Consider the following 56,693-nt stretch of genomic DNA (forward strand, 5'->3'; position numbering starts at 1 on the left):
CTCGACAATGCAGGTGCGCTGGATGGAGAGTCACGATCCTCCGGTGTACGTGGTGGCACCGGGGCGGGTCTACCGCCGGGAGACCGCCGACGCCACCCACACCCCCGTGTTCCATCAGATAGAAGGCCTGGTCGTCGACGAGGGAATCACCTTCGCCCACCTGAAGGGAACCCTCCAGCACCTGGCCGACGAGATCTTCGGCTCCGGTCGGCGTCTGCGGTTCCTGCCCCACTTCTTCCCGTTCACCGAGCCGTCCGCCGAGCTCCATGTGTCCTGCTTCGCCTGTGACGGGTCTGGGTGTCGCATCTGCAGCGGATCGGGGTGGATAGAGCTGCTCGGTTGCGGCATGGTCGATCCGGCCGTCCTCAGCAACGTCGGGTACGACCCGGCCCTGGTCACCGGCTTCGCCTTCGGCATGGGTCTCGACCGGCTGGCGATGATGCGCTACGGAGTGCCCGAGCTGCGCCACTTCTTCACCGCCGATCGACGGGTCCTGGAGCAGTACCGATGAAGGCCTCCCTTCGCTGGCTGCGCGAGTTCGTCGATCTGCCCGAGATGGAGCCGGCCCGGCTCTCCGACGCCATCTCCTCGCTGGGTCTGGAGGTCGAGAGCGTCGAGATCCTGGAGGCGCCGTTCACGGGCGTCCTGGTAGCTCGAGTCATCGCAGTGGAGCCTCATCCGTCGGCCGATCGGATTCGACTGGCGACGATCGACGCCGGTTCGGGACCGGTGCGCGTGGTGTGCGGTGCATGGAACTTCGGTCCTGGCGATCTGGTTGCCTATGCCGCCGTGGGGTCGGTGCTCGCCGGTGGACTCCAGGTGGGGGAGAAGGAGATCCGCGGCATCTCCTCACCGGGGATGATCGCCTCCGAGTCGGAGCTCGGTCTTGGCGACCCTGCGGAAGGCATCATGCACCTCGATGCCGGCGAGCCGGGCGACGATCTGGCTGCGACGCTTCCCTTCCCCGACGTGATCTTCGACCTGGCGATCACCCCCAACCGGCCCGACGCCATGTCGATGCACGGTCTGGCACGGGATCTCGGCGCCTACTTCGATCTGCCGGTGGGCCTTCCCGACTTCTCAGTCGAGGAGTCGGGGTCGCCCACGGAGGTGACCGTGCAGATCGACGACCCGCATCGTTGCCCCCGCTTCACGGCGCGAGAGCTGCGGGGCGTGACGGTGGCACCATCGCCGCTGTGGATGCGTCTCCGGCTTCGAGCGGTGGGGTTGCGTCCCATCAACAACGTGGTCGATGTGAGCAACTACGTCATGATGGAGTTGGGCCAGCCGCTGCATGCCTTCGACCTCGATCGGATCGAGGGTGATCGTGTCGTGGTCCGCGGGGCCCTCCCTGGAGAGACCATGCGGACCCTCGACGGCGTCGATCGCTCGCTGACGACTGAGGATCTGGTGGTGGCCGATGCCGGCGGCCCGATCGGCCTGGCCGGGGTGATGGGTGGCGAGGAAACCGAAGTGTCGGAGTCGACCTCGAGGGTGCTCCTCGAGGTCGCCCACTTCGAGCCGGCGGGCGTCCTGCTGACCGGGAAGCGGCACGGGCTCCGTTCGGAGGCGGTGGCCCGGTTCGAGCGAGGGGTCGACCCCACGCTGCCGCCGATCGCCTCGGGGCGGGCCACAGAACTGCTCACTCGGCTGGCTGGTGCGAATCCTGCTCCCGCTCTCATCGACGAGAACCCGCGCCCGTGGTCGGCGCCGGTCGTGGTCCTGCCCGCGGGCGAGCCCGAGCGCCTGCTCGGCGTGCCGGTGACGCCGGAACAGAGTGCCGACTACCTGCGGCGCCTCGGATTCGGAGTCACCGGAGAGAAGGATCTCGAGGTGCAGGTGCCTGCGTTCCGTCCCGATGTCGGCCGTCCGGCCGATCTGGTCGAAGAGATCGCCCGTCTGCACGGCTTCGACAACATCCCCGCGCTGCTTCCTTTCGGCCGCGGCGGTGCGCTTCCGGCGGAGGAGCGTGCCGAACGCCTGGTGCGCCAGGTGATGGTCGGCGCCGGCTACTTCGAGGCATGGAGTTTCGACTTCATGGCGATCGAGGATCTCGATGCACTGGGGATCCCCGCCGACGACGAACGCCGGCGGGCAGTGGGGGTTCGCAACCCGCTCGCCGATGACCAGCGCCATTTGCGCACCACCCTGATTCCCGGGCTGGTTCGGGGCGTGGCGCTGAACCAGGCGAGGAGCCTCGGCGAGCCGCCCCTGTTCGAGATCGGTGCTGCCTTCCTGAAGCCGACGGGTGTCGCCGAGCTGCCGCACCAGCCACGCCGCCTCGGTTTCGTGGCAGCACCATCGGGTGGCGGCGAGGCGGCGGACGCCGTCGGCGTGGTGGCGGCACTGTTCAGGCAGATGCACCGCCGGTGGGACCTCGACCAACGCGCCGTCCCCGGCCTGCATCCGGGACGCAGCGGGAGGGTGGTCGTCGACGGCGACGAGGTCGGGATCGTCGGCGAGCTCCATCCGAGCGCTGCCGAGAGGTTCGGTGTGACGGGACGCCTTGCGGTGGGCGAGATCGACATGAGCGCTCTCACCCCCCTGACACCGACCTTCACCGCCCCGAGCTCCTTTCCGCCCGTGGTGTTCGACCTCGCCTTCGACCTCGAAGAGCGGGTCCCGGCGGGACGGCTGCTGGATGCGGTGAGAACTGCGGCCGGCCCGCTGCTGGAGGAACTGAGGGTGTTCGATGTCTTCTCCGGCTCACCGCTCGAGGCCGGAAGGCGGAGCATCGCCGTTCGACTCGTGTTTCGTCACCCGGATCGCACCCTGGTGGAGGAGGAGCTCTCCGAGGTGCGGGTGTCCATCGCCCAGCGAGTTGGATCGGATCTCGGCGGCCGACTGAGGGGGGCCTAGCGTGGATTTCCTGAAGGTCTCGGATCTCGGCCGGGATGGGCTCGCCGAGGTGATCGCCGAGGCGAGACGGCTCAAGGCGGACCCCGGTCGAGGCGCCGGGGCGCTGTCCGGGCGTCGGATCGGCCTGTTCTTCCAGAAGCCATCGATGCGTACCCGGGTCTCCTGCGAGGCGGCAGCCCTGGCGCTGGGGGCGTCACCGATCGTCCTGAAGCAGGACGAGGTCGGACTCGGCACCAGGGAGGCCGTGGCCGATGTGGCCCGTGTGCTCGACCGATACCTGGATGTGCTCGCCTTCCGGGTGTTCTCCCACTCCGACCTGGACGAGTTGGCGGCCCACTCCGAGGCTCCGATCGTCAACCTCCTCTCGGATCTGGAACATCCCTGTCAGGCGCTGGCCGACCTGCAGACGCTCGCCGAACATCGTCCGCCCCAAGGCGCGGTTGTCTCCTTCGTCGGGGACGGCAACAACGTGTGCAACTCCCTGATGGTCGCCGGCGCCATGATGGGCGCCACAGTCAGGGTGGCGACCCCCCCCGGGTTCGAGCCACCCTCCCATGTGGTCGCCGAGGCGATGTCTCTTGCGGCCCCCGGTGGAGGAGTCGAGGTGGGCAATGATCCGGAGGCGGCGGTCAGGGACGCCGATGCGGTCTACACCGACGTCTGGGCATCCATGGGACAGGAGGACGAGGCCGAGGCCCGCCGTCGAGCGTTCCGCTCGTTTCGCGTGGACGAGGCCCTGTTCGACCTTGCCGCTCCCGACGCCGTGTTCCTCCATTGCTTGCCCGCCCACCGGGGGGAAGAGGTCACCGATGGCGTGGTGGATCACGAGCGCAGCCGCGTGTTCGATCAGGCCGAGAACCGCATGCACTCCTTCAAGGCCTTGCTCCTCCACATGCGATGACCGCCCTACGGCGACTGCTGGCGGGTCCGGCCGCCGAGGTCGCACCCCTCCTCCTGGGGAGACGGCTGAGGAGCACCATCGACGGGGAGTCGGTGGTGGCGGTCGTCATCGAAACCGAGGCCTACGAGGGTGCCGACGATCCCGCCAGCCACGCGTACCGGGGTCGGACCATGCGCAATGCCACCATGTTCGGCGAGCCCGGCAGCATCTATGTCTACCGATCGTATGGGCTGCACTGGTGCATCAACCTGGTGTGCCGGGCGGTCGGTGTTCCCTCGGCGGTGTTGCTACGTGCCGGCCGAATCGTGGTGGGAGAAGACGTGGCGGCGCGCCGTCGTGGGCGTAACACCGAGTTGGCGTCGGGGCCGGGCAGGCTCGCCCAGTCGCTCGGCGTCACCGCTGCCATCGATGGGTCGTCGATCTGGTCGGGTCCTATTCGCCTGGAGGGGCCTCCATGGAGCGGCCCGGTGCTCCGCGGACCACGGGTGGGGGTCACCAGGGGGGCGGAGTTGCAGTGGCGGTTCTGGATGCCGGTCAGTCGTTCACCCAGATCGTGACCGGGCCAGCGGCGGGCGTCCCTGGAGCGGGGTCCTGGGCGGTGACCCGATAGGAGGGTTCGGCACCGTCGATCGCAGGCATGGTGACAACCTGGACCTGGAGCCCGACGGCTGCGAGGCGGGCAATGGCTTCGGCACGATGGAGGCCGACCACTGTGGGAACGGTGGTGCCCGGCTCGGGCCCGGCGACCACGATCTCCACGCTCGAACCGCGATCGAGGGTGGAACCGGGAGCGGGGAACTGCCCGATGATCGTCCCCGGCAGGTACTGGGTCTCCGCACCCCACACCAGGCGGGTCGAGTAGCCGGAGGCTTCGAGCAGAACCAGGCCGTCGAGGATCTGGAGGAACTCCACATCGGGCACGGTGCCGTCTTCCATGGTGGCGACGCCCTGGGGATTGTGGATGGGACACACCAGGGTGGGAACCTGACGCGGGTCGACCTTCACGTCGGCGGTCGTGGCTCGCGGGCACAGTGGGCCGGCGAGGAATCCGGTGGAGAGGTCGATTCGAACCGTCACCGTCTCGCCCGGGGGTAGGTCCGGGGGTGGCGTGTAGGCGGTTCCGGAGAGGGCGGCGATGGCGAACCGGGACCAGATCTGGGCCGGCCAGGTGCCACCGGTGACGGTGTACGGGGTGGCGGGAGCGACCATCGCCTGGTTGCCCTCGGGGTAGCCCACCCACACCGCTGCGGAGAGTTCGGGGGTGTATCCGATGAACCAGGCATCGTGGTAACCCTCGGTGGTTCCGCTCTTGCCGGCCACGGGGCGCCCGATGCGGGCCTGCTGTCCGGTGCCCCTGCGAACGACCTCGGTGAGCGTGGCGGTGATCTGATCGGCAACCTGCTCGCTGAAGGCGCGGGTGAGCGTCGGCACGTGTTCGTAGAGGACGTCACCGTTCGGAGCCACGACCCGGGTGACCAGCACCGGGTCGACATGGATCCCCCTATTGGCGAAGGTGCCGTAGGCGGCGGCCATCTCCAGAGGGGTCACCTCTTCGACTCCGAGAGCAAGCGCCGGGACCGGCGCCAGTTCGCTCTCGATGCCCGCCGCCCGTGCGGTGGCGACGACCCGCTCGGGCCCGATCCAGTCGATGAGGTGGGCGTAGGGGACGTTCACCGAGAACACCGTGGCCTCACGCAGGCTGAGTGCCGGGAAGAATGCCTGCTCGTGGTTGGTGACCTCCCAGGCATCGGCTCCGGAACCGATGGTGGTACTCCGTCCGCCGGGCCAGAGGGAGTCGAGGTCGACGCCTTCCTGAAGGGCGGCGGCGAGGACGAACGGCTTGAAGGACGAGCCCGGTTGCCGGAGCCCTTGGGTGGCCAGGTTGAACTGCGCCGTTGGATTCTGCGGGTCGTAGTAGTCGATGCCCCCGACCAATGAGGTGACATGCCCGGTCCGGGGGTCGACGGCGACGAGGGCCGCCTGCGGCCCGTCCTCGGTCAGGACCGACGACACGGCCGCCTCGGCGGCGATCTGTTGATCCGGTACCAGGGTCGTATGGATGGCCAGGCCACCACCCATGAGACGCTCCAGGCGTTCCTCCGGCGTCTTGCCGAGGGCGGGGTTCTCCAGGAGTGAGCGGCGGACCTCCTCGGTGAAGTGGGGGAAGCGCATCCGATCGGCGGCCCCGCGCGGGGCCAGGATCACCGGCTCTTCGGCGGCCCGGATGGCGTCGGACACGTCCACCCACCCGAGCTCGATCATGGCGTCGAGCACGATCTCCCGGCGGGCCACGGCGGCATCCAGGTCTTCGAAGGGGTTCAGGAGGGTGGGCGACGCGATCAAGCCTGCAAGCAGGGCCGACTCGCCGAGCGTGAGCTGTGACGGCGTCTTCCCGAAGTAGCGACGAGCGGCGGCACCGACGCCGTAGGCACCCTCTCCGAAGTAGACGACGTTGGCGTAGCGCTCGAAGATCTCGGTCTTGTCGAACGTCTCCTCGATGCGCAGCGCCAAGCCCGCCTCTTCGGCCTTGCGCTCGAGGGTGACTTCGTCGGAGAGCAGGACCTTCTTGACATACTGCTGGGTGATCGTGGAACCGCCCTGGATCACCTCACCGGCTTCGAGGTTCTCGGTGGCTGCCCGGACGACCGCCCGAACGTCGACACCGTTGTGGACCCAGAATCGGCGGTCCTCGATGGCGACCACCGCATCGACCAGGTGTCGCGGCAACTCGTCGTAGGTGACGAGGACGCGGTCCTGTTCGGCGTGCCATTCGGCAAGCACCGAACCGTCGGCGGCGTAAACCGTCGTGGTGAGGTCGCCCGTTCCAATCCCCGGATCCTCGATGGGCTCGACGGCACAGGCGGTGGCGATCAGCGCAATCACCACCCCCGCCGCGAGGCGAGGCTTGGGCATTTCTGCAGTGAATCGTAGGGTGGTTCGGGCCCGGGAAGGCGGATTGTCGGCTCAGCCGAATCGGGCGAGGAAGTAGCGCTTCTTGCCGACCCGCAACACCACGGTGGACCCGGCAAGCAGATCGGCCCGCCCGATCTCGGCGGCGGGATCGGGGACCGGTAGGTTGTTGACCCGCACCCCACCCTGTTCGATGAGGCGTCGTGCCTCGCCGTTGCTCTCGGCGGCCCCCACGGCGACCATGAGCTCGATCACGGAGAGTGATCGAGCGAGGCGCGAGGCCGGGACCTCCGTGGACGGCGCCTCGCCGAATGCGTCCTTCAGCGTCTCGTCGTCGAGGAGGGCGAAGGGTTCGTCACCGAACAGGATCTCGGAGGCGCGTCGGGCGCGGGTGAGGCCTTCTTCGCCATGGAGGATCCGGGTCGCCTCCTCTGCCAGGCGCCGCTGGGCGGCACGGGCCGCGGGATCACGGCCGGTCTCGGCCTCGAGTTCCTCGATCTCGTCGAGATCGAGGAATGTGTAGAGCCTCAGGAAGCGCCCGGCGTCGGCGTCGGGGACGTTGTAGAACCACTGGTAGTAGGCGTAGGGGCTGGTCTCGTCGGCGGCGAGCCACACCGCCTCGCCCGTCGACTTGGCGAACTTGCGACCATCCGATCGTTCGACGAGCGGCCACACCAAACCGAAGGCCTGCCCTCCGTAAAGCCGTCGCACGAGATCGACGCCGGCGGTTATGTTGCCCCACTGATCGGAGCCGCCTATCTGGAGTCGGCAGCCGTGAGTCCGATAGAGGTGGGCGAAGTCGTAGGCCTGGAGGAGCTGATAGGAGAACTCGGTGAAGGTGATTCCCTGCTCCCTCTCCTCGAGGCGCCTGCGCACCGACTCCCGAGCGATCATCTGGTTGACGGAGAAGTGCTTGCCCACCTCACGGAGGAAGTCGAGCAACGAGATGCGCGACAGCCAGTCGTTGTTGTCGACCACCATCCCGGTGTCGGGCGAGCTCAGGTCGACGATCCTGGAGAGCTGCTCGGCGATCCGGGCCAGGTTTCTCTGGATCTGGTCCTCGCCGAGGAGTTCCCGTTCGTCGTCCCGACCCGACGGGTCTCCGATTCGCCCGGTGCCGCCTCCGGCCACGGCGATCGGCCTGTGGCCGGCGCGTTGCAGCCACGCCATCGCCATGATCCCGATGAGGTTCCCGATGTGCAGAGAGGACGAGGTCGGATCGGCGCCGTAGTAGAAGGTGACGCCTCCGTCCCCGAGCAACGATGCCAGGCCGTCGCGGTCGGTCACGTCCTGAATGAAGCCCCGAGCGGCGAGGATGTCGAGAACGGCGGTCATGGCGGGGAGGCTAGCCCGGCGGCGCCCGGCGGCAGCGGTCGGCGGAGGGCCAGGGGGGAGGTCAAGGCGACCCTGAGAGACGCCGATGAAGACGGTGGTCGATACCCGTCTTGACGGGGAGACACCGCCTGTTAGGATCACGGTTCCGCCGAGGTGACGCGTCCTGCGCGTCCGTCGTCGGCGTCAGTATCCCGGCTCCTTGACAACTGAACAGTGTGCCAAAAGCCAGTTTTGCCTTTCGGGCAAGCCGATCTCGGCGCGTCCGGAAGGCCGTACTCGAGTGGGCACCGGAGCTTCGGCCCCGGTGCCGCATCAGTGGACGACGCTGATGCCAGAAGCGGATGGAGGGTTTGGCCAGCCATCCGCATCAACAGACTCGACACTCTGAGGATTCGAGCCCTCGGGCTCGACTCTTTCGATGGAGAGTTTGATCCTGGCTCAGGACGAACGTTGGCGGCGTGCCTAATGCATGCAAGTCGAACGAGGGACCCAGTCCGGGTAACCGGACCGGGTCACCTAGTGGCGAACGGGTGAGTAACACGTGAGGAACCTGCCCCGGAGACCGGAATAGCCCAGGGAAACTTGGATTAATGCCGGATGTCCTCGGACGGTCGCATGGCCGACCGAGGAAATGGTCCGCTGCTCCGGGATGGCCTCGCGGCCTATCAGCTTGTTGGTGAGGTAACGGCTCACCAAGGCGACGACGGGTAGCTGGTCTGAGAGGACGATCAGCCACACTGGGACTGAGACACGGCCCAGACTCCTGCGGGAGGCAGCAGCAGGGAATTTTGCACAATGGACGAAAGTCTGATGCAGCGACGCCGCGTGGGGGATGAATGCCTTCGGGTTGTAAACCCCTTTCAGGAGGGACGAAGCGAAAGTGACGGTACCTCCAGAAGAAGCCCCGGCCAACTACGTGCCAGCAGCCGCGGTAATACGTAGGGGGCGAACGTTGTCCGGATTTATTGGGCGTAAAGAGCTCGTAGGCGGCTCAACAAGTCGGTCGTGAAAGTCCGGGGCTCAACCCCGGGATGCCGGTCGAAACTGTTGTGGCTAGGGTCCGGTAGAGGAGAGTGGAATTCCCGGTGTAGCGGTGAAATGCGCAGATATCGGGAGGAACACCAGTAGCGAAGGCGGCTCTCTGGGCCGGTACCGACGCTGAGGAGCGAAAGCTAGGGGAGCGAACAGGATTAGATACCCTGGTAGTCCTAGCCGTAAACGTTGGGCACTAGGTGTGGCGGACTCATTGACGTCTGCCGTGCCGTAGCTAACGCATTAAGTGCCCCGCCTGGGGAGTACGGTCGCAAGGCTAAAACTCAAAGGAATTGACGGGAGCCCGCACAAGCGGCGGAGCATGCGGCTTAATTCGATGGTACCCGAAGAACCTTACCTGGGCTTGACATCATGGGAAAAGCCGTAGAGATACGGTGTGCGAAAGCGTCCATGACAGGTGGTGCATGGCTGTCGTCAGCTCGTGTCGTGAGATGTTGGGTTAAGTCCCGCAACGAGCGCAACCCCTGTTCCATGTTGCCAGCGGATAATGCCGGGGACTCATGGAAGACTGCCGGGGACAACTCGGAGGAAGGCGGGGTCGAAGTCAAGTCATCATGCCCCTTATGTCCAGGGCTGCACGCATGCTACAATGGCAGGTACAACGGGTCGCGATCCCGCGAGGGTGAGCAAATCCCTTAAAGCCTGTCTCAGTTCGGATTGGAGTCTGCAACTCGACTCCATGAAGTCGGAGTCGCTAGTAATCGCGAATCAGCAATGTCGCGGTGAATACGTTCTCGGGCTTTGTACACACCGCCCGTCAAATCACGAAAGTCGGCAACACCCGAAGTCAGTGGCCCAACCCGCAAGGGAGGGAGCTGCCGAAGGTGGGGTCGGCGATTGGGATTAAGTCGTAACAAGGTAGCCGTACGGGAACGTGCGGCTGGATCACCTCCTTTCTAAGGAGCGAATGAGGCCTCAGGGCCTCGACAGCACCTAGTCAATGAGCTGGCTACTCACGTCGACCGAACCACCGGGTCACCTTGGTGACGCGGCCGGCAGGGTCTTCGTGGGCACACTGTTCAGTCGTGAGGGAGCCCGGGTTCTTCCGGGTTCACTCCGCACCTTGAGAACTGCATAGCGAGCACAAACGTCTTGGTATCAATATGATTCAAGCTACTAAGGGTCTTTGGTGGATGCCTTGGCGTTGGGAGCCGATGAAGGACGTAGCAGGCTGCGATAAGCCCCGGTTAGTCGTCAAGCAGACTTTGACCCGGGGATTTCCGAATGGGGAAACCCGACTGGGGTAATGCCCAGTCACACTGGTCTGAACACATAGGGCCAGGAGAGGCAACCGGGGGAATTGAAACATCTCAGTACCCCGAGGAATAGAAAGCAACAGCGACTCCCTGAGTAGCGGCGAGCGAAACGGGATGAGCCCAAACCGACGTGGCGTGATAGGCCGGTGCCGTTGTCACGTCGGGGTAGAGGGACCCACCTGATGGATCACCGGATCCATCGAGGAGTCAGAAAATCGGGAGGCTAGCCGAACCTGCCTGGAAAGGCAGTCCGTAGAAGGTAACAGCCCTGTAGGCGAAAGCGCCCGATCTCCTGGTGGTGTTCCCAAGTAGCACGGGGCACGTGAAATCCCGTGTGAATCTGCGAGGACCACCTCGTAAGGCTAAGTACTACCCAACGACCGATAGTGAACCAGTACCGTGAGGGAAAGGTGAAAAGCACCCCGGTGAGGGGAGTGAAATAGAACCTGAAACCATGGACCTACAAGCAGTCAAAGGGTCGCGCAAGCGGCCTGATGGCCTGCCTTTTGAAGAATGAGCCGGCGAGTTAGCGATACGTGGCAAGGTTAAGGCGTGAGCCGTAGCCGCAGCGAAAGCAAGTCTGAATAGGGCGTCTAGTCGCGTGTCCTAGACCCGAAGCCGGGTGAGCTATCCATGGGCAGGGTGAATCGAGGGTAAGACCTCGTGGAGGCCCGAACCCACCAAGGTTGAAAACTTGGGGGATGACCTGTGGATAGGGGTGAAAGGCCAAACAAACCCGGCGATAGCTGGTTCTCCCCGAAATAGCTTTAGGGCTAGCGTCGTGAGTTCCACCTTGGGGGTAGAGCACTGATTGGGCTAGGGGGCCTACAAGCTTACCGAACCCAGTCAAACTCCGAATCTCAGGGTGCCACATCACGGCAGTCAGACCATGGGGGATGAGCTCCATCGGTCAAGAGGGAAACAGCCCAGATCGCCAGCTAAGGCCCCCAATTCCGGACTAAGTGGGAAACGATGTGGGATTGCACAAACAGCCAGTAGGTTGGCTTAGAAGCAGCCATCCTTCAAAGAGTGCGTAACAGCTCACTGGTCGAGTGGTCCTGCGCGGAAAATGTAACGGGGCTCAAGTCCGGAGCCGAAGCTGCGGGATTTCGTCAAGCTCGGCCCTGCCCTCGGGCAGGGTCCAGGCGGCGGAATCGGTAGGGGAGCGTTGAGCGGGCAGTGAAGCGGCGGCGTGAGCCAGCCGTGGAGGCCGTTCAAGTGAGAATGCCGGCATGAGTAGCGAGAGGGGAGTGAGAATCTCCCCCGCCGAAAGTCCAAGGGTTCCTGGGGAAGGCTCGTCCGCCCAGGGTAAGTCGGGACCTAAGGCGAGGCCGAGAGGCGTAGTCGATGGATAACCGGTTGATATTCCGGTACCACCACGTGCGCGTCCAGGCTGAACCCAGCTTGCTAAGGAAAGCCCTTCGGGGCCTACCGACCCAGCTGGTACTAGGCCAGCGATGGGATGACACGGAAGGGTAAGCAGACCCGGGCGTTGGTTGACCCGGGGTAAGCGTGTAGGGCGAGATCCAGGCAAATCCGGATCTCACGAAGCCTGAGGCGTGACGCCGACCCGCTCTTAGGGGAAGCTGCTGAACGCCCATGCCGTCGAGAAAACTCTCTAGCGAGTGCACGGGGTGCCCGTACCCCAAACCGACACAGGTGGACAGGTAGAGAATACCAAGGCGAGCGAGAGAACCGTGGTTAAGGAACTCGGCAAAATGGTCCCGTAACTTAGGGAGAAGGGACGCCCCGGTAGAGTGAGAAGACTTCGCGTCTTCGAGCTCGAGGGGGCCGCAGTGACTCGGCCCAAGCGACTGTTTACTAAAAACACAGCAGCGTGCTAAGTCGCAAGACGACGTATACGCTGTGACGCCTGCCCGGTGCTGGAAGGTCAAGAGGAGAGGTCAGCCACTTCGGTGGCGAAGCTTTGAATCCAAGCCCCAGTAAACGGCGGCGGTAACTATAACCGTCCTAAGGTAGCGAAATTCCTTGTCGGGTAAGTTCCGACCTGCACGAATGGCGCAACGATTTGGGCGCTGTCTCAACCACGGACTCGGCGAAATTGCAGTGTGAGTGAAGATGCTCACTACCTGCGACAGGACGGAAAGACCCCGGGACCTTTACTGCAGCTTGACATTGGAGTTTGGTGTGCCATGTGTAGGATAGGTGGGAGACTAGGAAGCGGAGGCGCTAGCCTTCGTGGAGTCAACGTTGAAATACCACCCTTGCCACATTGAGCTTCTAACCTCGGTCCGTTATCCGGATCAGGAACAGTGTCTGGCGGGCAGTTTCACTGGGGTGGTGGCCTCCTAAAATGTAACGGAGGCGCCCAAAGGTTCCCTCAGTCCGGTCGGCAATCGGACGGCGAGTGTAAAGGCACAAGGGAGCTTGACTGCGAGACCTACAAGTCGAGCAGGTGCGAAAGCAGGGCTTAGTGATCCCATGGTGGCATGTGGAAGCGCCATGGCTCATCGGCTAAAAGGTACCCCGGGGATAACAGGCTTATCTTGCCCAAGAGTCCATATCGACGGCAAGGCTTGGCACCTCGATGTCGGCTCGTCGCATCCTGGGGCTGGAGCAGGTCCCAAGGGTCGGGCTGTTCGCCCGTTAAAGCGGCACGCGAGCTGGGTTTAGAACGTCGTGAGACAGTTCGGTCCCTATCCGTCGCAGGCGCAGGAGGTTTGAGAGGATCTGTCCCTAGTACGAGAGGACCGGGATGGACGTACCGCTGGTGTGCCAGTTGTCCTGCCAAGGGCATGGCTGGTTGGCTACGTACGGAACGGATAAGCGCTGAAGGCATCTAAGTGCGAAGCCGACCTCGAGATGAGACCTCCCACCGCATCAAGCGGGTAAGACCCCTGAAAGAACATCAGGTTGATAGGCCGGAAGTGGAAGCGCAGTAATGCGTTGAGCTGACCGGTACTAATCGGTCGAGGGCTTGAATCGATTCCAAGATGTGCGTGCTCGCTATGGAGTGCTCGGGGTGACGAGCATTCACCGGTTTCCGGTGGTGATAGCGGCGGGGAACCACCCGTTCCCATTCCGAACACGGAAGTTAAGCCCGCCAGCGCTGATGGTACTTGGGGCGTAGGCCCCCGGGAGAGTAAGTCGCCGCCGGAGTTTTGGTGGAGAGGGCCGCTCGGATGGGCGGCCCTCTCTCGCGTAGTTACGATCTAGAGAGAACGAGAGGTTCACCATGGGGCGGGAATCAGGGCGGGATCGGCCAGGGACGCGAGGCGGGGGACCGCAGTCGAGTGGCCGGCGGGGACTTTCAGGTGGGAGGGAAGTCGGGTCGGCCAAGAGGGACCACCGATCGGGGTCCAGCGACAAGCGAACCGAAGATCCGGCACCTGTGAAGCGGCGGGCATGGGTGGCGGACGGCGACCTTCCCCGGTGGATTCAGGACGAGGTGGCTCGGGTGACCGCCAAGGCCCGGATCCCGGCGACGCTCGAGCTGCTGCAGAGCGCCGCCCGTTCGTTCGTGGCAGGCCGCTATGGCAAAGCCCTGCGCGACGCCGAGCAGGCGAAGGAGCTGTCCCCAAGGGATGCGACCGTGCGCGAGCTGCTCGGGCTGTCGGCGTATCGGTTGGGTCGTTGGGAGACGGCGCTTCGCGAACTGCGCACCTTCCGGCGGTTGGCCGGCGACACCACGCACATGCCGGTCGAGATGGACGTCCTGCGCGCCCTGGATCGGCCGGCAGCCGTCGAGGATGCCTGGGTGACGTTTCGGCGCCTCGGTGGTGACCGCTCCACAGACCTGGAGGCGCGCGTCGTCTACGGATCCTTCCTCCTGGATCGGGACGACCCTCGCAAGGCCTGGCAGGTCACCGGCCCGAAGAAGATCGGGGACGATCCCTCGGAGTCCGACCTTCGGGTCTGGTACGTCGCCAGCAGGGCGGCGGCGAGGCTCGGGGACGCCAAGACCGCCAGACGGCTGTTCGAAGCCATCCAGACGAGCGACCCGGCGTTCCCGGGCCTGGACGAACTGGAGACGGCCGTCTCAAGTGCGTGACGCCAGCCAGCGCTCGATGCCTGCTGCCTGCATCGGCCAGAACGTGTTGCGATCCAGCGTGTCGATGTCGACAGGATCGAATCCCTGTGCCCGGTAGTCGGCCAGGACCCAGGCGCGCATCGCCTCGGACAGGTCGCCGTCATCTGAGGCGGCGGCCTCGACCCAACCGACCCAGTCCCACATCCGCCGTTCGGCGGCCTCGAGAGTGTGCGCCACATCCGGGTCCGGGCCGTAGTGGGCGAAGCCGAGGAATGCAGGGCGTCTGCGGCCGATGCGTCGCAGACTGGCGGTCACCACCTCGGGATCGAAGTCCGGCGGAGGGGTCACCGGCTGCACGATGTGCCCATGCGGAAAGGAGATCCCGACTGCGTCCCCGATGAGCGCTGCTCCCGTCTCCGCCTCGAAGAACACCACGTGGTGGCGAGCGTGCCCGGGTGTGTGCATCACCTCGACATGTCTGCCGCCTCCCAGAGGGATACGATCTCCCTCGTCGAGGATCAGAAGTCGATCCTGCGGTATCGGCTCCATTGGACCCCAGAGTGTGTCCATTCCCTCCTCGCCGTAGATGCGGGTGGCCGAGTTCCACAGACGCGCCGGGGTGACCAGGTGGCGGGCTCCTTCGGAGTGGACTCCGATCTTGGCGCCGGGGAACCTCTGGGCGAGGTGACCTGCCCCTCCCGCATGATCCAGGTGGATGTGGGTGACCGCCATTACGGCTAGATCGTCGACGCCCACCGACTCGAGTGCGTCGTAGAGGTGGCCGATCGAGCGCGACGGCCCGCATTCGATGAGGACGCGGTTGGGGGTGTCGAACAGATAGCAGGCGAGGCGCTCCGCATCGTCGTGCATGAAGGCATCGATCAGGTACAGATCGTGCCCAAGAGATGTCACCGATACTTCGCTCATGACACGCGACGGTAGCGGAGCCTCTCAGCCGGTTCTCATCTCACGGTCACCCTTCCCCCATCTCGGGCGACGAGCCTTGCCGGATGCCAGATGTCCTGACGCCTGCCGGAACAGGGCTCGAACGGGTCCGCCGGAGCCTGCAGACGATGTGGAGAGGGCGACCCGAAGATCCGGCGTGGGTTCGTCCGACCCTGATCGGCCTCTTGGCCCTGACAGCACTGGCCTACACATGGTCGCTCGATTCCAGCGGATACGGAAACGAGTACTACGCCGCCGCGGCCTACAGCGGATCGCAGAGTTGGACGGCCTGGCTCTTCGGCTCGTTCGACTCCGCCTCGTTCATCTCGGTCGACAAGCCCCCGTCCTCGCTGTGGGTGACCGGCCTGTCGGTTCGCGCCTTCGGCTTGAGCTCGTGGAGCATTCTGCTCCCTCAGGCGGTCGCCGGCGTGGCCAGCGTGGGGATCGTCTACGGGACGGTTCGGCGATGGAAGGGTCCGGCGGCCGGGCTCCTGTCCGGGTTGGCCCTCGCCACCACGCCGATCGCCGTCGTGATGTTTCGCTACAACAATCCCGACGCCCTCCTCACCCTCCTGCTGGTAGCTGCCGTCGCCGTGGCCTACGGCGCAGTCGAGAAGGGCAGCGGCATTCGTCTGTCCTTGTCGGGGGTCCTGATCGGGCTGGCATTCCTCACCAAGACGACCCAGGCCCTGTTGGTGCTCCCGGCGATCGGCATCGCCTACCTGTTGTGTGCTCCGGTGTCTCTCGGCCGCCGCCTCGCCCATGGGGTGGGTGCCATGGGTGCAGCCGTTGTCTCGGCCGGATGGTGGATCCTGCTCGCCGAGACGTCTCCGGCGGCCCCCTTCTTCGGACAGACCAGGAGTGGCTCCTTCCTCGACTACATCCTTGGGCAGAACGGCTTGGACCGGATCTCCGGCGCCTCGCCTGGTCCAGGAGGCACCGACCCCTTCGGTGGCAGCGGTGGATGGGGGCGACTGTTCAACACGGAGGTCGGTGACCAGATCTCGTGGCTGATACCACTGGCCATCGCCGGGATGGTGGCCGCCGTGGTGATGGCACGGCGGGAGGACCGAAGCGGATGGATTCTCTGGAGCGGTGTGCTCATCACTCACCTCACCGTGTTCAGCCTGATGGCAGGGGTGTTCCACCCCTACTACTCGCTTTCCATGGCGCCTGCCATCGCCGCCCTCGCCGGGGCAGGGGCGGTCGACATGTGGCGGGCCAATCGCGAGGGAACCAGAGGGTGGTGGCTGTTGCCCCTCGCCGTGGCTTCCGCGGGAGCATGGGCCTGGGTTCTGCTCGATCGCGTCCCTGAGTTCATGCCCTTGTTGGGGCCTGCAGTCGGGGTGGCCGGCGCCATCGGTGCCGTGGCTCTCCTCTGGCCACGGCGTCCGTTTCCGGCACAGCCGGTTCTCGCCATCGGTGTTCTGTGTGCGATGCTGGTCGCGCCCTTGGCGTACGGCATGAGTTCCATCGGCGTCGACTTCTCCGGCGGGGATCCCACGGCGGGCCCGGCCGAGTCGGGTCAGCCGTCGCCGCTCTCGACACCCGCGGACTCTTCGCGCCCGTTGCCACCGCCTCCTGGTGACGGGGGGCGGCCCTATCCTCCGCCGAGAGATGCCGGCGAGCGCTACCCCGTGCCGTACCTGCCTCCCGGGCAGGCCGAGGATCGGCCAACCGGAGATGCGCCTGCCCGCCCTTCTGGCGGGCCTCAACGAGGCGGACGGGGAATCACCGGACCCGTTTCGGAGTCCCTGATCGAGTTCCTCGTCGAGAGCCATGAGGGTGAGACCTGGCTGGTGGCGACCCGGGGCACCCGGCCGGCGGCGACGATCATCCTCGCCACCGGTGAGCCGGTCATGGCCATGGGCGGCTTCAGCGGTGGCGATCCCACGCCGACCTCGACCGAGCTCGTCGAGTACATCACCGCGGGGCGACTCCGGTTCGTGATGGTGGGCGGTGATGATCCACTGGTGGCCGAGGTGCTCGAGAGGTGTGCCGTGGTCTCGCCGTCCGAGTACGGCGGTCAGACTGGGGTCGTCCTCTACGACTGCATCAGCCTCGAAACCGTCACCGCCACCGAATAGCCTGCTCACTCTCGGCGCGGCATCCAGAAAGGATGCCCCATGGACTTGAACCTCGTGGTGCTCGCTGGTCGCCTGGCGGCCCCACCCGAGATCCGGCAGTTCGAGAGCGGAACCCGCTTGGCGCGCTATCTGGTGACGGTTCGCACCGAGGAGCCGGTGAGGCGCGTCGATGTGGTGCCAGTCACCCTTTGGGATCCTGCCGACGAGCTGGTCGATGCCGACCCGGCCCCTGGGACACGGGTGTGGGTCGCCGGTTCAGTTCAGCGGCGGTTCTGGAGCGCAACCGAGGGACGCCGCAGCCGCCTGGAGGTCGTCGCCGATCAGGTGTGCCTGCGGGACTCCGACACCGAAGGCGAGCCGACCTGACCGGGTGATCACGGCCGGTGTGGAGTCGGCCCGAGCCGACAGGATGCGAACAGGGGGCGGGGTGGCGCTCGGTCTGACTCCACGACGGCCGGTAACCTCCGGGCCTTGCCCCGGACCGCCATCTCCGCCCCATCACTCCTCGCCGCTGAGGCGGGGGCGGCGGCGTGCATCGGAGGCGGGAACGCCGTCGATGCGGCGGTGGCGGCCACGATTGCCGGGATGATCAGTGAACCGGGGATCGTCGGTCCGGGAGCCGGATGCCTCATCACCATCTGGGAGGAAGGCTCGGAGCCGGTCGTCATCGATGGTTACGTCGCCATGCCGGGCGCCGCCAAGAGGCCGGCAGACGGTGTGTTCGGCTCGCCGGTCGATATGACCTACGGCGGCGGCATGACGACGAGGATCGGTGCCGGCTCAGTCGCCGTTCCCGGAGCCTGGGATGCTCTTGGCCAAGCGGTGACGCGGTTCGGTGCCGCCTCCTGGCGTCAGGTCATGAGCCCGGCATTTCGACTGGCTGAGAGGGGTTACCCTCTATCGGAGGCTGCTGCCCGGTATCTCGAGCACGCGTTCCTGCCCATCTTCTCGATCGATCCCGAGATGCGGGCCCTGCTCACCGACGGCGATGGTCGCCTGCTTCAAGCCGGCGAGATCGTCACGCCGGTGGGCCTCGCCGAGACACTCGAGACAATCGCCGGGGAGGGTGCTCGCACCTGGTACGAGGGAGCCATCGCCGAAAAGATCCTTGCCATCATGGACTTGCAGGACGGCTGCATCGGTGAGGCCGATCTCGTCGGCTACCGGGCCGAGTATCGAACCGCGGTCCGCGTGGAGGTGGGGGAGTGGGTGGTGGCAACCAGCCCGGCGCCATCGATCGGGGGCCCGCTCATGGCGGCCACGCTCCTCCTGCTGGATTCCGACCGCCAGGAGTCCGCCGGGCTCTACACCACGGACATCATCAATGCCCTGGCGACGGTTCAAGGGCACCGGGACATCCGGATCGACCATGCCCACGACCAGGCCGCGGTGGCGATGGAGCTGTTGCGCGAGGTCGCCATCGCTGGCCGGGCCGGTCTGGGGTCGTCTTCGACGATCCACGTCTCGGCGGCAGACGACGAAGGACGAGCATGTGCGATCACCACCTCTGCCGGGTACGGCTCCGGGGTGATGATCCCGAACACCGGCCTCGCACTCAACAACTGCCTCGGGGAGATCGACCTCTATCCCGCCGGAGTCTCCGGGTACTCGCCGGGTGATCGCCTCGGATCGAACATGGCGCCGACGGTTGCTCGACGGGGCAGCCGCACGCTGGCGTTGGGTTCTCCGGGGGCGGCCCGGATCGTCTCCAGCATGGCCCAGGTGCTGGCGAAGGTGACTCTGCGGGGCGACGACGTGGAAGCGGCAATCGAAGCGCCGCGGCTCCATGTCGAGCCTGGCCCGCAGAGACTGCTCTCGGTCGAGGAGCCACTCGAGGTGGATCCCACCGCCGGATTCGTGGTTCGTCGGTTCCCGGCACACTCGATGTACTTCGGAGCCGTTGGTGTAGCCGGTTTCGATCCGGAAGGGAACGGCCTGACCGCTCTGGCGGACCGACGCCGCAGCGGTGACGTGGCGATCGGGGAAGGATGATCGTGCCGTCTGGCTTCCTCTCGAAGGTCGAAGGCGGTGGCCGATGAGCGACTCCGCAGAGAGGGGACGCGAGCTCGAGCGCTTCCTCGAACCAGAGAGCATCTTCTGGTTGAGGGCGGCGCCTTGGCTGCTCACCGGGGTACTCGCCGTGGGCGTGGTGATCGGCCTGTTCCTGCTGCGACCCACCGGAGCCGTGCGGCCCGATCTCGCCGAGATCGGCATCAACCCGCACAGCCATGAGGCCGTGGTGCAGGCGGTGTCCGAGCACCCGTGCGACGCCAACCCGTCGCTGACCTGTGCCGATGTGGTGTTCCTGCTCACCCAGGGTCCCGATTCCGGATCCGAGTTTCCGATGACGGTGGTGGTCTCGCCCACGTCCCCGGCGTTCGCGGTGGGGGAGAGGGTCGTTCTCGAGTACCAGGAGGGCGCGTCCGAGGAGTTTCGCTACGCGTACGCCGATCGCCAGCGTCGCCCGACGCTTCTGTGGCTGGCGGCGCTCTTCGCCATCACGGTGGTGGCGCTCGGTCGCTGGCGAGGCGTGGCAGCCCTCGTCGGACTGGCTCTCTCGGTCGTGGTACTGCTGGCGTTCGTGATTCCTGCGATCCTCGACGGACGCCCCCCCGTGATGGTGGCGATGGTGGGAGCCGGGGCCATCGCCTACCTGGCCCTCTACGCAGCGCACGGCTTCTCCCGCATGACGACGGTGGCGCTGCTGGGTACCGTCGCCGCGCTCGGCCTGACCGGTCTCCTCTCCTCGGTGGCGGTGGCGGCGGCCCGCTTCAGTGGGTTGACCGCCGACGAGGCGTTCATCCTCGGGTTTGCAGGCGAGTTCGACCTCTCTGGACTCATCCTCGCCGGTGTCGTACTGGGAGCGCTGGGCGCAATCGACGACGTGACCGTCACCCAGGCGTCGACGGTGTGGGAGCTGCACGAGGTTCGCCCCGATCTGGGCCGGGCCGGGCTGTTCAGGTCAGGCCTGAAGGTGGGGCGCGATCACGTCGCCTCCACGGTCAACACCCTTCTCCTCGCTTACGCCGGGGCGGCGATGCCCCTTCTGCTCTTCTTCGTCCTCGCCGACCAGTCGGTAGGGTCGGTCCTCAACTCCGAGATGGTGGCGGTGGAAGTGGTGCGAACCCTCGTGGGCAGTATCGGCCTGGTGGCCGCGGTACCGATCACGACATGGCTGGCGGCGGTGTTCGCTTCCGAGGACTTCGCCGGAGGTCGCAGGTGACCAGGATCGAGTCGCTGGATCCCGAAGGTCACCACCGTCCGGTGCGGGGCTACTACTCGCAGACGATGCGGGTGGAGTCGGGACCGCTGGTGTTCGTGTCGGGTACGGCGCCGCTCGACGCCGGCGGGAGGCTGGTCGGCCCCGGTGATGCCTCTGTTCAGGCCCGAGCCGTGCTCGAGAACCTCCGGGTGGCCCTGCAGGCCCACGGAGCCGAACTATCGGATCTGGTCTCCCTCGATGTGTTCCTCGCCCAGGCCGCCGACTATGAGGCGGTGGGAGCGGTTCGCTCCGAGTTCTTTCCGTATGCGGGGCCCACGGGGATCCTGGTCGTGGGAGCGATGCCGCCGCTCCCCGGCGTCCTGGTGACGATGCGGGGCATCGCCGCACCGGGTTGAACTCCTGGTGGAGGGCCGCCCTCATCGGGAGGTCGAAGGTTGTGGCCGTCCCTCGATGAAGGGTCGAGACGGCGGCGACGGGCATGACCTCGGCATGCAGGATGTTGAAGGAAGGGGCGCTGGTGGCCCGACCCGAGGAGGTTCCATGAGCGAGTTCGGCGACGAAGAGGCCTGGAGGATCAGGCTGACGCCAGAGCAGTATCAGATCCTGCGCTGTTCGGCGACCGAGGCGCCGTTCACCGGCGTCTATTGGGATCATCACGAGGAGGGGCGCTATCGCTGTGCCGGTTGCGAGCAGGTGCTGTTCCTCTCCGACGACAAGTACGACAGCGGATCCGGCTGGCCCTCTTTCACTAGGCCAGTCGAAGAGAGCCGGCTCACGCTGCATCGCGATGACAGCCACGGAATGGAGCGCATCGAGGTCAGGTGCGCATCGTGCGGCGGCCACCTCGGCCATCTGTTCCCCGACGGCCCGAATCCGACCGGACAGCGCTACTGCGTCAACTCGGCGGCACTGGAGTTCGAGGGATGACCGCGACCCTGCTCGGAGACGATGGGAACCACCGCTGCCCGTGGCCGGGCTCGGACGCCCTGTACCTGCGGTATCACGACGAGGAGTGGGGGCGGCGTGTCTCCGACGACACCGGCCTGTTCGAGCGGATCGTTCTCGAAGGGTTCCAGGCCGGCCTCTCCTGGCTGACGATCCTGCGAAAGCGTGAGGCCTTCCGCTCGGCGTTCGCCGGGTTCGATCCGCGGGTGGTGGCCAGGTTCGAAGAAGAGGACACCGCCCGGCTTCTGAACGACGCCGGGATCGTCCGCAATCGGGCCAAGATCACCGCCGCCGTGGGGAACGCCCGCCGAGCCCTGGACCTGATCGAGGCGGAGGGGAGCATCGCCCGGTTCCTGGCCGTCTACGCTCCGGCGCCGGGGCCGGCGCCCAGGGATCTGTCACAGGTCCCGACTGCCTCGGCCGAATCGAAGGCGTTGAGCAGTGAGCTTCGGCGGCTTGGGTGGTCGTTCGTGGGGCCGACCACCATGTACGCCTTGATGCAGGCGGCTGGCATGGTGAACGATCACCTGGAGGGCTGCTGGGTCCGGTCGCGATGCATGAGCGATCTGCCCTGGCCCGCCTGAGTCAGTGGTCGTGACCGGCGTGCTCGTGCTCAGCGCCCTGATGCTCGGCGATCTGCCGGTGCACATCCTCCATGTCGACGGCACGCACCTGCTCGATGAGGTTCTCCAGCACGTCGCCGGGCAGGGCGCCTGCCTGGCTGTACAGGATCACATTCTCCCTGAACACCATGAGCGTGGGGATGGAGCGCACCGAGAAGGAACCGGCCAGCTCGGGCTGGGCCTCGGTGTCGACCTTGCCGAAGACGAGGTCCGGGTGCTTCTCGGCGGCGGCCTCGAAGGTCGGGGCGAAGGAGCGGCAGGGGCCGCACCACGCAGCCCAGAAGTCGACGAGGACGGTGTCGTTCTCGGCGATGGTTGCGGCGAAGTTGTCCTTGGTGAGTTCGATGGTTGGCATGCAGTCGGAAACGCGCCGATCGCCCCGGACATTCCCTAAAATCGTCACCGTGACGCAACAGGGCAGATGTGAGTGGTGTCGCCGGGGGATCGCCTACGGCGGCGGAGGGCGCCCGCGGAAGTACTGCCGGCGCAGCCACCGCCAGCGCGCCTACGAGGCGCGCCTGCTCGCGTCCCGAATGGGGCTCGCCGAAGGTCTGGCGGTGGTATCGGAGCGGGACCTGGGCCGGATCAACGATGGCATCTATGTGATCGAGTCGGCCCTGGACGACGTCGAGCGGGACCTGAGTCGGGATCCAGGCGACCTGGCGGCGGCCTTCGAGCACCTGTACGTCGCAGCCACGGGCTTGCGAGGTGCGACCCTGGAGCCCAGGGCACTGAGAGACGGCTGAAGGGTGAGATGTGGGTGTTCCCGGTCTTGCCATCCGAGCGCCCATAATCCACGTTCTGTCAAGTAACGGAGACGGTGAAGGGACGCCCACTCCTCTTTCGTCTCGGTTCTACTCCCCATCCTCGTCGAGCTGCTCGGTGGGAGCCCGGACCTCGGGCTTGGCGCCGGCAAGTGCCGCCCGGCGCACTGCATCCCTTCCGTAACGGTTTCGAACCAGGTCGACGGCTCGATCGAGCTCCCGTCGACGGAGGTGGTGCGGGCTCCCCGGGCGCACGCCCTCTGATGCCTGCGGGTCGACATCCAGGGTCAGCTGCAGGTGAGGTGTTCGGGCGAGCAGGGAGACGCTGATGCCGACCAGGGTGACGCGTCGGCCCTCGGCGCGCTCTGCGACCAGGGAGTCCGCCAGGGACGATGCGAGGGCGTAGATCGGGTCGGTCTCGGCGATGGGGGCAGGCAGTGTGGTGGCGCGCGTGACCGAGGTCATGTCGTCGAAGCGGACAGCCACCGAGACCCTGCGGCCTGCGAAACCTTTTCGTCGGAGACGCGACCCGACCCGGTCGGCGAGCGCCAGGAGTGTGTTGCGGCGCTTGTCGATGTCGGTGGCGTCGCCGGCGGACTGGGCCCCGACCGATCCGGCGGTGGCCTTGCCGTGGACGGGGCGCGGATCGCGGTTGTTGGCGAGCGCCCACAGATGTGCGCCCCAGTGCTCCCCCATCCAAGCCTCGATGGTCGGGGGAGCCAGGGCGGCCAACTCGCCGATCGTGCAGATCCCGTATCCGGCCAGCTTTCGCTGAGCGACCGGACCAACGCCCCAGATGAAGCCCACTGGGAGGGGTGCGAGAAACTCCGACTCCCCTCCTGCTGGTACGACGCAGAGGCCATCGGGCTTCGCAACTCTGCTTGCGATCTTCGCCAGGTGCTTGGTGGTGGCCACTCCGACCGATATCGGCAGGTCGACCTCGGCGCGGACGTCGTCTCGGATGCGCCCGGCGATCTCCGGACCCGACCCGAAGAGGCGGCGCGAGCCGGAGACGTCGAGGAAGGCCTCGTCGATCGAGATCTTCTCGATCCTCGGGGTGTAGCGCTCGAGGATCTCCATCACCGCCCGGCTGGCGGCGACGTAGGCGTCGAAGCGGGGCTTCACGATGATCAGCGAGGGGCATCGGAGTCGGGCCGTCGCTGCGTTCATGGGGGCATTGACCTCCATGGCGCGCGCCTGGTAGGTGGCGGCGAGTACCACTCCCCCGCCTACCGCCACCGGTCGATCCCGAAGCGACGGGTCGTCGCGCACCTCCACCGAGGCGAAGAAGGCGTCGAGGTCGGCATGCAGGATCGAAGGCCCGTCCACGAGCCAAGTCTCGTCGATGTGGGTGACACGCGCCTTCGCGACGGCTCCACGACCTCGGTGGTCGTCGATGGGCCGGGTCCGGGTGGGGGCCGATCCTCCACGGACGGGGCGAGGCGACAGGCCAGTTGGCCGACCGAAGAGGTCGCGACGAAGAGCCCGATCGACCTGGGCGTCGGGCAATGCCACACCGATCTCCCGGGAGGTGGGATGATTGGGCAGGCCTATTCGATGGAGGCGGAAGTGAAGCGTTCCATGTTCCTTCTCGGCGTGGTGATGGCCGTCCTCCTGGCTGCCTGCGGCGACGACGACGCGGCCACGACCACCACCGTCCCGGGCACGACCAGCGAGCCGCCGCCGGCGACCTCGACCACGACGCCGGAGGGCAGCACGACATCTGAGGCACCGCCGACAACCACGATCCCTCCGGCAACCACTACATCAGAACCGCCACCCACGACCACTCCCCCGCCCCTGTTCACCACCGACGGCGACTTCTTCCCCGATGTGCTTCCCGGCAGCGAGGGTCCCAACGGCTCGGGATGCATCACCGGGGAGACGATCCTGGGCGATGGCGTGTGGTTCGGCTATGTGGAGGGCATCTCCGGCGGCACGTTGACCTTCGATCTCGCCTGCTTCTTCACGGGCGCGGCCGCAGTCACCGCCGCCACCGAGGACGGCTACGAGGCGTTCGACTACTACATCCGGAACAAGAACCCGAAGACGTACTCGGTCGACCTGGCCCCGGGTGCCATGGCGTACTACGTGAACGGCTCGACGATCGAGCTGGTCGCCGTCGGCGCCGGGGCATGGCCGAACGCCGCATCCTTCCTCGCCTGCCCTGGCGAGTGGTGCAGCGTCTGGCTCTACGTCAATCAGGGGAAGGTGACCGAGCTCGTGGAGCAGTACGTTCCCTGAGCCGGTGTCGCTCAGTTCAACGACGGGTGGCGCGGGAAGAACCTGAGTACTCCCAGGTCTCCGAATCGGCGCTCCAGGACCGTTCGCCACAGGTCGCCGGGGCGCGCCGTGAACACGTCGGCAGCGGTCGCCTCCACCACGATCCAGTCCTCTCTCTCCAGCTCGTGCTCCAGCTGATGGCGTCCCCATCCCGAGTAGCCGGCGAAGATCCGGTGGGGGGAGGCCGTCACCTGCATGCCGACGAGGTCGACCAGGTGCACGCCATCGATGACGGTCCGGTCCGATTGGAGCGCCGGTCCGCGTGAGAGGGCGATCGCCACATCGGGCTCCACCGGGCCCCCGCGAAACACCACCTGTGGAGGCAGGATCGCCTCCGCCCATTCGGGGACATGGTCGATCACCGGGAGCGTCGTCGGATCGTTGAGAACCACCCCTATGGCCCCCTGGGCGTCGCGGTCTATGAGCAGGACCACCGTCGCCAGGAAGTTGGGATCACCCAGGGCGGGGGCGGCCACCAGCAGCTTCCCGGTCAGGTCGTCTGATCCCATGTGGCGACCATCTCTCGGGCCTGCCGCACCCAGGCGTCGTCGACTATTCGTCCTGGATACACCGGGAGCAGCGGGGCGATCCTGGCGATGTCGTCCTTCGTGAAGCGCGCTATCTGCTCGATCGAGGTGATGTCGTGCTCGGCCAGGATCGTTGCGATCTTCGGACCGATCCCCTTGATCCGGGTGACGTCGTCCGCCATGGCTCTGCCGCTCTCCAACCGCGACTCGAGCTCCGCCACCTGCAGGCGGAGGGCGACAACCCGCTCGCCGGCACGCGTCGTCGCCCCGGTTCCGGCGACAGCGGTCCTTCTCACCAGACGGGAATTTCGTTCCCTCTCTGCTGCAAGGAGGGCGCGGACCTGACGCAACTCGGCGCGAACCCGATCGAGCGAGGGCTCGGCGGCAACGGCGAGGAGCTGCCGCCGAGCCTGTTCCAACTCCCGACGCAGCCGGGCTGCCTCCTCGGCCTCGGCCCGGGCAGCACTCAGTTCGGCAGAGAGCTCCTCGAGGCGGGCGGCGAGTGGCGCCTTCTCGGCGTTCACCGTATCCAGTGCTTCCACGGTGGACTTCAGCTCTTGTTCCAGGTCGCTGATCCTCGCCTCGCGGACGTCCACCTCGACGTAGAGGCGCTCGAGGGCGGCGATCCGCTCGGTGAGCCGGGTCGCCTCGGCGTTGCGCACCGCAGTCAGCTGGGTGAGCCGGTCCTGGAGTTCGGTGATCTCCGCCTGGCGTACCAGCAGGATGTCAGGAGGTGGGGCCGAGTTCTCCAACTCGGCTCGAGCCGCCTCCACCCGGCGGTCCGCCTCGTCACGCACCAGACGAACCTCGCGATCCAGCCTCTCGGCCTCGGCTTGAAGCGACTCGACGAGTGCGTTGCGGGTCTCGAGGAGGTCTCGAAGACGATCGATCTCGACGGCGAGCTGCGACTCCTCGTCCCCTTCCCCTGCGTGCAGCAGCTGCTCCTCCAGCTCGATGATGCGCTGCAGGGCGGACCGATGCTCTTGCGCCGAGACCGCGTCGGAGAGGATGGCGTCGGCTCGCTTCTTGTCGGCTCGTGCTGCGGCCAGCGATTCGAGCGCCGTGGCGAGTTCGGTCTCGATCTCGGCCAAGCGGTTCTCTGCAGACTCTGCCCGGGCCTCGCGACTGCGACCGTCCTCCGCCAGAGCACGCAGCTCTGCGGTCAGCTCGTCGACTCGCTGCTCGGCCTGAGAGGCATCCTTGCTCAGGCGGGAGGACTCGAGGCCGAGGCGTTCGACCTCGGCCTGGAGGTCGAGGACTCTGCGGTTGGCCATTCGTGCCGCCCAACCGGCCTCCGCTTCGGCCAGGGTCAGGGCCTCGGCCCGGCGACCCTCGTCGAGGGCGCGCGCGGTCTCGCGCTCCAGCAGCGCCCTGGCATTGAACACCGCCGTGCGGAGCCGGATCCCGCGCCTTCGCGCCAGGAGGGCGGCCCCCGAGGCGGTGGCTATGGCGACGAGCAGCGCCAGGGCGATCGGCAGCGGGTCCATGGCCGGAGTGTACGGGGCGCGCCCAGGGTCCCGCGTCCGGGAGGAGTGCGGGCCGGGCCGAATCGATGGGAGTGGTCTCGGCCAGCCGGTGGAGGTCGTCGCCACCCGTCGCCGCTAGCCTCGCCTCGTGGTCGGCTACACCATCGAGGCACTCCCCAAGGTCGTTCTCCACGACCACCTCGACGGAGGGTTGCGTGCATCGACCGTTCTCGACCTGGCCCGCGAAGTGGGATACGAGGGTTTGCCTGCTCGCGATGCGGGATCTCTCGAGGCCTGGTTCCATCAGGCGGGTGCCGCCTCCCTCGCTCAGTACCTCGAAGCGTTCCGGCATACGTTCGGTGTGATGCAGACGCCCGAGGCAATGGCCCGGGTGGCCTATGAGGCGGTCGCAGACCTGGCGGCCGACGGTGTCGTCTACGCCGAGATGCGCTTCGCTCCCAGCCTCCACCTGAGCCGCGGAATGAGCCGGAGCGAGGCCATTGCCGGGGTACTCGAAGGCCTCACCCGGGGTGAGGCCGAGTTCGGGATGACGGCCAGGGTCATCGTCGATGCGATGCGCCAGGACACCGACTCCGAGGAGGTCGTCGCCGCGGCCCTGGGCTTCGTGGGCAGAGGTGTCGTCGGGTTCGATCTGGCCGGCCCTGAGGCGGGGTTTCCGGCGAGCGGCCATTCCTGCGCGTTGCGAGCGGCGGCCGAAGGTGGGCTTCACATCACAATTCATGCCGGCGAGGGCGCCGGAGTCGAGAGCATCGCCGACGCCCTGGCCTGCGGGGCCGAGCGTCTCGGTCACGGTGTGCGCATCGTGGAGGACCTGGACGAAGACGGGCGGCCGGGACCGGTGGCCGGTGAGGTGCTCGAGCGTCGCATCGCCCTCGAGGTGTGCCCGACCTCCAACCTCGACACCAAGATCTATGCACGCCCCAAGGACCATCCCCTTGGGAGGCTGCACCGCAGCGGCTTCGTGGTAACCATCAACACCGACAACCGCCTGATGAGCGCAACCAGTCCCTCACGAGAGCTCGCCTTCGCCGTCGAGCGTCAGGGAATGAGTCTTGGAGACCTGGAGACGATCACCATGGCAGCCATCGATGCCGCCTTCTGTGATGAAGACACGAGACAGCAGGTGAGGCTGCGGGTCGCCGACGGCTACCGGGGCGTCGAGGCGATCTGACCGTTCAGCCAATCGGCGACGGCAGCGACGGCGACCGCCCCCCCGTCCTCGTTGAACGACTCGTGCCTGAAGCCAGGGAACACGATGCGCTCGACTCCGGGCAGCGATTCCAATGGCCGGCTCACCGGCTCCGGAACGATCTGGTCCTCCGCCCCATGGAGCACCAGCGTGGAGATGTCGAGATCAGACAACCGTCGTCTCACCAGGCGCTGTGCGGCCAGGGCATGGCGTCCAAGGGCCAGCGTGGTTCGAGGGTGTACCAGGGGGTCCGCGAAGTACCTGTGGCCCACCTCGGGGTCGCGCGAGAGCATGGAGCCGTCCAGACCGTTGTCGATCGAGACACGTGGGGCGAGAACACCGAGGACGCGAGCCGCCATCCGCTTCACCGGAGAAATCCGCGCCGAGATCGCCGGAGCGCTGAGGACGAGTAGGTCGGGCCGGGTGCGATCCGACAGCACGTAGGACAGTGCGACCAGCCCTCCCATCGAGTGCCCCATGAGTACGGTGGGAACGTCGGAGCGACAACCCGACACATCTCCTTCGAGATCGTCGAGATACTGATCCCAGCGCTCGACGAACGCCCGCCGGCCGCCGGAGGCGCCAAAACCCCGAAGGTCGGTTGCCACGACCTGGTGGCCGTGAGCCGCCAGGGCCGATCCCACATGCTCGTAGCGACCGGAGTGCTCGGCGATCCCGTGGACCAGCACGATCGTCGAGCGAGCCCTCCCGTCCGGTTCCCATCGGCGTGCGGCCAGCTTGGTCCCATCGGCTGCAAGCCGGCTCATGTCGGCTCACCCGCCAGGTCATGCCACGTGAGGACGGGGCGGCGGGCGGCGGCGGCGTCGTCGAGACGAGAGACCGGTGTGAGATGGGGCGCCGCTGTCATCCGACCGGGTTCGCTGCGGGCGATCTCGGCGATCTCGTTGAAGGCGGCAGCGATGGCCTCGACCGTCTCGCGGGACTCGGTCTCGGTGGGTTCGATCATCAGTGCCTCCTCGACTATCAGTGGAAAGTACACGGTTGGAGCGTGAAAGCCCCGGTCGAGCAGTGCCTTGGCAACATCCATTGCTCGCACGCCGGTGGCCCGCTTCAGTGCCGCGGCCGAAGCGACGAACTCGTGCATGCATGGTGCGTCGTAGGGGATCTGGTAGATCGGGTCGAGCAGCCTGGCCAGGTACCGGGCGTTCAGCACCGATCGTTCGGCGACCCGACGCATCCCGGCCCCTCCCAGGGCGAGCATGTAGCACAGGGCCCTGAGGACCACCAGGAAGTTGCCGTGCTGACCATGGATGCGACCGATCGAGTCGGAGGGCATCACCCATCGAGGTCCTGAATCGCCCATCTCCGGCAACGGGCCAGGCAGGAACCGGACCAGCCGGTCCACCACCGCGACCGGCCCTGCACCCGGGCCGCCTCCTCCGTGGGGTGTGGCGAAGGTCTTGTGAAGGTTGGAGTGGACTATGTCGAAGCCCATGTCCCCGGGACGGACCACTCCGAGGATGGCGTTCAGGTTGGCGCCGTCGTAGTAGACGAGCCCATCCACCGCATGGACGATGGAGGCGATCTCGACGACGTCCTGTTCGAACAGGCCGAGTGTGTTCGGGTTGGTGAGCATGAGTCCGGCGGTGTCCTCGTCCACTGCCGATCTCAGGGCCTCGAGATCGACCATTCCTCTCGCGTCACTCGGCACCTGGCGGGCCTTGAACCCGGCGAGGGTCACCGAGGCGGGGTTGGTGCCGTGCGCGGAGTCGGGGATCAGAATCGTGCGCGGGCTGCGGCCCGTGGCGTCGTGATAGGCGCGCGTGATGAGCAGTCCGGTCAGTTCCCCGGAAGCGCCCGCAGGCGGCTGGAACGTGGCACGGGCCATCCCGGTGAGAGCACAGAGAAGCTCCTCGGCTCGCAGCAGGACTTCAAGCGCTCCGGCGGCGTGCCGGGCCGGCGTCGCCGGATGCAGATCACGGAACCCGGGATGCTCCGCCGCCCAGTCGCACACCTTCGGGTTGTACTTCATGGTGCACGAGCCGAGCGGATAGGCACCGAGGTCGACGGCGAAGTTGCGATGTGCCAGGCGGGAGAAGTGCGCGACCAGGTCCCTCTCGGCCAGCTCCGGCAGGGCAGGCGGGGTCGAGGCCAATTCCGGGAGTTCGGGCATCTCGTCGACGTCGAGGTCGGGTAGCGACCAGGCGCGGCGCCCCGGAGCCGAGAGCTCGCCGAGATGGGGCTCCGCTCCCCCACCCATCAGCGGCAGCGATGTGGCACGGCCTCCTGGTTCAGGCATCGGCCAGGACCTCCTCCAACGCCTGGGCGTATCCATCCAACTGTTCTCGCGTCCGCTTCTCGGTGACGGCGACCAGCAGGCCGCCGGGGAACTCCGGAAGGTCGCCACCGATCGGGATTCCGGCGAGGAACCCGCGCTCCGCCATCCGGTCGATGACGACCTCGGGATCCGCAGGAAGCAGGATCGGGAACTCTCGAGCGAAGCGGGAGCCGACCCCGAGGCGAACACCGGGGATGGCCGAGAGTCGATGTGCGAGGTGGTGGGCCCGGGCCACGCTCTGCCTCCCGACCGATGCCAGGCCCTCGGGGCCGAGCCAGGCGAGATGGACGGCGGCGGCGATGGCGATGAGCGTCTGGTTGGTGCAGATGTTCGAGGAGGCCTTCTCCCGGCGAATGTCCTGCTCCCGGGTGCGCAGGGTCAGGGTGTAGCCAGTCCGGCCCGACGAGTCGATGGTCCTGCCCACCAGGCGGCCCGGAACACGGCGCATCAGGGGTCGCGAAGCGGCGAATAGGCCGAGTGCCGGCCCGCCGAAGGAGAGGGGGCTTCCCAGTGGCTGGCCTTCGCCGACGGCGAGGTCGCAGCCGGCGTCTCCGGGCCGGCGCAGCACACCGAGCAACATCGGGTCCACCTCGGCCACCGCCAGGGCACCGGCAAGGTGTGCCGTCTGCACCGCCGCCGAGTAGTCCTCGATCACGCCGAGGTGATTGGGCTGTGAGAACAGCACGGCCGCCGGGGGTGGCCCGGTGCCGGCTTCCCACACCGTGCGTCCATCGAGGAGAGGGAGCTCGTGCAGTTCGAAGTCACGAACCCGAGCGAAGGTGGCGATCACCTGCCGGGTTCGGGGGTGCACGCCTCGGGACACCCACACCGACTCCCGACCGGTCTCGGCCAGGGCCAGGTTGACCGCCTCCAGCCCGGCGGTTGCGCCGTCGTAGAGGGATGCGTTGGCGACGGGCAGTCCCGTGATTGTGGATATCAGCGACTGGTACTCCCACAGTGCCTGGAGCACGCCTTGTGCCGCCTCCGACTGATACGGCGTGTACGAGGTGACGAACTCGGGCCGTGAGCTCAGGGCGCGGACCACGGGTGGCAGGTGGTGGTCGTAGAACCCGCCGCCGGCGAAACAGATCAGTCGTGAGGAGTTTCGAGCGGCCAGGGTGTCGACGTGCGCCATGAGCTCGGGCTCCGACATGGGCGGGGGCAGGCCGGGGTCTGGCGCCGCCAAGGCCACTCCGTCGGGTAGATGAGCAAAGAGCTCGGACTCGGAGGCGAGGCCGAGCACCGAGAGCATTCGCGCCAGGTCGCCTTCGCTGTGCGGGGTGAAGTCCATCAGCGTCTCACGAAGGGAGGGTCGACGAAACGGCCCGGTACCCACTCGTCCCGAATCGCCATCGCCATCGGCTCACCGGCCCGGGCCGGTGGCGAGACGTATGCGAGGCCGATGCCCACGCCGAGGGCCGGGCTGAAGTTCCCCGACGTGACCCGACCGGAGCGTCCTTCGGACCGAACGGTGTATCCGGTCCGGGGCACGCGCCGCCCCTCCAGGGCGAAGCCGATCAGGGCACGATCGAGTGGCCGGTGGCGTAGGGCAGCCAGGGCGCCGCGGCCCACGAACTCGTGGTCCCATCCAACCGCCCACTCCAGGCCGGCCTCCAGGGGTGAGGTCGTGTGGTCGATGTCCTGGCCCCACAGGGGGTACCCCATCTCGAGGCGCAGGATGTCTCGCGACGCCAGACCACAAGGCTCGGCACCGGCTGTGATGAGTGCCTCGAACACGGAGGAGGCGGTCTCGATGGGAAGCATGACCTCGGCTCCGCTCTCTCCCGTGTACCCGGTGCCCGCCGCCGTCCAGCCATCCCCCTCGAGCACCCGGAACCGCTTCGGGCACTCGCCGATGACGGTCTCGAGCACCTGGGCCGACCCTGGTCCCTGGACTGCGAGCAGCACGGTGTCTGGCCGCAGGTCGGTGACCGCACAGTCAGGCTGGACGACGAATGCGTGCCGCACCCGATCATGGTTGGCGGCGTTGGGCAGAACGATGAGGCGTCCTGCGGTGGACCACCAGAGGATGATGTCGTCGATCACGCCGCCCCGTTCGTCCAGCATCAAGGAGTACTGGGCACGGCCAGGTTCGATTCGGTTCAGGTCGTTGCTGAGGAGCCGGTCCACGGCGGCAACGGCGCCGCTTCCGTCGAGAGCGAACCTCCCGAGATGGGAGACGTCGAAAGCTCCCACCGATGAGCGGACCGCGCCGTGCTCGGCGAGGGCGCCTCGGTACTGCAGCGGCATCTCCCAGCCCCCGAAGTGGGTGAACCTGGCGCCCAGGCGCTGGTGAGCCTCGTGCAACGGCGACCGGGCGAGGAGCGTCACCGGCGGAACTCTAGACCGGGTGGGCGGCGATCCCTCCGCCTCAGCCGGTCTGCGAATCGCCCAGATTCACCACCTGGATGGGCCCGGGAATGCGCGTCGGAGCGGGCATGGCATCCATCTCCAACGGCGGCTCCAGGTCGTACTTGATCAGCAGATGGAGGAAGTCTCGCTGGTAGAAGATCTTGCATCTGACTTCGGGATGGTGTTCGGCGAGGAGTCGGACCTTGCGGTTCTTCTTGGTGACCAGCTTCTGGTTCATCGTGGTGATCTCGATGAAGATCCCCTCGTCGGGGAGGTAGAAGTCTGGGGTGAACCATCCCGAGGGCTCCCCCGACTCGTCGAACTCGATGGCGAACGACTTCGGCTCGTACTCCCAGGTGATCCCGTAGAAGTCGAGGAGCCGTGCGAACTGCCTCTCGCTGTCGTGGGCGAAATCGGCGAGATCGGCAGGGCTCTGGAAGTCCAGTGTCAGGTCACGCCTCCATCGTTGCGGGCATGGCGGCGTCGCCCGACTCCGGGAAGAGGCGGTGGATCTCCCCCTCCAACTCGGCCTGAACCGGCCCGACGGCTATGCCGAAAACTCCCTGGCCCCGCCGGAAGACGTCCACCACTTCGTCGGCACTGTGGGCCGCGTAGATGGTGTTGCCGTCGGAGAGCAGGGTGACGTCGGTGAGGGGCGTGTCGCTGTCGAGCTGCTCCCGCAGCAGATCCATGGCCTGGCGAATCTTCTTGAGGCTCATCCCGGCGTCGAGCAGCCGCTTCACGACACGGAGCTGCACTATGTCGCCGAACGAGTACATTCGCTGGGTGCCGGACCCATTGGCGGCGGCGAGGGAGGGACGAAGCAGATCGGTTCGTGCCCAGTAGTCGAGCTGTCGGTAGCTGATGCCGACGACGTTGCACACCTGGGGTGCTCGATACCCTTGCTCGATGGTCACGACGCCCTCCTCGAGTTGCCGCAAGCTTACACGCCCGTAATTCGGGTTCGTGGAACTACGGTGATGAAGTTAGGAGAGGCGGCGTCGAGTTGTCAACAACCCCTGTGGACAACTCCCGCAAGGGCGCTCCTGGACTCATTGATTGCGGTCGAAATCTTCGGGCGTCACCGAATCGAGGAACGAGCGGAAGCGCTCCACTTCGGTCTCCTCGTCCTCGTCTCTGATCTCGACTCCCGCCTCGTCGAGGACCGCCGATGCCACCGAGATCGGGGCGTCGGCGCGAGCCGCAAGAGCGATGGCGTCGGAGGGACGCGACGACACCCTCAGCTCCTCGGCCTGACGCCTCAGGACGAGGTCGGCGAAGAACACGCCGTCACGCAGGGCGGTCACGAGGACCCCGTCCACCGTCGCTCCCAACGCCTCGACTACATCACGCAGCAGATCGTGGGTCATCGGCCTCTGGGGTTCGATGCCTTCTAGCGCCAGGGCGATGGCGGTCGCCTCCGAGGCCCCGATGAAGATGGGCAGGTAACGAGAGGCTCCCGTCTCGCGCAGCAGCACGATCGGAGTGTTGGTGGGGAGCTCGATGCGTACCCCCACCAACTCGACGGGGATGCCCTCCGGCGTCATGACTTCAGCCTACCCGGCCTCCGAGAACACACGCCGTGCCAGGATGTCCGGATCTCCCCGGAATACGGCGAGGTCGAGCACGGCCCAGAGTGAAGGCAGGTTGCGGTATCTCCCCTCCCAGTCCAGGCCGTACCCGAGCAGGAACTCGTCACCCACCTCGAACCCCCGGTACTCGAGGTCGACGTCGACTATTCGCCGGGTGACCTTGTCGACCAGAGTCACCGTGGCGAGGGATGCCGGGTTCCTGGTCCCCAGGAGACCGAGGAGGTAGGACAGGGTGAGCCCGGTGTCCACGATGTCCTCGACGACGATGACGTCGCGTCCGGTGAGCGGTGTGGCAGAGTCGACGGCTATCGCCACCCTGCCCTCGTCGCCGAATCGGGTCAGGCTGAGGAAGTCGATCTCGAACTCGGGCGGGAGCCTCCGGCTGAGATCGGCGAGGAATGGAACGGCGCCGTTGAGCACCCCGAGCAGCACAGGGTCCCTGCCTGCGTAGTCGGCGGTGATCGCTGCTCCCAGTTCGGCCACCCGTCGCCGGATGGTGTCGGCGTCGACGACCTCGGCGAGTGGCTTCACGGGTCGCCTCCGAGCAGAACCGGCAGCATCTCCCGGAACCGGGCGTTGAGATCGTCGGTGAGGGGCGTTCGATCGGGAGCCGTCGGTTCGCCGCCATCCAACCCGCCTGCCGCCGCCAGCCGGGGCAGGTACCACTCGGGAAGGAGCAGGGCGAGCTCGGTTCCCACGACCGGAGCGAAGAAGTGGTCGCGGGGGCCCATGGTCGTCATCGCCCATGCGACGAGCTCGCGCGTGGCGACGCGCCGTCCCTTCGATCCGAGCACAACGGCCAGGATCCGATCATGCTGGGTCTCGGTGTAGGAGAGGAGCACCTGGCCGGCGCTGACGGTGTCCCCCGTCTTGAGACCGAGGTAGCCGGGAAACACCCCCAGCAGGCGGTTGGTCGAGTCGACGGTGAACTCCCTGGGGGCCAGCCGAAACGGGATGCTCTTTATCCTCGTCGTGGCCAGGACGTCGGGATGAAGCAGCGCCTCGCGGCCGAGAGCGATCAGGTCGTTTGCCGTCGAGACCTGGCCCTCGGCGTCGAGGCCGTGGGCGTTGACGAAGTGGCTGTTCGCCATTCCGATGGCCTGCGCCTTCTGGTTCATCAGGACGGCGAAGGCCTCGGGGCTGCCGGAGACGGCTTCGCCGAGCGTGGCCGACGCCACGTTGCCCGAACCCACCATGATCAGGGAGAGCAGGTCTCGTACCACCCAGGTCTCTCCGGTGCGAACATCCTCCTGACCCACGTACCCGATCGGCGTGCTGCCGGCCCGAGTGGACACGGTGGCCTGCGAGTCGAGTGACAGGTTCTCGACGACGAGGATGGCGGTGAGCAGCTTGGTGATCGATGCCGGGGCCGACTGCGCATCCGGGTTCTTGGAGCCGATCTCAGCCTCACGCGTCGCCGAATAGACCTTCCACGACGAGGCATCGATGGCAGGCGCCTCAAGGGCGGGAAACACCGGCATTGGCGGTGGCGGCAGATCGACCGGCTTCAGGCCGGGCACGACACTGCCGGCACCGAGGGCGAGCGTCAGGACGATCGAAGTGAATGTCGCCACGTCAGCGGCCCAGTGTTTCGCGCAGGTCGGCTCTCACCATGGCCTCCTGCATCTCGCGCGCCGCCTGAGCGACGTCGGCGAGCATCTCGGCCGCCTGACGGCGGGCAGCCGGGGTGGCATGGCGAAGCATCGGCCCGGCGAGTTGCCGGAACAGATCGACCTCGCGGTTGGCGCCCAGCCGGATCGTTCGCAGGTGGCGGGCCTCCAGGCCGTGGCCCACCATGCGGTAGGCGGCCCGCAGGACTGCCACGTCATCGGAGTCGAATGCGGCGGCCCCACCCTGAGGAGCGACGAGCACCCCGTGTTCGAGCAGCTGGCGCACGAGCGTCTCGGGAACACCGGCCGCCTCCGCCGCCTCGGAAGCACCCAGATTGCGCCCGTCTGAGGCGAAGTACGCACCGGCGGGAGGCCCGGCTGCCGGTGCCGGCGCAGTCGACTCGCCCCGCTCCCAGGCGGTCATCTTCGCCTTGATCACGCGTAGGGGCAGGAAGTGGTCACGCTGCTGCCGGAGCACGTATCGGATCCGCTCCAGGTCCTCTGGACCGAACTCCCGGTACCCGGAGCGGGTGCGAGGAGGGTTGATGAGGCCCTCCGCCTCGAGGAATCGGATCTTGGAGACGGTCACATCCGGGAACTCGGACTTGAGTGCCTCGGCCGCTTCGCCGATTCCGATACGGGCCGCCGCCTTCATGAGCCGCGCACCACACCCAACCGGAATCTGCCGATGATCACCTCGTCGCCAGCGACGAGCTCGGCTTCTTCCTGACGGGTCCCGTTGACATAGGTGCCATTGGTGGACCCCATGTCGGTGACGAAAAGCCGGCCGCCACGCAGCTCGAACCGAGCATGCCGACGCGAGACGGTCACGTCGTCGAGGAAAATGGTGGCGTCCGGATCGCGACCCGCCAGCACCTCATCCCCCACCGTCCAGTAGAGACCCGAACGCGGGCCCGACGCCACCATCAGTGCCCATCCCTTCAGACCGTGGACGGGTGTGTCGACGTCCGGTGCCAGGGAGTCGTGGGTCTCGGTGGCCTCGCCCTCACCCGTTTCCTGAGGCGAGTCGTGTGTCACCGTCCAATCGTAACGCTGCGACCGGCGAAACAGCGGCAACCTTCGACCAACGGTCGAAGGTCATGCGATGAGCCGCTCGTACGCCTCGGCGTCGAGGAGCGACTCGATCGATCCGGGATCTGCGGGAGCGATCTCCACGAACCAGGCTTCGCCGTAGGGGTCGGCGTTGATGATCTCGGGGCGGGCGGCGAGCTCGGTGTTGACGGCCAGGATCGTGCCTGCGCACGGGGCGTATACCTCGGCCAGGGACTTGGTCGACTCGACCTCGACGATGGTGTCGCCGGCCTCGACGACCCTCCCCACCTCGGGAAGGTCGACGAACACGACGTCGCCGAGAGCGTCCTGGGCGTAGTCGGTGATCCCGATCCGTACTCCTTCGGCGCTCGGGAGCACCCATTCGTGCTGGTCTGTGTAGCGGCGGTCCCCAGGCGGGGTCACTTCGGCTCCTCGTTGTCTCGAAGTGTCGAGGATACCTGGCTGTCGTCCCGCCCGACGAGGGCGAGCACGTCCCGGGCATACAAGGCGGCGGCGTACCAGTAGAGGGCCAACCCCGTGATGCCCACCACCCAGGCGAACCATCGAAAGAACTCTCCCTCGCCGCCTGCGTGGAGCATGAAGCCGGGCAAGGCGAAGTAGATCGCGAAGGTGGCCACCTTGCCCACGCGCCGCACCGGAATCCTCACTCCCCGTCGGGCCACCGCCCAGCCGGTGCCGGTGATCACCAACAGCTCTCGCGCCAGGACGGCGAGCGTGAACCAACCCGGCAAGACGCCGGCCGCCCAGCCGGCCAGGAGTGCGGTCATGACGGCGGCGCGATCGGCGATCGGGTCCAGGATCTTGCCCAGCTCGGACACCTGTCCGAGGCGACGGGCCAGATACCCGTCCACCCAGTCGGTCGCCCCGATGAAGCCGAGCAGCAGCCCGGCGGCGGTTGGATCGTCACGCCCGACGAGAAGCCAGACGAACACGGGTATCAGAGAGATCCGAACCGCCGACACCGCGTTGGGAATCGTGAGGATCACGGCGTCGAGCGCAGCCGAAACGGGATCCGCGCCAGCTCCTCCCCATCATGGTCGACCACGAAGACGTAGCCGCCAGGGTTGGGGAACCGAACGTTCCCGAAGGCCCCGACCAGTGGCACGACGGTCGCCGCCCCCGGGGGTATCGACGCCGGGGCCCCCACCCTGAGGTTGCCCTGCGACTCGACCCCCATGTGGTTGCCGTCCTCGTCGAAGAGGGCGATTCGCAGGCCGAGGTCTCTGTTGCGGTCGGCGGGACCCACCTCTGCCACCAGGACCACCGCCAGGCTCCGGTACACGACCGGGAACGAGCGAGCGGTGATGGTGTCGAACGCACCACCGAGCACGTACAGCTTTCCGGCGGTGACCTGAGCGGCGTCGGCCAGCATCGCCGAAGTCAGCCGCATGGACGAGACGCCTTCCGGGGTGGGCTCACCTGGTGACGCCCCCCGTCATCTTGCCGCCCCGCGCATCGAGCCGGTCAGCTTGCTCAGGTCGAGGGCGTAGATGGCGCAGTAGACCACCCGGTCCCCGTTCTCCCAGCTCTCGGCCGTTGGCGTGATCGGGAACAGATCGAGGTCGGAGTCGGCGTACGGCATTCCGACGAATGGTTCGAACTCGGCCAGGCATCGAGTGGCGGCCAGGTTCATCGTCTCTTCTCGACCGGGGTACACCGCCTCGGTCATCTGGTACTCGAAGTAGATCTCGTTGTCGTGGGGTTGGGTGCAGTCGACGGTGGTGACCGCTTCGACCTCGTCGGCCACAGAGGGAGGATCGTCGAAGCAGTCGCCGACGGCGAGGTCGAACACCGAGGTGTCGTCTCCGCAGGCACCGACCACCACCGTCAGTGCGAGCACGATCGTGGCGATACGGGTGGTCATGGCGTTCCTCCGCAGGTCGGTTGCGATGATCGTAGCGATGACCGCCTCGCCGCCCGACCGCCTGAGCGCGGCGTCGGTCGGGCTGGCCGGATTTGAACCGGCGACCTGGTGGTGTGGTCCGAGCGAAGCGAGGGCGTGGGAGGGTGGGTTTCGGGCCCGGTTAGGGGCCGAGGCCACCCGACCCTCTTGGGGCCGGGTGCGGCCTCGTCGGGCTGGCCGGATTTGAACCGGCGACCTGGTGGTGTGGTCCGAGCGAAGCGAGGGCGTGGGAGGGTGGGTTTCGGGCCCGGTTAGGGGCTGAGGCCACCCGACCCTCTTGGGGCCGGGTGCGGCCTCGTCGGGCTGGCCGGATTTGAACCGGCGACCTGGTGGTGTGGTCCGAGCGAAGCGAGGGCGTGGGAGGGTGGGTTTCGGGCCCGGTTAGGGGCTGAGGCCACCCGACCCTCTTGGGGCCGGGTGCGGCCTCGTCGGGCTGGCCGGATTTGAACCGGCGACCTGGTGGTGTGGTCCGAGCGAAGCGAGGGCGTGGGAGGGTGGGTTTCGGGCCCGGTTAGGGGCCGAGGCCACCCGACCCTCTTGGGGCCGGGTGCGGCCTCGTCGGGCTGGCCGGATTTGAACCGGCGACCTCTTGACCCCCAGTCAAGCGCGCTAACCAAGCTGCGCCACAGCCCGTGGGTCGGAATCCTACCGGAGCCGGTCGATCACCCAGGCGAGACCCTGCACGGCTCGGAGCGCCAGGTACAGGGCGGCCGCGGCGACCAGGATCCGAAACCCCCACGGAGTTGCTTCTTGGCCGTCGTTCACACCGGAGGCACCCCGTGACGCCGCTCTGAGAATCCGCGATCCCGATTGGAGGCGTACGCCAGCCTCTTCAACAGTTCCTCTCGGAGATCGGCCGCCTCTACCACGGCATCGATCACCAGGTCCGAGGCGAGACGCATCAGGTCGACGTCGATCTCGTACTCGGCCCGGCGAGCGGCGACGAAAGCGGCTCGTTCGGCGTCGTCGTCGATCTGCTGGATGGCGTTGTAGAACACGGCGTTCACGGCCGGTTCCGGTCCCATGACGGCGATCTCGGCCGTCGGCAGGGCGAGCGTGGCGTCGGGGAGGAATCCGGGCCCGGAGAAGGCGTAAAGGCCGGCCCCGTAGGCCTTGCGCACGATCACCGAGATCCGGGGCACGGTTGCTTCGGCGATGGCGGTGAGCATCTTTGCGCCTGCCCGGATGATCCCCTGCCGCTCCACCTCCGAGCCGATCATGAACCCGGGCACGTCGGCGAAGAAGATGAGAGGGATGTTGAAGGCATCGCACAGCCAGATGAACCGTGCCGCCTTGTCGGCGGAGTCGACGAAGAGCACTCCGCCGAGGTGCTGGGGTTGCGAGGCCACGATCCCCATCGGCCGCCCCCCGAGACGGGCCAGGGTCGTGATCACCTCGGGCGCGAACAGCTCCTTGATCTGCAGGAGGGATCCGTCGTCGAAGACTGCCCGCAGCAGTTGCACCATGTCGTATCCCTGCTTGGGATCCTCGGGCACGACTCCGGACGGTTCGATGCCCTCGGGGTCCTCGAAGTCGTACAGGGGCGGCTCCGTGGCGAAGTCGGCGGGCATGTAGGAGAAGTAGGCGCGCGCCCAGGAGATGGCCTCGGCGTCGCTTCCGACCAGGGCGTCGCCGCAGCCGCTGGTCGTGCAGTGCATTCGCGCTCCCCCCATCTCTTCGAGCGTTGTGTGCTCCCCCACCACCATCTCGGCCATGCGGGGCGATCCCAGGTACATCGAGGCGTTGCCCTCGACCATGACGACAACGTCACAGAACGCCGGGATGTAGGCACCACCCGCTGCCGAGGGCCCGAAGAGGCAGCAGATCTGGGGGACCCTTCCGGAGAGCCGGACCTGGCTGTGGAAGATTCGCCCCGCTCCCCTGCGCCCCGGAAACAGGTCGACCTGATCGGTGATCCTGGCCCCGCCGGAGTCGATGAGGTAGAACACCGGGAGCCGCTCCTGATACGCCGCTTCCAGCACCCTGATGATCTTCTCCACGGTGCGCGCTCCCCAGGAGCCGGCCTTCACCGTGGGATCGTTGGCCACCACCACGACGGGTCGGCCATCGACCGTGGCGCGGCCGGTGACCACGCCGTCGGCGCCGAGTCCCTCGTCGCCGGAGATGTTGGCCAGCAGGCCGTCCTCTACGAAGGAATCCGGATCACACAGCAGGGCTACCCGTTCCCGGGTGGGGAGCTTCCCCTGGTCGGCGAGGCGGGAACGGTGCCGCTCCGGTCCTCCGAGCCGGGCGCGCTCGGCGGCTCTGCGAAACCGTTCCTGCTGGCTCACGCCTTCTCCCTCGGCCGTCGTCTACGGGCCACCAAGCGTATCGGCGTGCCGACGAAGCCGTACTCGGAGCGCAGGCGGCCTTCCAGGAAGCGCAGATAGTCAGGACCGATCTCGCCGCCCCGTGTGAAGAGGACGATCGTAGGTGGTTCGATGTCGGCTTGAACGGCGTACATGATCCGTCCCCGGCGGCCCCCTCGTGTCGGAGGCGGATGCGCCTCCTGGAGCGCCTCGATGAGGCGGTTGAGCTCGGGCGTCGGGATCCGGATTCGGCGGTTGGCGAGCACCTCCTCGATGGCACCCCCGAGGCGATGGAGACGGGCGCCGGAGAGGGCCGAGATCCGCAGTAGTGGAGCCCAACCGACGAAGGCGAGACGGTCGGCGGCATCGACCGTGGTGCGTTCCTTCTGCTCGGTGTCGGTGGCATCCCACTTGTTGAGCAGCACCACCAGGCCTGCTCCCGACTCGACGATCTCCTCGGCGAGTCGCTGCTCCTGGTGGGTCACCCCTTCGACTCCGTCGACGACGAGCAGCACCACGTCGGCATCGTCGAGCACCTCGCGCGCCCTGATCACCGAGTAGAACTCGGTTGGCTCGTCCACCTTGGCGGCACGCCGGATGCCGGCGGTGTCCACGAGGCGATAGGGTCTCCCTCCGATCTCGACCATGGTGTCCACCGGGTCACGGGTGGTTCCCGGCACGGAGCTCACCAACACTCGGGGCCGGCCGACCAGCCGATTGAGCAGCGTGGACTTGCCGACGTTGGGGCGGCCCACGATGGCCAGCGTCGGCGGACTCTCCCCCACGGGTTCTGGTCTTGCCTCGGGCAGCAGGGCCACGAGTCGGTCCAGCAGGTCACCCACATTCCGGCCATGGAGTGCACTGATCGGCACCGGCTCCCCCAGGCCGAGCTTCCAGAGGCCCCCCGCCTCCCGATCCACCCGTTCCCCGTCGGATTTGTTGGCCACCAGCAGCGCCGGGACCTGCGACCGTTGCACGATCCGGGCCACCGCCTCGTCGTCCTCGGTGGCGTCAGTGGTGGCGTCGGCGACAACGAGCACCACGTCGGCCGCAGACACCGCGGCTTCGGCCTGGGCGCGGATGTCGGGCGAGAGATGGTGATCTGCCGCCTCCCAACCTCCGGTGTCGACCAGGATGAAGCGCGTCCCGGCCCACTCGGCGTCGAACTCGCGACGGTCACGCGTCACTCCGGGTCGCGCCTCGACGACGGCGGCCCGACGCCCGAGGACTCGGTTGACCAGGGTCGACTTGCCCACGTTGGGCCGGCCGACGACGGCCACGACGGGAGTCGCGTTGCGAGGGGGCATGACCGCAGGATAGGGATGCGTCCTGGCTCCGGGCCTCACCTACGATTCGGTCATGGTGGAAAAGGTGCTCCTGGCCGAGCCGCGGGGCTTCTGCGCCGGCGTCGAGATGGCGATCAAGGCGCTCACGTGGATGGTGGGCATCTTTGAGCCACCGGTGTACTGCTACCACGAGATCGTCCACAACGTGGCAGTGGTCGGTGTCTTCGAGCGGGCAGGCGTTCGATTCGTCGAGTCGATCGACGAGGTCCCCGAGGGTGCCCCGGTGATGCTCTCGGCTCATGGTTCTGGCCCCGACGTCGTGGCGACGGCAGGGGCCCGGTCGGCGGTTCTGGTCGATGCCGTCTGTCCGTTGGTTACCAAGGTTCATCACGAGGTGCGCCGCCGCGCCACCGACGGTTTCGACATCGTCTATGTAGGGCACGAAGGGCACGACGAGGCGATCGGCACCGTGGCGGTTGCGCCCGGGGCGGTCACGTTGATCGATCCCGAACGGGGCCTGGGAGAGTTCGAAGCCAGGGATCCGTCGCGGGTCGCGCTCCTCGCCCAGACGACCCTCGGTCTACACGAGTGGCAGTCGGTGCTCGACTCCGCCAGGAGCCGCTATCCGGAGCTGTGGACCGCTCGCCGCTCCGACCTCTGCTACGCCACCACCAATCGCCAGGAGGCAGTGCTGGCGTTGGCGGACCGGTGCGAGCTGGTGCTGGTGGTCGGCTCCGAGAACTCGTCGAACACCCAGGCGCTGGTTCGGGTGGCACGCACTCGCGGCGTTCCGGCGTATCGCGTCGAGGCGCCCGATGTGATCGATCCGGCGTGGCTTCGGGGTGTGACGACGGTCGGGGTCACCGCCGGTGCCTCGGCGCCGGACGGTGCCGTTCGGGCGGTGATCGCCGCAGTCGCTCCCGAGCATGGTGTGGAGACACTCACCGTCACACCGGAGGACGAGTACTTCCCTCCCCCGCCTCAGCTGAGGGCCTTCGTGAGTGCGCTGCAGGCGGCGGTCGAGTTCGGCGTCACCGCTCGCCATCCCGGCCGGCCCGGCCCTCTCGAGGACGATCGAGCGTGGAACGCGACCAGGGCGCTCGAGATGTTGGGCGCCTAGACCGCTCCGACAAGGTCGAGGATGGTGGCAACCACCTGGGAGGCGGCCAGGTGGGTGGTGTCGACGATCACGGCGTCCCCGGCGGGGCGAAGCGGAGAGGTCTCTCGCGACGAGTCGAGATGGTCCCGCAGCGACATCTTGGCGGCGAGATCGCCGAGATCGGCACCGCCCGACTCGGGGTCGCGGGAGCGGCGCATGGCCCTGGTGGCGACATCGGCGGTGAGGAACACCTTGACCGGGGCGTCGGGGAACACGGCGGTGCCGATGTCCCGACCCTCGACCACCGCCGAGCCGCCGTGGTCTGCCACCCACTCGCGCTGCATCTGAACGACCCGCTCCCGGACGCTTGGATGGGCGGCGACGATGCTCACCGCGTCGGTGACTTCGCCGGAGCGCAGTCGCCCTCCGATCGGGGTGCCGTTCACCACGAGCAGGCCGTCGGCGAAGTCCACCGCGGCGTGGGCGAGGCTCAACAAGACGTCGTCGGCGGCTGCCGGGTCCCGGCCGGCTTCCAGGGTGAGCAGGGTCGCCAGGCGGTAGTAGGCCCCCGTGTCGAGGTGGGGTATCCCGAGAGCGGCCGCCACACCGCGCGCCACTGTCGTCTTTCCCACACCGCTGGGCCCGTCGATGGCTACGACCAGGCGTCGTCGAGTGCGTTCATGAATCCCGGCCATGAGACCGCCATCACCTCCATCCCGTGGATCTCGACCCTACCGGCTGCGGCAGCGGCGACGGCTGCCGCCATGGCGAGCCGGTGGTCTTGCCTGGAGTCCACCCGTCCGGGCTTGAGGGAGCCACCGGTCACGATGAAGCCATCCGGCGTCTCCTCGGCGGTGCCACCCAGGGCGCGAACCATGGCCACCACGCCTTCGATCCGGTCGCTCTCCTTGTGTCGCAATGTGCCGGCATCGGCGACCACGGTGTCCCCCGGAGTCACCGCGGCCACCAGGGCCACCAGAGGCAGCTCGTCGATCGTTCGCCACGAGAGGTCCCCGGTCACCTCGGTGGCTCGAGACGCCGGTCCGACGACGGTGACGTCACCTACTGGATCGCCGAGGATCTCGCCGGTGGGCTGAACGGTCACCGCCACCCCCATTTTCGACAGCACCTCCAGGATTCCGACACGGCCCGGGTTCATCGAGACCCCGGGCGTCGTGACGCGACCTCCGCTCAGGACGGCTGCGGTCCACATGAATGCGGCGGAAGAGGGATCCCGGGGTATCACCACATCGAGTGGCGGCACCGATCCCGGCAGCACCCGGAAACCCTCGTCGCCGAGCGGGGCACCCAGCCCGAGGGCGTGGAGCCAACGCTCGGTGTGGTCCCGGAAACCGGCCGGCGAGCGGATCGTCGTCTCGCCAGTCGCCTGGAGCCCAGCCAGCGCCGCCGCTGTTCGCACCTGAGCCGACGGGATCGGCAGCTCGATGTGGGCTCCTCTCAGGCGGCGGCCCCGCACCGTGATCGGCGGGAGTCCATGGGAGCCGGCGGAGACGTCGGCACCGAGCTCCGCCAGCGCTTCGACCAGCACCCTCATCGGGCGCCGCCGGACGGATGAATCTCCGGTGAGCACCGCCTCGAGCTTCCCGCCGGCCAATGCACCTGCGAGGAGACGAACGGTCGTTGCCGAGTTCTCGGCATCGACGTCAGAACCGGGAGCGGACCAGCCGGAAACACCCGGCGACGTGAGGATGCCGTCCTCCGATATCCGCACCCCAAGCATCTCGAGCGCCCGGATCGTGGCCGCCACGTCCCGGCCCGGGGCCAGCCTCGCCAATCGGGAGACGCCGGTGGCCATGGCCGACAGGATCAGAGCCCGGTGCGAGAGCGACTTGTCACCCGGGACCTCGACCGTGGCGCCAACCGGCCGCCGAGGACCGACGACGACGGTGACGGTCATTGCCGCCCGCCCGCCGCATACAGCTGGCGGACCTCGTCCATCGAGAGTGGGCGCCAGGAGCCCGGAGCGAGCGTCGGGTCGCGCAGCGGGCCGATCGCAACCCTGACCAGTCCCACGACTTCATGTCCCAGTGAGGCGAACATTCGACGAACCTCGCGTTTGCGGCCCTCCCCCATCACCACTTCGACCAGGCTGCGATCTCGCGACCGATCGACCAGCCGAACCTCCTGCGCCCGCGCCAGGCCGTCGTCGAGCTCGACGCCATCCATGAGACCGGCGAGGACGTCCCTTCCCGGGTGCCCGGCCACCTTGGCGATGTAGGTCTTGGTGATCCCGAACCGCGGATGGGTGATCAGCTCGGTCAGTTCGCCGTCGTTGGTGAGAATCATCAGTCCCTCCGACTCGAGGTCTAGGCGGCCCACCGGGTACACCCTCGTCCCGGCAGGCACCAGGTCGACCACCGTCGGACGGCGCTGTGGATCGTCGGCGGTGCTCACCACCCCCACCGGCTTGTACACCAGGTAGTAGACCAGGCCCGGCTTCACGGGGAGGGCAACGCCATCCACCTCGACCCGGGCGGTCTCGGGATCGATCTTCTGGCCGAGGTGTGCCGGGGCGCCATCGACCGTGACCCGACCTTCCCGGATGAGGTCTTCGGAGGTACGGCGCGATGCGATACCCGAGTGGGCGATCAGCTTCTGGAGTCGTTCGATGATTCCTCCGGGCGGAAGGGGCGCTCCAGGGCGGCGACCACCTCGGCAGGCGGCACGTGGTCGGCGAGCGGCGGGAGATCACCGAGGGAGGCCAGCCCCATCTTCTCGAGGAAGAGGGCAGCGGTTCCATAGAGGAGCGCCTGACCCGAGCCGGGCGCCGTTCCGATCACCTCGATCAGGCCACGCGCCTCCAGCGTCCGCAGCGACTGTTCGGAGTCGACTCCCCTGATCTCGGCGACCTGTCCCCGCGACACCGGCTGGCGATATGCGACTACCGCCAGCGTCTCCAGTGCTGCCCGGGAGAGGCGGGTGGCGGTGGGGCCGGCGGCGAAACGCTCCAGGTGGGGACGCAGGTCGGGACGGGTGTACAGCCTCCACCCCCCCGCGACCTGGCGCAAGACGAGGCCACTGCCGCTCCTGGAGAGCCGCTCCCCGAGCGTGTCCAGAGCCTGCTGCACATCATCGGGAGGAGCCTCCAGCACCTGGGAGAGCTCCGCCGAAGGCACGGGTGAGTCGGACACGAACAGGATCGCCTCGATGGCGGCAACCGTGTCCATCAGGAGTGATCCCATTCGCTCAATACGACATCGGGCTGCCGGTCGGTGCGTCTGAGCAGGATCGGCCCGGTGTGGTCTTCCTGACGGGCCTCCACCAGGCCCCAACGCGCCAACTCGAGCAGGGCCAGGAAGTAGGCGATCAGCTCCATGGGTCGGTCGAGGTGGGCGGTGATCCGGTCGAAATCGGTCTCGATGGCCGCGTCGAGACGCCTGCGCAGGTCGGAGATCGCCAGGGTCACCGACGGCAGGTCGAGGTCGAGATGGTCGAGGTCGGGCTCTTGGGATGAGCGAGCGGCGAGGGTGCTGAGGAGGCGGGCGAGTTCGAGTGCGGTGGCGCCGATCCGGATCTCGGCGGGGGGTGGGTCCACCCCCGGATCGAGCCCCACGTCTCGCCCGAGCATGAGAGACGTCGACTCCATGCGATGGGCGAACACCGCCGCCACATCCTTGAATGTGAGGTTGGCCAGGAGGCGCCCGAGCAGCCTGTCGCGCTCCTCAGCCAGCAGCAGGTCTTCGTCCAGATCGATCTCGGTGTCTCCGGGGAGGAGGCTCCTTGCCTTGAGCTGGATGAGCGTGGCCGCCACCACCAGAAACTCGGAGGTCACCTCGAGATCGAAGGACTGGAGCAGGTCGAGGTGGGCCAGGTACTCGGACACGAGGTCGGACAGGCTCAGGTCCATGACATCGAGGCGGTGTGCGGTGATCAGTTGTAGGAGCAGGTCCAACGGACCCTCGAACACCGGTGTCTTGACCTCGTACTCCATCACGAGGACATGGTATTGCCCGGGCGCCGCGGTCCCGACATCATTCCAGGTCGGCGGCGAGCAGGAGCGCCCAGTCGTCGGGATGGACGCCGGGTGGAGGCCGGTCGGAGTCGTGTCCGGCGAAGGCGGCGACGACCTCAGGGAGCCCCAGATCGGCCAGCTCGATGGCACCGAGCCGCCCGTGATCGAGGTACGCCTGCATGCGCGTGGTGACCGGCAGGCGCATACGGACCAGAAGCGAGGCCACCACCCTCGCCATCACACCGAGCCGAGAATGGCGCTTGCCGACGTCGTGGAGGAGAGCCGCCTGGATCAGGTCCTCACGGTCGGGTCTCATGGTGGCCACGCGGACGGCGCAGCGAAGCGCATGAGCCTGATCGACGACCTGCTGTTCTTCGAAGAGTCCCAATGCCGCACCCTGCAGATGGTCGGCCACGAACAACTGGTCGGCCGGAGAAGGTCGCCGCGCACCTAGCGATCCGAAGAAGCGTCGGATCAGGTGAGGCAGCGGTCCCGGGCGTTTCATATCGCCAGCAACACGACGCGACGGATCCAGACCCCGAGGAAGCCCAGTGCTTCGTCGAACACAAGAACCAGGGCGAGGAGGGCGAAGAACCCGTAGGGAGCCGCCCTGGCGTACAGCCGCTTCCCCGAATCGTTGAGGACGAGCGGCAACAGCCGACTGCCGTCCAGAGGCGGTATCGGAAGCAGGTTGAAGACCGCAAGGGCGGCGTTGACCACGACCAGGCCGAACAGGAGGCGCGGCATCGTCCCGGCAGCGGTGTAGGCCACCGAGTCCCCCACCTGACGAAACGGCCCCAGTGCTCCCACCACGAGCACCAGACCCAGATTGGTGGCCGGACCGGCCAGGGCAGTGAGGGCCATGCCCCGGGTCGGGTTCTCGAAGTGCCCCGGGTCGACGGGGACCGGTTTGGCCCAACCGAACACGTTCTGCCCGGAGAGGGCGAGCATTCCCGGCACCAGAAGCGACCCCACCGGGTCCACGTGGCGGATCGGGTTGAGGGTCAGCCGTCCTGCGCGTCGTGCGGTGGGGTCACCAAGTCGATGGGCGACAAAGCCGTGGGCCACCTCGTGGAGGATCACCGATGGTATGAGAATTGCGATGAAGAGGATCGCGTCGAGGAACTCGCTGTCGGCGAGCACTCAACGTCCCCGGGTCGGTGCCGTCACGTGCCCTTGGCGGCCTTGCAATCCACACAGTGGATCGACTCGGGTCGATGCTCGAGCCGGGCGGCCGAGATCGGCTTGCCGCAAGCGATGCAGGTCCCGTAGGAACCGTCCTCGATCCGTTTGAGGGCGCGGTCGATCTCCTCAACCGACTGGCGAAGCGACTCGATCAGGCCGAGGACCTCCGTCCGCTCGGCGGTCGCCGCCGCGGCATCGGCGAAGCCCTCTCCGAAATCGACGTCGTCGCGCAGGTCTCCGCCCTCGTTGGCGCCGAGTTCCTCCAACTGATGGATCAGCTGGAGTCGGTCCTCGGACAGGCGTTGACGTGCGCTCTCGTTGATGGCGGTCATCGGTACCTCAGCCTCGCGGGTGTGTGGTGCGATACACCTCGAGCAGATGTCGTGGTGACACCCGCGTGTAGATCTGCGTGGTCGAGATGCTAGCGTGCCCCAGCATTTCCTGGACGACTCTCAGGTCGGCACCCCCCTCGACCATGTGTGTGGCCGCGCTGTGCCTGAAGACGTGTGGGGACACGGAGCCCGGTCTCAGGCCGGCACGAGCACCGGCTGCCCGTACCACCTCCCACACGCCCTGCCTCGTGATCCGGCCCCCCCGCATGTTGAGGAACACGGCTCGTCCGGATCGCCCGGTTCGGAGCCGTGATCGGTCGGGAAGCCAGGCGCCGATGCTCCTCTGCGCCTCGGCACCGAGGGGCACGATGCGCTGACGGTCGCCCTTCCCGGTGAGCAGGACCGTGGCCGCTTCGAGGTCGAGATCCAGCTCGTCGAGGGCGACCGTCTCGGCAACCCGGGCTGCCGTCGCATAGAGGAACTCGAGCAGTGCCCGATCGCGACGCCCGCGCGGTGTGGCCGGGTCGGGTGTCTCGAGCAGGCGAAGGATCTGGTCGATCTCCAGAGCCTTGGGAAGGGCCGGACGACGCCGCGGGGAGTCGAGCAGCCTGGTGGGGTCGGCGCTCCGCAACCCCTCGGTGAGGAGAAACCGGTGGAAGCCGCGTATCGCCGCAACCCGACGCGCCACCGTGGCCGGCGACAGCCCCGCCGCGTGCTGGGCCGCCACGAAGGAGGACACGCGCTCCGGGGTCGGTTCTCGCCCTTCGAGATGCTCCAGGTAGCGAGCCAGGTCCCTTCGGTATGCGGTGATGGTTGCGGCCGCCAGGCCACGCTCGGCACGGAGGGCGCCGAGAAATGTCTCGACGAGATCGGCGAGCGCCGCCTGCGGCGCCGCCATCACGCCCGATCCGGCGCGGGTGTCGCCACCCCTGTCCGAGACCGCGATCGCCTGTACGCCGCCGCCGCCGCCATGAACCCGGCGAAGAGCGGGTGCGGCGCGTCCGGTCTGGAACGGAACTCGGGGTGGAACTGGGTGGCGACGAAGTACGGGTGATCCGGGAGTTCGATCACCTCCACCAGCTGGTCGTCGGGCGAGACTCCCGCCAGCCGGAGGCCGGCAGCCTCGAGGTCGTCGCGATAGCGGTTGTTCACCTCGTATCGATGTCGGTGCCGCTCGTACACGACGGCCTCCCCGTAGAGGGTGCGGGAGATGGAGTCTTCGGCCAGCCGGGCCGGATAGAGGCCGAGGCGCATTGTTCCACCCTTGTCCTCGACGTCTCGCTGTGAGTGCAGGAGGTCGATCACCGGGTGGGGCGTCATCGGCTCGAACTCCGAGGAGTTGGCCTCGAGCAGCCCCAGGCGGGATCGGGCGAACTCGATCACGGCACACTGCAGCCCGAGGCAGAGCCCCAGGAACGGTATCGACGCCTCCCGGGCATGGCGAACCGCCAGGATCTTGCCCTCGATGCCGCGCACGCCGAAACCACCGGGGACGAGCACTGCGTCGACTCCGTCGAGGCTTCCCGATCCGAGGAGGCCCTCGAGGTCATCGCTCGCCACCCAGCGCAGGTCGAGGGTGACGTCGGCGGCGAGGGCTCCGTGACGCAGTGCCTCGACCACCGACAGATAGGCATCTGGCAGGTCGACGTACTTGCCCACGAGGGCCACGGTGACGCTCTCGGAGGCCCGATCCATTCGCTCCACCATCCGGCGCCACTCCTCCAGGTCGGGCTCCGGGGTCTCCAGGCCGAGCTTGCGGCACACGACGGCGTCGAGCCCCCCTTGGTGGAGCACCAGGGGAATCTCGTAGATGTTGGCGGCGTCCGGGGCGTTGATCACTGCCGAGAGGGGAACGTCGCAGAAGAGGCTGATCTTGCGCCGCTCGGCCTCTTCGACCGGGCGGTTGGAGCGCACCACGATTGCGTCGGGCTGGATGCCCCGGCTGCGCAGCTCGGCGACGCTGTGCTGCGTGGGCTTGGTCTTCATCTCCTCCGAGGGGGCGATGTACGGCGTGAGGGTCAGATGGATGAAGACGGCCGAGTCGTGGCCGACCTCGTTGCGCAGTTGGCGGATGGCTTCGAGAAACGGAAGGATCTCGATGTCGCCGACGGTGCCCCCGATCTCCGTGATCACCACGTCGACCTCGGTCCTCTGTCCGAGCCGCTTGATCCGGTCCTTGATCTCGTTGGTGATGTGGGGAATGACCTGGACGGTGTCCCCGAGATAGTCGCCACGGCGTTCCTTGTTGATCACCGCCTGGTACACGGCCCCGGTGGTGACGTTCGAGTCGCGCATCAGGTTTCGGCCCGTGAAGCGTTCGTAGTGGCCGAGATCCAGGTCGGTCTCACCTCCGTCGTCGGTGACGAAGACCTCACCGTGTTGGAACGGGTTCATCGTCCCCGGATCGACATTGATGTACGGGTCGAGCTTCTGATTGACGACCCGTAGGCCCCGGGAACGAAGCAGGCGGCCCAGGGAGGCCGCCGTGATGCCCTTCCCGAGGCTGCTCACAACACCGCCAGTGACGAAGACGTACTTGGTCATGTCCCTCGGGAAGATGAGGGTAGCACTCGACCGGTCATCGCCGCTCCCTTCTCTCGGCGGCCAGGGCCAGGAGTTCGGATGCATGGTCCCTCCCCGCTTCTGAATCCCCCAATCCGCTGAGCATCCTCGAGATCTCGCCGCGCCGTTCCTCGCCTTCGACGGCGCGTACCGTGGCCTCGGCGCCACTCCTCTCCACGGCGAAATGAGCATCGGCGAACGCCGCCACCTGGGGGAGATGGGTGACCACCAGCACCTGCCGGCCCATGGAAAGCCGGGCCAGAAGCTCGGCCATGGCCAATGCGGTGGCGCCGCCGACACCGGCGTCGATCTCGTCGAAGGCGACCACGTCGGCGTCGGCGACCCCGGCGGCAACTCGAACCGCCAGTACCAGCCTGCTCAACTCGCCGCCCGAGGCGACACGCGACACGGGTGCCGGCTGCAACCCAGAGTCCGATGCGAACAGGAGGCGCACCCTGTCTGCACCATGTGGCCCCGGCGCCGCCGGCTCGACCAGGACCTCGAGCACCGGATCGGTGAGGCCCAGACGGCGCAGGTGATCGGTCGCCGTCTCGCCGAGATCCTTGCCGGCAGCGCGTCGCGCCGCGGCCAACGCCTCCCCGAGTTCCTCGCACTCCCGCTCCCGGAGCCCGATCGACTCATCGGAACGGCGGCTCCTCTCCAGGAGATCGGTCAGCGCCTCCACGCGTGCGGCGGCGACACGGCCGGCCTCGATGAGCCCGTCCACCGTCGTCGCGTACTTGCGTTTCAGGTCACCGAGAAGGGCCAGCCGTTCTTCGGCGGCTTCGAGAGATCGTGGGTCGTGATCGATAGCTGCCACGCGACGGTGCAGATCGACGAGGGCGTCCTCCACCTCGACGATCACCCCATCGAGCCTCTCGGCGAGCCCAGTCAGATCCGCATCCAGCCGGGTAGCGGCAGCGAGGTGACGGGCCGCGGCGCGAAGGGCGTCGGCGGCGCCGCCCTCGGTATCCAGGGCGGCCGTGGTGGCGTCGAGAGCCGCCGCGATCTCCCCGGATGAGCGAAGCCGGGCCAGGTGCCCGCGCAGTGCCTCGTCCTCACCAGGCTCGATACCGGCTCGTTCGATCTCTGCCACCTGGTCCTGCAGGGTGACGATCTCGTGCTCGAGCCCTTCACCGCCGTCTCCCAGAGCCGTCCTCTCCTCGCGGAGCCGGGTCAGCTCCCCCCAGGCGAGGCGGTATGCCTCCCATGTCTCGACCCCGGCTCTGTCGAGCATGCCATCCACCAGGCGACGCACCGAGGCCTCCCGACCCAGGGCGAGGTGCTCGTGTTGGGAAACGATCTCGACCAGGGCGTCGAGGCGGTCCGCCAGGACTCGAGCGGGGACCATGTCGCCGTCGACGTAGGCGCGCGATCGGCCGTCTGCCATGCGTCGTGCCACGACCACCTCGTGCTCGCCGATGGTGAAGCGGCCCTCGGCGCGGGCCTCTCGACCGTGGGGGCCGATCCGGTCGGTTCGGGCGGTGTCGCCGCGCAGCAGGCGCAACGCACCGAGCAGCAAGGTCTTCCCGGCACCCGTCTCGCCGGTGATGGCGACCAGTCCAGGACCGGGCTCGATACGGGCCGAGCGGATGATCCCCAGGTTCTCGACGTAGAGTTCTTCAAGCATCGTGGAGGTGAAACTTCTCCTTGACGGTGCGGGCGAAGTTGGTCGGCGCCAGACGGAGCAGTCGGACCCTCCCCGGGCCGGACCTGACCTTGATGCCCTCTCCCACACCCAGATCACCGAGCGTGTGACCGTCGATGTTGACGCGGGCCGCCCTCTCGGTGGTCACCGTCACCTCGAGCTCGGCCGTCGGATCGAAGACGATCGCCCTTCCGAACAGATTGTGGGGCGCCACCGCGGTCAGAATCAAGGCATCCATCTCGGGATCCACCAGCGGGCCGCCGGCCGAGAAGGTGTATGCGGTGGAACCGGTAGGCGTGGCGACTATCACGGCGTCGGTGCGGTACTCCACCAGCCGTTCGCCGGCGACCGAGACACCGATCGACACCACCTGGCGGCTCACCGCCTTCTCCACAACGACATCGTTGAGGCCGACCGCCAGACTTCCATCGGGCATCTCGACCTCCAGGGTCATCCGGGACGACTCCCGGAAGCGCCCCGAGACCAGGGCGTCGAGAGCCTCGGGAATCTGGGAGGGATCCACCTCGGCGAGAAAGCCGACGGTCCCGGCGTTGATCCCGACCACGGGGGCCCCGATGCTCAGGCCCAAGTGCGCAGCCTGCAGGACCGTTCCGTCGCCACCGACCGCCACCACCACATCCTGGGGGCCCGGCGGCTCGACGACCCAGGATTCCACGCCCTCGATCCTTGACGCGTCGTCGGGAGATGCCGCGACCCGGAGACCAAGTCTCAGCGCCTCGGCGGCGAGCCGGCCGGCCACGACGGCCGAGGAGTCCCGTGATGGATGCGCCACCAGGAGCAGTCTCATGAGGACACCGGCGGCCACTCGAGGTGCCGATCCTCACCCCCACGGATGGCGTGGAGCAGGAACTCCAGGTTGCCTCCGGCACCCACCACCGGCGAGGCGATCACCCCCCGAGGGCCCAGACCGGCCGTGGCGAAGCTCTTGGCGACAGCACCCACGGCCTCGGCGTGGAGTTCCGGATCACGAACCATGCCGCCGCGGCGCAGTCGTTTCGGTCCCACCTCGAATTGGGGCTTCACCAGCACAACGTAGTCGGTCCCCTCCCTGCCGGCGGCCGCCAGGTTCGATGCCAGCAGGGTGAGCGAGATGAACGAGACGTCGGCGGTGATGAGGTCGAACGGCGCTCCGAGTGCCTGCACGTCGGCCGTCCGGAAGTTGGTGCCGTCGACGACGGTCACGCGAGAGTCCGAACGGAGGCGGCGCACCATCTGATCCCGGCCGACGTCCACTGCGACAACCCGGGCCGCTCCGCGGGCCAGCAGCACGTCGGTAAATCCGCCTGTCGAGGCACCCACGTCGAGCACCCGCCTCGCCTCGACTTCGACCTCGAAGGAATCAATGGCCGCCTCCAGCTTTCCACCCGCCCTGCTCGCCCAGGTACGCCCGGGAGCAAGACGGATCGGTGAGTTCTCGTCGACCATCGTCGCCGCCTTCGGCGCCCGGAATCCGGACAGGTCCACTGCGCCGTCGGCGATGAGGCGTCGCGCCTCGGATCGAGTGGTGGCGAGCCCTCTTCGGACCAGCTCGGCGTCAAGCCTGAGGCGGGTCGGCAACCTCGTCTCCCACGGAGAGGGCGGCTCCCAGGGCGTCGGCGATGTCGTCGGCGAGGGCCGGGGCTTCCGCCGGGTCGCACTCTTCCAGTTCCGAGACCAACGCGTCCACGGGCTTATCATCCATGACCGGCATTATCCACTCCTCGAGCGACAGGATGGCGGCTTGTTCCCGATCCGGGACGTGAACCCGACCCGCATTCGCCCTCTGGTCACCCTGGCGGTTGTCGCCGCCAACGTCATCGTCTTCTTCCTCATCCAGCCGCAGGAGTCACCCGCCGCCGACGAGTTCGCCTACCGCAACGCCGCCATCGCCTGTGAGATCACGACGGGCGAGCCGCTGGACTTCGCCGAGATCCGCGGGGACCTCTGCGTGAAGCGGGCTCTCGACGTCCAGCCGTTTCCCGAAAAGCAGGTCCACCTGGCGGTCCTGGTCTCGATGTTCCTCCACGCCGGGCTGGCGCACATCGCATTCAACATGTGGAGCCTCTGGATATTCGGCAACAACGTGGAGGAAGCCTTCGGACATCTCGGCTACGGCGCCTTCTACCTGGCGTCGGGGATAGCCGCAACCGTCGGTTTCGTCGTCGCCAATCCGGACACCACGGTGCCCCTGGTCGGAGCATCGGGGGCGATAGCCGGAGTGATGGGTGCGTACCTCGTCCTCTTCCCGCGCCACCGCGTCCTCACCCTCGTCTTCTTCTATGTGGTGGCGATCCCGGCGGTGACGTTCCTGGGCCTCTGGTTCCTCAGCCAGTTCCTCCTCGCAGGCGAGGAGTCGGGCATCGCCTGGGAGGCCCACGTCGCCGGCTTCGCATTCGGCGTGCTCGCGGCGCTGCTCCTCCGAAGGAGTCTCCTGACCCGGGTTGGCACGGTTGCCATCGACTAGAGCAGGGCAGGCAGGTCGGCGATCGACGGGATGACCATGTCCGGGCGATGCTCGGGTCTGAGGTCGTCAGGGTGTCGCGTCACTCCGGTGAGCACCAGAACCGCCTTCCAGCCTGCGGCCCGGGCGAACGCCACATCGGTCTCCCCGCGGTCGCCCACCACCCAGGTGGGTCCCGGCCCCAGGCGCGCCGACACCGCCTCCACCATCGCCCGATACGGCTTGCCCGCCACGGTGGCAGTGGCTCCTGAGGCGCGCTCGACGGCCGCCAGCAGGGATCCCGACCCGGGAACCGGCCCGCCGCCGGTGGGAAGGGTGGCGTCGTCGTTGCATGCCACCAGCCGGGCGCCTCTTCGCACGGCCCGGTTGGCTGCGGACAGGACGTCGTAGTCGAACGAGCGGTCGAGCCCGACCACCACCGAGCGCGCCGCCTCCGGATCGACGGTCTCCGCGAAACCTGCTGCCGCGATGGCTGAGCGCACGCCCTCCTCCCCCACCACGAGCACCGGATCGTCCGCCCGGGACAGCAGGCCGACGGCGGCGACGGCCGAGGTCACCACGGCAGTGGGTGAAATGTCGACTCCGAGGAGTGCTCCCAACTCCGAGGCGAGGGCCTCGGCAGTCCGCGTC

56 protein-coding genes, 1 tRNA gene and 3 rRNA genes (2 of these 60 running past the window's edge) are annotated in these 56,693 nt (G+C 67.3%); 20 read left to right on the forward strand and 40 right to left on the reverse strand.

Annotated features, from left to right (window positions below):
- The 4 genes in view from pheS to QY307_00895 are tightly spaced (at most 1 nt apart) and all read left to right on the forward strand, a layout consistent with a single transcriptional unit that may run on beyond the window.
- A protein-coding gene (gene pheS, locus QY307_00880) for a phenylalanine--tRNA ligase subunit alpha (protein WKZ82839.1) crosses the window boundary here: on the forward strand, positions 1–511 show its end. The gene continues 533 nt to the left of window position 1, outside the view; the window shows 511 of its 1,044 coding nt (coding positions 534–1,044); its start codon lies off the left edge, out of view; the stop codon is at positions 509–511.
- A complete protein-coding gene (pheT, locus tag QY307_00885; GenBank protein ID WKZ82840.1) occupies positions 508–2,859 on the forward strand; it encodes a phenylalanine--tRNA ligase subunit beta in 2,352 nt (783 codons plus the stop codon). The genes pheS and pheT overlap by 4 nt, the downstream gene beginning before the upstream one ends.
- Before the next feature lies 1 nt (position 2,860).
- Positions 2,861–3,760 (forward strand): ornithine carbamoyltransferase, encoded by a 900-nt coding sequence (argF, locus tag QY307_00890; protein WKZ82841.1) that lies wholly within the window; start codon positions 2,861–2,863, stop codon positions 3,758–3,760.
- Entirely contained in the window at positions 3,757–4,317 is a 561-nt protein-coding gene (locus QY307_00895) for a DNA-3-methyladenine glycosylase (protein WKZ82842.1), read from the forward strand. The genes argF and QY307_00895 overlap by 4 nt, the downstream gene beginning before the upstream one ends.
- Here the strand turns inward: QY307_00895 and QY307_00900 are convergent.
- Together QY307_00900 and tyrS are read right to left on the reverse strand one after the other, a co-directional pair.
- Positions 4,295–6,673, reverse strand: a complete 2,379-nt coding sequence (locus tag QY307_00900; protein WKZ82843.1) for a PBP1A family penicillin-binding protein — start codon at positions 6,671–6,673, stop codon at positions 4,295–4,297. The genes QY307_00895 and QY307_00900 overlap by 23 nt on opposite strands.
- Before the next feature lie 51 nt (positions 6,674–6,724).
- Complete coding sequence (gene tyrS / locus QY307_00905) at positions 6,725–8,005, reverse strand: tyrosine--tRNA ligase (protein ID WKZ82844.1); 1,281 nt, start codon at positions 8,003–8,005, stop codon at positions 6,725–6,727.
- A gap of 415 nt (positions 8,006–8,420) precedes the next feature.
- Between tyrS and QY307_00910 the strand changes: the two genes are divergently transcribed.
- From QY307_00910 to QY307_00925, 4 genes are all read left to right on the forward strand, one after another.
- A 16S ribosomal RNA gene (locus tag QY307_00910) occupies positions 8,421–9,954 on the forward strand.
- 210 nt (positions 9,955–10,164) lie between these two features.
- Positions 10,165–13,260: ribosomal RNA gene (locus tag QY307_00915) — 23S ribosomal RNA — on the forward strand.
- A gap of 57 nt (positions 13,261–13,317) precedes the next feature.
- Positions 13,318–13,434 (forward strand): 5S ribosomal RNA (gene rrf / locus QY307_00920).
- The 16S, 23S and 5S rRNA genes sit together here, the layout of an rRNA operon.
- Before the next feature lie 232 nt (positions 13,435–13,666).
- Positions 13,667–14,326, forward strand: coding sequence for a hypothetical protein (locus tag QY307_00925; protein ID WKZ82845.1), 660 nt, complete (start codon positions 13,667–13,669; stop codon positions 14,324–14,326).
- Here the strand turns inward: QY307_00925 and QY307_00930 are convergent.
- Complete coding sequence (locus QY307_00930; GenBank protein ID WKZ82846.1) at positions 14,315–15,232, reverse strand: MBL fold metallo-hydrolase; 918 nt, start codon at positions 15,230–15,232, stop codon at positions 14,315–14,317. The two genes, QY307_00925 and QY307_00930, sit on opposite strands and share 12 nt — an antisense overlap.
- An 83-nt stretch (positions 15,233–15,315) precedes the next feature.
- On the opposite strand from QY307_00930, the gene QY307_00935 reads away from it, so the two are divergent.
- From QY307_00935 to QY307_00965, 7 genes are all read left to right on the forward strand, one after another.
- Positions 15,316–17,337, forward strand: coding sequence for a glycosyltransferase family 39 protein (locus QY307_00935; GenBank protein ID WKZ82847.1), 2,022 nt, complete (start codon positions 15,316–15,318; stop codon positions 17,335–17,337).
- A 39-nt stretch (positions 17,338–17,376) separates the two neighbouring features.
- Positions 17,377–17,703, forward strand: coding sequence for a single-stranded DNA-binding protein (locus QY307_00940; protein ID WKZ82848.1), 327 nt, complete (start codon positions 17,377–17,379; stop codon positions 17,701–17,703).
- 105 nt (positions 17,704–17,808) lie between these two features.
- On the forward strand, positions 17,809–19,329 hold the full coding sequence (locus tag QY307_00945) for a gamma-glutamyltransferase (protein ID WKZ82849.1): 1,521 nt from the start codon (positions 17,809–17,811) through the stop codon (positions 19,327–19,329).
- A gap of 43 nt (positions 19,330–19,372) precedes the next feature.
- On the forward strand, positions 19,373–20,560 hold the full coding sequence (locus QY307_00950; GenBank protein ID WKZ82850.1) for a YibE/F family protein: 1,188 nt from the start codon (positions 19,373–19,375) through the stop codon (positions 20,558–20,560).
- Entirely contained in the window at positions 20,557–20,955 is a 399-nt protein-coding gene (locus tag QY307_00955; GenBank protein WKZ82851.1) for a RidA family protein, read from the forward strand. The genes QY307_00950 and QY307_00955 overlap by 4 nt, the downstream gene beginning before the upstream one ends.
- A gap of 145 nt (positions 20,956–21,100) precedes the next feature.
- Positions 21,101–21,487, forward strand: coding sequence for a peptide-methionine (R)-S-oxide reductase MsrB (msrB, locus tag QY307_00960; GenBank protein ID WKZ82852.1), 387 nt, complete (start codon positions 21,101–21,103; stop codon positions 21,485–21,487).
- The gene (locus QY307_00965; protein WKZ82853.1) at positions 21,484–22,089 is read left to right on the forward strand and encodes a DNA-3-methyladenine glycosylase I; all 606 of its coding nucleotides are present in this window, start codon (positions 21,484–21,486) and stop codon (positions 22,087–22,089) included. The genes msrB and QY307_00965 overlap by 4 nt, the downstream gene beginning before the upstream one ends.
- Position 22,090: 1 nt before the next feature.
- Here QY307_00965 and trxA read toward each other — a convergent pair whose 3' ends face one another.
- Positions 22,091–22,483 (reverse strand): thioredoxin, encoded by a 393-nt coding sequence (gene trxA, locus QY307_00970; protein ID WKZ82854.1) that lies wholly within the window; start codon positions 22,481–22,483, stop codon positions 22,091–22,093.
- Between the two features lie 49 nt (positions 22,484–22,532).
- On the opposite strand from trxA, the gene QY307_00975 reads away from it, so the two are divergent.
- Positions 22,533–22,874: a hypothetical protein gene (locus tag QY307_00975; protein WKZ82855.1), complete on the forward strand. Its 342-nt coding sequence runs from the start codon at positions 22,533–22,535 to the stop codon at positions 22,872–22,874.
- A gap of 108 nt (positions 22,875–22,982) precedes the next feature.
- Here the strand turns inward: QY307_00975 and dinB are convergent, their stop codons facing one another.
- Entirely contained in the window at positions 22,983–24,221 is a 1,239-nt protein-coding gene (gene dinB, locus QY307_00980; protein WKZ82856.1) for a DNA polymerase IV, read from the reverse strand.
- Between the two features lie 207 nt (positions 24,222–24,428).
- Between dinB and QY307_00985 the strand changes: the two genes are divergently transcribed.
- Positions 24,429–25,136 carry a hypothetical protein gene (locus tag QY307_00985; GenBank protein ID WKZ82857.1) on the forward strand — a complete coding sequence of 236 codons (708 nt, stop codon included), beginning with the start codon at positions 24,429–24,431 and terminating at the stop codon, positions 25,134–25,136.
- An 11-nt stretch (positions 25,137–25,147) separates the two neighbouring features.
- Here QY307_00985 and QY307_00990 read toward each other — a convergent pair whose 3' ends face one another.
- A complete protein-coding gene (locus tag QY307_00990) occupies positions 25,148–25,684 on the reverse strand; it encodes a YqgE/AlgH family protein (protein WKZ82858.1) in 537 nt (178 codons plus the stop codon).
- Positions 25,666–27,189: a helix-hairpin-helix domain-containing protein gene (locus tag QY307_00995; protein WKZ82859.1), complete on the reverse strand. Its 1,524-nt coding sequence runs from the start codon at positions 27,187–27,189 to the stop codon at positions 25,666–25,668. The genes QY307_00990 and QY307_00995 overlap by 19 nt, the downstream gene beginning before the upstream one ends.
- Before the next feature lie 127 nt (positions 27,190–27,316).
- Here QY307_00995 and add point away from each other — a divergent pair, with 127 nt between their 5' ends.
- Positions 27,317–28,360, forward strand: a complete 1,044-nt coding sequence (gene add / locus QY307_01000) for an adenosine deaminase (GenBank protein ID WKZ82860.1) — start codon at positions 27,317–27,319, stop codon at positions 28,358–28,360.
- Here the strand turns inward: add and QY307_01005 are convergent.
- The 18 genes from QY307_01005 to der all read right to left on the reverse strand — a co-directional run bounded on the left by QY307_01005 (position 28,336) and on the right by der (position 42,824).
- A complete protein-coding gene (locus QY307_01005) occupies positions 28,336–29,145 on the reverse strand; it encodes a lysophospholipase (GenBank protein WKZ82861.1) in 810 nt (269 codons plus the stop codon). The genes add and QY307_01005 overlap by 25 nt on opposite strands.
- Entirely contained in the window at positions 29,142–30,599 is a 1,458-nt protein-coding gene (gene gcvPB, locus QY307_01010) for an aminomethyl-transferring glycine dehydrogenase subunit GcvPB (GenBank protein ID WKZ83730.1), read from the reverse strand. Before gcvPB ends, QY307_01005 begins: the two co-directional genes overlap by 4 nt.
- Before the next feature lie 31 nt (positions 30,600–30,630).
- Positions 30,631–31,968: an aminomethyl-transferring glycine dehydrogenase subunit GcvPA gene (gcvPA, locus tag QY307_01015; protein WKZ82862.1), complete on the reverse strand. Its 1,338-nt coding sequence runs from the start codon at positions 31,966–31,968 to the stop codon at positions 30,631–30,633.
- A complete protein-coding gene (gene gcvT, locus QY307_01020) occupies positions 31,968–33,008 on the reverse strand; it encodes a glycine cleavage system aminomethyltransferase GcvT (GenBank protein ID WKZ82863.1) in 1,041 nt (346 codons plus the stop codon). Before gcvT ends, gcvPA begins: the two co-directional genes overlap by 1 nt.
- 40 nt (positions 33,009–33,048) lie before the next feature.
- The gene (locus tag QY307_01025) at positions 33,049–33,267 is read right to left on the reverse strand and encodes a hypothetical protein (protein ID WKZ82864.1); all 219 of its coding nucleotides are present in this window, start codon (positions 33,265–33,267) and stop codon (positions 33,049–33,051) included.
- Positions 33,268–33,481: 214 nt separating this feature from the next.
- A complete protein-coding gene (locus tag QY307_01030) occupies positions 33,482–33,946 on the reverse strand; it encodes a MerR family transcriptional regulator (protein ID WKZ82865.1) in 465 nt (154 codons plus the stop codon).
- A 135-nt stretch (positions 33,947–34,081) separates the two neighbouring features.
- Positions 34,082–34,576, reverse strand: coding sequence for a bifunctional nuclease family protein (locus tag QY307_01035; GenBank protein ID WKZ82866.1), 495 nt, complete (start codon positions 34,574–34,576; stop codon positions 34,082–34,084).
- 9 nt (positions 34,577–34,585) lie between these two features.
- The gene (gene hpt / locus QY307_01040) at positions 34,586–35,152 is read right to left on the reverse strand and encodes a hypoxanthine phosphoribosyltransferase (GenBank protein ID WKZ82867.1); all 567 of its coding nucleotides are present in this window, start codon (positions 35,150–35,152) and stop codon (positions 34,586–34,588) included.
- Positions 35,149–36,195 carry a serine hydrolase gene (locus QY307_01045; GenBank protein WKZ82868.1) on the reverse strand — a complete coding sequence of 349 codons (1,047 nt, stop codon included), beginning with the start codon at positions 36,193–36,195 and terminating at the stop codon, positions 35,149–35,151. Before QY307_01045 ends, hpt begins: the two co-directional genes overlap by 4 nt.
- Before the next feature lies 1 nt (position 36,196).
- Positions 36,197–36,886 (reverse strand): MerR family transcriptional regulator, encoded by a 690-nt coding sequence (locus QY307_01050; protein WKZ82869.1) that lies wholly within the window; start codon positions 36,884–36,886, stop codon positions 36,197–36,199.
- Positions 36,883–37,269 carry an FHA domain-containing protein gene (locus tag QY307_01055; protein WKZ82870.1) on the reverse strand — a complete coding sequence of 129 codons (387 nt, stop codon included), beginning with the start codon at positions 37,267–37,269 and terminating at the stop codon, positions 36,883–36,885. The genes QY307_01050 and QY307_01055 overlap by 4 nt, the downstream gene beginning before the upstream one ends.
- A gap of 60 nt (positions 37,270–37,329) precedes the next feature.
- The gene (gcvH, locus tag QY307_01060; GenBank protein WKZ82871.1) at positions 37,330–37,707 is read right to left on the reverse strand and encodes a glycine cleavage system protein GcvH; all 378 of its coding nucleotides are present in this window, start codon (positions 37,705–37,707) and stop codon (positions 37,330–37,332) included.
- Positions 37,704–38,291, reverse strand: coding sequence for a CDP-alcohol phosphatidyltransferase family protein (locus QY307_01065; protein WKZ82872.1), 588 nt, complete (start codon positions 38,289–38,291; stop codon positions 37,704–37,706). Before QY307_01065 ends, gcvH begins: the two co-directional genes overlap by 4 nt.
- Positions 38,288–38,695: a hypothetical protein gene (locus QY307_01070; GenBank protein ID WKZ82873.1), complete on the reverse strand. Its 408-nt coding sequence runs from the start codon at positions 38,693–38,695 to the stop codon at positions 38,288–38,290. Before QY307_01070 ends, QY307_01065 begins: the two co-directional genes overlap by 4 nt.
- Positions 38,696–38,740: 45 nt before the next feature.
- Positions 38,741–39,169: a septum formation family protein gene (locus tag QY307_01075; protein ID WKZ82874.1), complete on the reverse strand. Its 429-nt coding sequence runs from the start codon at positions 39,167–39,169 to the stop codon at positions 38,741–38,743.
- Positions 39,170–39,766: 597 nt separating this feature from the next.
- Positions 39,767–39,841 (reverse strand) — tRNA-Pro (locus tag QY307_01080).
- 128 nt (positions 39,842–39,969) lie between these two features.
- The gene (locus QY307_01085) at positions 39,970–41,499 is read right to left on the reverse strand and encodes an acyl-CoA carboxylase subunit beta (protein ID WKZ82875.1); all 1,530 of its coding nucleotides are present in this window, start codon (positions 41,497–41,499) and stop codon (positions 39,970–39,972) included.
- On the reverse strand, positions 41,496–42,824 hold the full coding sequence (gene der, locus QY307_01090) for a ribosome biogenesis GTPase Der (GenBank protein ID WKZ82876.1): 1,329 nt from the start codon (positions 42,822–42,824) through the stop codon (positions 41,496–41,498). Before der ends, QY307_01085 begins: the two co-directional genes overlap by 4 nt.
- Positions 42,825–42,876: 52 nt before the next feature.
- On the opposite strand from der, the gene ispH reads away from it, so the two are divergent.
- Positions 42,877–43,923: a 4-hydroxy-3-methylbut-2-enyl diphosphate reductase gene (gene ispH, locus QY307_01095; GenBank protein ID WKZ82877.1), complete on the forward strand. Its 1,047-nt coding sequence runs from the start codon at positions 42,877–42,879 to the stop codon at positions 43,921–43,923.
- Here ispH and cmk read toward each other — a convergent pair.
- The 14 genes from cmk to QY307_01165 all read right to left on the reverse strand — a co-directional run bounded on the left by cmk (position 43,920) and on the right by QY307_01165 (position 55,304).
- Positions 43,920–44,597 (reverse strand): (d)CMP kinase, encoded by a 678-nt coding sequence (gene cmk / locus QY307_01100; GenBank protein ID WKZ82878.1) that lies wholly within the window; start codon positions 44,595–44,597, stop codon positions 43,920–43,922. The genes ispH and cmk overlap by 4 nt on opposite strands.
- Positions 44,555–45,820, reverse strand: a complete 1,266-nt coding sequence (gene aroA / locus QY307_01105; GenBank protein ID WKZ82879.1) for a 3-phosphoshikimate 1-carboxyvinyltransferase — start codon at positions 45,818–45,820, stop codon at positions 44,555–44,557. Before aroA ends, cmk begins: the two co-directional genes overlap by 43 nt.
- Positions 45,817–46,386, reverse strand: a complete 570-nt coding sequence (locus QY307_01110) for a pseudouridine synthase (protein WKZ82880.1) — start codon at positions 46,384–46,386, stop codon at positions 45,817–45,819. Before QY307_01110 ends, aroA begins: the two co-directional genes overlap by 4 nt.
- Before the next feature lie 125 nt (positions 46,387–46,511).
- A complete protein-coding gene (gene scpB, locus QY307_01115) occupies positions 46,512–47,105 on the reverse strand; it encodes an SMC-Scp complex subunit ScpB (GenBank protein WKZ82881.1) in 594 nt (197 codons plus the stop codon).
- Positions 47,090–47,854: a ScpA family protein gene (locus tag QY307_01120; GenBank protein WKZ82882.1), complete on the reverse strand. Its 765-nt coding sequence runs from the start codon at positions 47,852–47,854 to the stop codon at positions 47,090–47,092. The genes scpB and QY307_01120 overlap by 16 nt, the downstream gene beginning before the upstream one ends.
- Positions 47,855–47,894: 40 nt before the next feature.
- Positions 47,895–48,290 carry a hypothetical protein gene (locus QY307_01125; protein WKZ82883.1) on the reverse strand — a complete coding sequence of 132 codons (396 nt, stop codon included), beginning with the start codon at positions 48,288–48,290 and terminating at the stop codon, positions 47,895–47,897.
- 86 nt (positions 48,291–48,376) lie between these two features.
- A complete protein-coding gene (locus tag QY307_01130) occupies positions 48,377–49,018 on the reverse strand; it encodes a site-2 protease family protein (GenBank protein ID WKZ82884.1) in 642 nt (213 codons plus the stop codon).
- Positions 49,019–49,041: 23 nt separating this feature from the next.
- Complete coding sequence (locus tag QY307_01135; GenBank protein ID WKZ82885.1) at positions 49,042–49,392, reverse strand: TraR/DksA C4-type zinc finger protein; 351 nt, start codon at positions 49,390–49,392, stop codon at positions 49,042–49,044.
- A 7-nt stretch (positions 49,393–49,399) separates the two neighbouring features.
- The gene (locus QY307_01140) at positions 49,400–50,290 is read right to left on the reverse strand and encodes a site-specific tyrosine recombinase XerD (GenBank protein ID WKZ82886.1); all 891 of its coding nucleotides are present in this window, start codon (positions 50,288–50,290) and stop codon (positions 49,400–49,402) included.
- Entirely contained in the window at positions 50,290–51,936 is a 1,647-nt protein-coding gene (locus tag QY307_01145; GenBank protein ID WKZ82887.1) for a CTP synthase, read from the reverse strand. Before QY307_01145 ends, QY307_01140 begins: the two co-directional genes overlap by 1 nt.
- A 34-nt stretch (positions 51,937–51,970) precedes the next feature.
- Positions 51,971–53,584, reverse strand: coding sequence for an AAA family ATPase (locus tag QY307_01150; protein WKZ82888.1), 1,614 nt, complete (start codon positions 53,582–53,584; stop codon positions 51,971–51,973).
- Positions 53,577–54,410, reverse strand: a complete 834-nt coding sequence (locus QY307_01155; GenBank protein ID WKZ82889.1) for an NAD(+)/NADH kinase — start codon at positions 54,408–54,410, stop codon at positions 53,577–53,579. The genes QY307_01150 and QY307_01155 overlap by 8 nt, the downstream gene beginning before the upstream one ends.
- Positions 54,407–55,180 (reverse strand): TlyA family RNA methyltransferase, encoded by a 774-nt coding sequence (locus QY307_01160; GenBank protein ID WKZ82890.1) that lies wholly within the window; start codon positions 55,178–55,180, stop codon positions 54,407–54,409. The genes QY307_01155 and QY307_01160 overlap by 4 nt, the downstream gene beginning before the upstream one ends.
- Positions 55,158–55,304 carry a hypothetical protein gene (locus tag QY307_01165; GenBank protein WKZ82891.1) on the reverse strand — a complete coding sequence of 49 codons (147 nt, stop codon included), beginning with the start codon at positions 55,302–55,304 and terminating at the stop codon, positions 55,158–55,160. The genes QY307_01160 and QY307_01165 overlap by 23 nt, the downstream gene beginning before the upstream one ends.
- 39 nt (positions 55,305–55,343) lie before the next feature.
- On the opposite strand from QY307_01165, the gene QY307_01170 reads away from it, so the two are divergent.
- Positions 55,344–56,066: a rhomboid family intramembrane serine protease gene (locus tag QY307_01170; protein ID WKZ82892.1), complete on the forward strand. Its 723-nt coding sequence runs from the start codon at positions 55,344–55,346 to the stop codon at positions 56,064–56,066.
- Here QY307_01170 and QY307_01175 read toward each other — a convergent pair.
- Positions 56,063–56,693 carry the 3' portion of an HAD-IIA family hydrolase gene (locus QY307_01175; protein WKZ82893.1) on the reverse strand. The gene runs 170 nt beyond the window's last position, so only the last 631 of its 801 coding nucleotides appear in the window; its start codon lies off the right edge, out of view; it ends in the stop codon at positions 56,063–56,065. The two genes, QY307_01170 and QY307_01175, sit on opposite strands and share 4 nt — an antisense overlap.

It is taken from the genome of Acidimicrobiia bacterium, from assembly GCA_030584185.1.
GTDB lineage: Bacteria > Actinomycetota > Acidimicrobiia > Spongiisociales > UBA11373.

Coding starts and splice junctions, on each gene's coding strand:
- QY307_00990 (WKZ82858.1), bottom strand. CDS start 25,684: ATGGGATCAGACGACCTGACCGGGAAGCTGCTGGTGGCCGCCCCCGCC.
- QY307_00895 (WKZ82842.1), top strand. CDS start 3,757: ATGACCGCCCTACGGCGACTGCTGGCGGGTCCGGCCGCCGAGGTCGCA.
- QY307_01005 (WKZ82861.1), bottom strand. CDS start 29,145: ATGAGCCGGCTTGCAGCCGATGGGACCAAGCTGGCCGCACGCCGATGG.
- gcvPB (WKZ83730.1), bottom strand. CDS start 30,599: ATGGGTGGGGGAGCGGAGCCCCATCTCGGCGAGCTCTCGGCTCCGGGG.
- QY307_01120 (WKZ82882.1), bottom strand. CDS start 47,854: ATGGAGTACGAGGTCAAGACACCGGTGTTCGAGGGTCCGTTGGACCTG.
- QY307_00900 (WKZ82843.1), bottom strand. CDS start 6,673: ATGCCCAAGCCTCGCCTCGCGGCGGGGGTGGTGATTGCGCTGATCGCC.
- QY307_01050 (WKZ82869.1), bottom strand. CDS start 36,886: ATGAAGGCGGCGGCCCGTATCGGAATCGGCGAAGCGGCCGAGGCACTC.
- msrB (WKZ82852.1), top strand. CDS start 21,101: ATGAGCGAGTTCGGCGACGAAGAGGCCTGGAGGATCAGGCTGACGCCA.
- aroA (WKZ82879.1), bottom strand. CDS start 45,820: ATGACCGTCACCGTCGTCGTCGGTCCTCGGCGGCCGGTTGGCGCCACG.
- QY307_01165 (WKZ82891.1), bottom strand. CDS start 55,304: ATGGATGATAAGCCCGTGGACGCGTTGGTCTCGGAACTGGAAGAGTGC.
- QY307_00965 (WKZ82853.1), top strand. CDS start 21,484: ATGACCGCGACCCTGCTCGGAGACGATGGGAACCACCGCTGCCCGTGG.
- scpB (WKZ82881.1), bottom strand. CDS start 47,105: ATGGGATCACTCCTGATGGACACGGTTGCCGCCATCGAGGCGATCCTG.
- tyrS (WKZ82844.1), bottom strand. CDS start 8,005: ATGACCGCCGTTCTCGACATCCTCGCCGCTCGGGGCTTCATTCAGGAC.
- trxA (WKZ82854.1), bottom strand. CDS start 22,483: ATGCCAACCATCGAACTCACCAAGGACAACTTCGCCGCAACCATCGCC.
- der (WKZ82876.1), bottom strand. CDS start 42,824: ATGCCCCCTCGCAACGCGACTCCCGTCGTGGCCGTCGTCGGCCGGCCC.
- QY307_01140 (WKZ82886.1), bottom strand. CDS start 50,290: ATGGCGGCGCCGCAGGCGGCGCTCGCCGATCTCGTCGAGACATTTCTC.
- QY307_01025 (WKZ82864.1), bottom strand. CDS start 33,267: ATGAACCAGAAGCTGGTCACCAAGAAGAACCGCAAGGTCCGACTCCTC.
- ispH (WKZ82877.1), top strand. CDS start 42,877: ATGGTGGAAAAGGTGCTCCTGGCCGAGCCGCGGGGCTTCTGCGCCGGC.
- cmk (WKZ82878.1), bottom strand. CDS start 44,597: ATGGCCGGGATTCATGAACGCACTCGACGACGCCTGGTCGTAGCCATC.
- QY307_00935 (WKZ82847.1), top strand. CDS start 15,316: ATGCCAGATGTCCTGACGCCTGCCGGAACAGGGCTCGAACGGGTCCGC.
- pheT (WKZ82840.1), top strand. CDS start 508: ATGAAGGCCTCCCTTCGCTGGCTGCGCGAGTTCGTCGATCTGCCCGAG.
- QY307_01070 (WKZ82873.1), bottom strand. CDS start 38,695: ATGCGGCTGACTTCGGCGATGCTGGCCGACGCCGCTCAGGTCACCGCC.
- gcvPA (WKZ82862.1), bottom strand. CDS start 31,968: ATGGACTTCACCCCGCACAGCGAAGGCGACCTGGCGCGAATGCTCTCG.
- QY307_00950 (WKZ82850.1), top strand. CDS start 19,373: ATGAGCGACTCCGCAGAGAGGGGACGCGAGCTCGAGCGCTTCCTCGAA.
- QY307_01075 (WKZ82874.1), bottom strand. CDS start 39,169: ATGACCACCCGTATCGCCACGATCGTGCTCGCACTGACGGTGGTGGTC.
- QY307_01145 (WKZ82887.1), bottom strand. CDS start 51,936: ATGACCAAGTACGTCTTCGTCACTGGCGGTGTTGTGAGCAGCCTCGGG.
- QY307_00930 (WKZ82846.1), bottom strand. CDS start 15,232: ATGAGCGAAGTATCGGTGACATCTCTTGGGCACGATCTGTACCTGATC.
- QY307_01035 (WKZ82866.1), bottom strand. CDS start 34,576: ATGACGCCGGAGGGCATCCCCGTCGAGTTGGTGGGGGTACGCATCGAG.
- QY307_01135 (WKZ82885.1), bottom strand. CDS start 49,392: ATGACCGCCATCAACGAGAGCGCACGTCAACGCCTGTCCGAGGACCGA.
- QY307_00940 (WKZ82848.1), top strand. CDS start 17,377: ATGGACTTGAACCTCGTGGTGCTCGCTGGTCGCCTGGCGGCCCCACCC.
- QY307_01150 (WKZ82888.1), bottom strand. CDS start 53,584: ATGCTTGAAGAACTCTACGTCGAGAACCTGGGGATCATCCGCTCGGCC.
- QY307_01155 (WKZ82889.1), bottom strand. CDS start 54,410: ATGAGACTGCTCCTGGTGGCGCATCCATCACGGGACTCCTCGGCCGTC.
- QY307_00995 (WKZ82859.1), bottom strand. CDS start 27,189: ATGGACCCGCTGCCGATCGCCCTGGCGCTGCTCGTCGCCATAGCCACC.
- QY307_00985 (WKZ82857.1), top strand. CDS start 24,429: ATGATTGGGCAGGCCTATTCGATGGAGGCGGAAGTGAAGCGTTCCATG.